This window comes from Sphingobacterium sp. BIGb0116 (assembly GCF_024808035.1).
GTDB lineage: Bacteria > Bacteroidota > Bacteroidia > Sphingobacteriales > Sphingobacteriaceae > Sphingobacterium > Sphingobacterium paramultivorum.
The window spans coordinates 57,672-115,342 of sequence record NZ_JANUDT010000001.1; the positions used below are offsets into that span (position 1 = coordinate 57,672).

General features: G+C 38.2%; 56 protein-coding genes and 1 pseudogene (1 of these 57 only partly in view). 25 read left to right on the plus strand and 32 right to left on the minus strand.

The features are described from left to right. Window positions 1–72 precede the first annotated feature (72 nt). The 3 genes from M2419_RS00325 to ilvD all read left to right on the plus strand — a co-directional run bounded on the left by M2419_RS00325 (window position 73) and on the right by ilvD (window position 3,458). Window positions 73–582, plus strand: a complete 510-nt coding sequence (locus M2419_RS00325; protein WP_259254006.1) for a dihydrofolate reductase family protein — start codon at window positions 73–75, stop codon at window positions 580–582. Window positions 583–1,189: 607 nt separating this feature from the next. Continuing rightward, window positions 1,190–1,759 (plus strand): Crp/Fnr family transcriptional regulator, encoded by a 570-nt coding sequence (locus tag M2419_RS00330; RefSeq protein ID WP_153848103.1) that lies wholly within the window; start codon window positions 1,190–1,192, stop codon window positions 1,757–1,759. A gap of 10 nt (window positions 1,760–1,769) precedes the next feature. Continuing rightward, a complete protein-coding gene (ilvD, locus tag M2419_RS00335; protein ID WP_153848104.1) occupies window positions 1,770–3,458 on the plus strand; it encodes a dihydroxy-acid dehydratase in 1,689 nt (562 codons plus the stop codon). Window positions 3,459–4,087: 629 nt separating this feature from the next. Here ilvD and M2419_RS00340 read toward each other — a convergent pair. From M2419_RS00340 to M2419_RS00370, 7 genes are all read right to left on the minus strand, one after another. Continuing rightward, window positions 4,088–4,954 (minus strand): hypothetical protein, encoded by an 867-nt coding sequence (locus M2419_RS00340; protein WP_153848105.1) that lies wholly within the window; start codon window positions 4,952–4,954, stop codon window positions 4,088–4,090. Between the two features lie 425 nt (window positions 4,955–5,379). Continuing rightward, window positions 5,380–5,982 (minus strand): HEAT repeat domain-containing protein, encoded by a 603-nt coding sequence (locus M2419_RS00345; RefSeq protein WP_153848106.1) that lies wholly within the window; start codon window positions 5,980–5,982, stop codon window positions 5,380–5,382. 444 nt (window positions 5,983–6,426) lie between these two features. Further along, window positions 6,427–7,425 carry an NADP-dependent oxidoreductase gene (locus M2419_RS00350; protein WP_153848107.1) on the minus strand — a complete coding sequence of 333 codons (999 nt, stop codon included), beginning with the start codon at window positions 7,423–7,425 and terminating at the stop codon, window positions 6,427–6,429. 2 nt (window positions 7,426–7,427) lie between these two features. Beyond that, window positions 7,428–8,192 carry an SDR family oxidoreductase gene (locus M2419_RS00355; protein ID WP_153848108.1) on the minus strand — a complete coding sequence of 255 codons (765 nt, stop codon included), beginning with the start codon at window positions 8,190–8,192 and terminating at the stop codon, window positions 7,428–7,430. Window positions 8,193–8,257: 65 nt separating this feature from the next. Beyond that, window positions 8,258–8,986: an SDR family NAD(P)-dependent oxidoreductase gene (locus M2419_RS00360; RefSeq protein ID WP_153848109.1), complete on the minus strand. Its 729-nt coding sequence runs from the start codon at window positions 8,984–8,986 to the stop codon at window positions 8,258–8,260. Window positions 8,987–9,032: 46 nt separating this feature from the next. Continuing rightward, window positions 9,033–10,124, minus strand: a complete 1,092-nt coding sequence (locus tag M2419_RS00365) for an alkene reductase (protein WP_153848110.1) — start codon at window positions 10,122–10,124, stop codon at window positions 9,033–9,035. A 62-nt stretch (window positions 10,125–10,186) separates the two neighbouring features. Beyond that, window positions 10,187–10,777 (minus strand): TetR/AcrR family transcriptional regulator, encoded by a 591-nt coding sequence (locus M2419_RS00370; RefSeq protein ID WP_153848111.1) that lies wholly within the window; start codon window positions 10,775–10,777, stop codon window positions 10,187–10,189. Between the two features lie 347 nt (window positions 10,778–11,124). On the opposite strand from M2419_RS00370, the gene M2419_RS00375 reads away from it, so the two are divergent. Further along, complete coding sequence (locus M2419_RS00375) at window positions 11,125–12,357, plus strand: transglutaminase-like domain-containing protein (RefSeq protein WP_153848112.1); 1,233 nt, start codon at window positions 11,125–11,127, stop codon at window positions 12,355–12,357. 181 nt (window positions 12,358–12,538) lie between these two features. On the opposite strand, the gene M2419_RS00380 is transcribed toward M2419_RS00375, so the two are convergent. The 5 genes from M2419_RS00380 to M2419_RS00400 form a co-directional block, all read right to left on the minus strand. Next, a complete protein-coding gene (locus tag M2419_RS00380) occupies window positions 12,539–13,036 on the minus strand; it encodes a hypothetical protein (RefSeq protein WP_153848113.1) in 498 nt (165 codons plus the stop codon). Between the two features lie 93 nt (window positions 13,037–13,129). Next, a complete protein-coding gene (locus M2419_RS00385) occupies window positions 13,130–13,504 on the minus strand; it encodes a VOC family protein (RefSeq protein ID WP_159732506.1) in 375 nt (124 codons plus the stop codon). 26 nt (window positions 13,505–13,530) lie between these two features. Further along, window positions 13,531–14,295, minus strand: a complete 765-nt coding sequence (locus M2419_RS00390) for an AraC family transcriptional regulator (protein ID WP_159732509.1) — start codon at window positions 14,293–14,295, stop codon at window positions 13,531–13,533. Window positions 14,296–14,761: 466 nt separating this feature from the next. Further along, window positions 14,762–15,673, minus strand: a complete 912-nt coding sequence (locus M2419_RS00395) for a cation diffusion facilitator family transporter (RefSeq protein WP_153848116.1) — start codon at window positions 15,671–15,673, stop codon at window positions 14,762–14,764. 105 nt (window positions 15,674–15,778) lie between these two features. Further along, on the minus strand, window positions 15,779–15,931 hold the full coding sequence (locus M2419_RS00400; protein ID WP_153848117.1) for a hypothetical protein: 153 nt from the start codon (window positions 15,929–15,931) through the stop codon (window positions 15,779–15,781). A 310-nt stretch (window positions 15,932–16,241) separates the two neighbouring features. Between M2419_RS00400 and M2419_RS00405 the strand changes: the two genes are divergently transcribed. Then, window positions 16,242–16,805: a ferritin-like domain-containing protein gene (locus tag M2419_RS00405; protein WP_153848118.1), complete on the plus strand. Its 564-nt coding sequence runs from the start codon at window positions 16,242–16,244 to the stop codon at window positions 16,803–16,805. Window positions 16,806–16,993: 188 nt separating this feature from the next. On the opposite strand, the gene M2419_RS00410 is transcribed toward M2419_RS00405, so the two are convergent. Further along, window positions 16,994–17,179 (minus strand): hypothetical protein, encoded by a 186-nt coding sequence (locus M2419_RS00410; RefSeq protein ID WP_075993108.1) that lies wholly within the window; start codon window positions 17,177–17,179, stop codon window positions 16,994–16,996. Window positions 17,180–17,425: 246 nt separating this feature from the next. On the opposite strand from M2419_RS00410, the gene M2419_RS00415 reads away from it, so the two are divergent. Beyond that, complete coding sequence (locus tag M2419_RS00415) at window positions 17,426–17,710, plus strand: hypothetical protein (protein WP_120333748.1); 285 nt, start codon at window positions 17,426–17,428, stop codon at window positions 17,708–17,710. Between the two features lie 164 nt (window positions 17,711–17,874). On the opposite strand, the gene M2419_RS00420 is transcribed toward M2419_RS00415, so the two are convergent. Next, complete coding sequence (locus M2419_RS00420; protein ID WP_159732512.1) at window positions 17,875–18,375, minus strand: RNA polymerase sigma factor; 501 nt, start codon at window positions 18,373–18,375, stop codon at window positions 17,875–17,877. A 412-nt stretch (window positions 18,376–18,787) separates the two neighbouring features. On the opposite strand from M2419_RS00420, the gene M2419_RS00425 reads away from it, so the two are divergent. Then, entirely contained in the window at window positions 18,788–18,940 is a 153-nt protein-coding gene (locus M2419_RS00425; RefSeq protein ID WP_120333750.1) for a lmo0937 family membrane protein, read from the plus strand. Between the two features lie 53 nt (window positions 18,941–18,993). Here the strand turns inward: M2419_RS00425 and treZ are convergent, their stop codons facing one another. The 3 genes from treZ to treY are packed head-to-tail and all read right to left on the minus strand — an operon-like array spanning window position 18,994 to window position 27,139. Then, a complete protein-coding gene (gene treZ / locus M2419_RS00430) occupies window positions 18,994–20,811 on the minus strand; it encodes a malto-oligosyltrehalose trehalohydrolase (protein WP_159732515.1) in 1,818 nt (605 codons plus the stop codon). A 14-nt stretch (window positions 20,812–20,825) separates the two neighbouring features. Beyond that, complete coding sequence (glgX, locus tag M2419_RS00435; protein ID WP_259254009.1) at window positions 20,826–22,934, minus strand: glycogen debranching protein GlgX; 2,109 nt, start codon at window positions 22,932–22,934, stop codon at window positions 20,826–20,828. A gap of 8 nt (window positions 22,935–22,942) precedes the next feature. Continuing rightward, window positions 22,943–27,139 (minus strand): malto-oligosyltrehalose synthase, encoded by a 4,197-nt coding sequence (treY, locus tag M2419_RS00440; RefSeq protein WP_259254010.1) that lies wholly within the window; start codon window positions 27,137–27,139, stop codon window positions 22,943–22,945. Window positions 27,140–27,343: 204 nt separating this feature from the next. Between treY and M2419_RS00445 the strand changes: the two genes are divergently transcribed. The 4 genes from M2419_RS00445 to M2419_RS00460 all read left to right on the plus strand — a co-directional run bounded on the left by M2419_RS00445 (window position 27,344) and on the right by M2419_RS00460 (window position 30,395). Then, window positions 27,344–27,826, plus strand: coding sequence for an adenylyltransferase/cytidyltransferase family protein (locus M2419_RS00445; protein ID WP_159732525.1), 483 nt, complete (start codon window positions 27,344–27,346; stop codon window positions 27,824–27,826). Between the two features lie 15 nt (window positions 27,827–27,841). After that, complete coding sequence (locus M2419_RS00450; protein ID WP_153848124.1) at window positions 27,842–28,324, plus strand: adenylyltransferase/cytidyltransferase family protein; 483 nt, start codon at window positions 27,842–27,844, stop codon at window positions 28,322–28,324. Between the two features lie 800 nt (window positions 28,325–29,124). Beyond that, window positions 29,125–29,880 carry an immunity 22 family protein gene (locus M2419_RS00455; RefSeq protein WP_153848125.1) on the plus strand — a complete coding sequence of 252 codons (756 nt, stop codon included), beginning with the start codon at window positions 29,125–29,127 and terminating at the stop codon, window positions 29,878–29,880. A 107-nt stretch (window positions 29,881–29,987) separates the two neighbouring features. Continuing rightward, on the plus strand, window positions 29,988–30,395 hold the full coding sequence (locus M2419_RS00460; protein WP_153848126.1) for a GNAT family N-acetyltransferase: 408 nt from the start codon (window positions 29,988–29,990) through the stop codon (window positions 30,393–30,395). A 60-nt stretch (window positions 30,396–30,455) separates the two neighbouring features. On the opposite strand, the gene M2419_RS00465 is transcribed toward M2419_RS00460, so the two are convergent. Then, window positions 30,456–30,866 carry a hypothetical protein gene (locus M2419_RS00465; RefSeq protein ID WP_182331507.1) on the minus strand — a complete coding sequence of 137 codons (411 nt, stop codon included), beginning with the start codon at window positions 30,864–30,866 and terminating at the stop codon, window positions 30,456–30,458. 370 nt (window positions 30,867–31,236) lie between these two features. Here M2419_RS00465 and M2419_RS00470 point away from each other — a divergent pair, with 370 nt between their 5' ends. Next, window positions 31,237–31,788 carry a hypothetical protein gene (locus M2419_RS00470; RefSeq protein ID WP_182331505.1) on the plus strand — a complete coding sequence of 184 codons (552 nt, stop codon included), beginning with the start codon at window positions 31,237–31,239 and terminating at the stop codon, window positions 31,786–31,788. A 123-nt stretch (window positions 31,789–31,911) separates the two neighbouring features. On the opposite strand, the gene M2419_RS00475 is transcribed toward M2419_RS00470, so the two are convergent. From M2419_RS00475 to M2419_RS00490, 5 genes and pseudogenes are all read right to left on the minus strand, one after another. After that, a complete protein-coding gene (locus M2419_RS00475; protein WP_259254013.1) occupies window positions 31,912–32,244 on the minus strand; it encodes a hypothetical protein in 333 nt (110 codons plus the stop codon). A gap of 13 nt (window positions 32,245–32,257) precedes the next feature. After that, a pseudogene (locus M2419_RS27425) lies at window positions 32,258–32,500 on the minus strand (PD-(D/E)XK nuclease family transposase); the annotation flags it as partial. 63 nt (window positions 32,501–32,563) lie between these two features. Beyond that, window positions 32,564–33,070, minus strand: coding sequence for a hypothetical protein (locus M2419_RS00480; protein WP_153848636.1), 507 nt, complete (start codon window positions 33,068–33,070; stop codon window positions 32,564–32,566). A gap of 331 nt (window positions 33,071–33,401) precedes the next feature. Then, window positions 33,402–33,875, minus strand: coding sequence for a DNA alkylation repair protein (locus M2419_RS00485; protein WP_259254014.1), 474 nt, complete (start codon window positions 33,873–33,875; stop codon window positions 33,402–33,404). A 428-nt stretch (window positions 33,876–34,303) separates the two neighbouring features. Then, entirely contained in the window at window positions 34,304–34,927 is a 624-nt protein-coding gene (locus tag M2419_RS00490; protein ID WP_259254015.1) for a hypothetical protein, read from the minus strand. Between the two features lie 452 nt (window positions 34,928–35,379). Here M2419_RS00490 and M2419_RS00495 point away from each other — a divergent pair, with 452 nt between their 5' ends. Beyond that, on the plus strand, window positions 35,380–36,345 hold the full coding sequence (locus tag M2419_RS00495; RefSeq protein WP_259254016.1) for an alpha/beta fold hydrolase: 966 nt from the start codon (window positions 35,380–35,382) through the stop codon (window positions 36,343–36,345). Then, window positions 36,338–36,919, plus strand: coding sequence for a YdeI family protein (locus tag M2419_RS00500; protein ID WP_259254018.1), 582 nt, complete (start codon window positions 36,338–36,340; stop codon window positions 36,917–36,919). The genes M2419_RS00495 and M2419_RS00500 overlap by 8 nt, the downstream gene beginning before the upstream one ends. A gap of 159 nt (window positions 36,920–37,078) precedes the next feature. Here the strand turns inward: M2419_RS00500 and M2419_RS00505 are convergent, their stop codons facing one another. After that, window positions 37,079–37,903 carry an AraC family transcriptional regulator gene (locus M2419_RS00505; RefSeq protein ID WP_259254019.1) on the minus strand — a complete coding sequence of 275 codons (825 nt, stop codon included), beginning with the start codon at window positions 37,901–37,903 and terminating at the stop codon, window positions 37,079–37,081. A 176-nt stretch (window positions 37,904–38,079) separates the two neighbouring features. On the opposite strand from M2419_RS00505, the gene dapB reads away from it, so the two are divergent. From dapB to M2419_RS00520, 3 genes are all read left to right on the plus strand, one after another. Then, window positions 38,080–38,874: a 4-hydroxy-tetrahydrodipicolinate reductase gene (gene dapB, locus M2419_RS00510; protein WP_259254020.1), complete on the plus strand. Its 795-nt coding sequence runs from the start codon at window positions 38,080–38,082 to the stop codon at window positions 38,872–38,874. A gap of 357 nt (window positions 38,875–39,231) precedes the next feature. Next, window positions 39,232–39,828 carry a Crp/Fnr family transcriptional regulator gene (locus M2419_RS00515; RefSeq protein ID WP_159732554.1) on the plus strand — a complete coding sequence of 199 codons (597 nt, stop codon included), beginning with the start codon at window positions 39,232–39,234 and terminating at the stop codon, window positions 39,826–39,828. A 173-nt stretch (window positions 39,829–40,001) separates the two neighbouring features. After that, on the plus strand, window positions 40,002–40,598 hold the full coding sequence (locus tag M2419_RS00520) for a hypothetical protein (RefSeq protein ID WP_159732557.1): 597 nt from the start codon (window positions 40,002–40,004) through the stop codon (window positions 40,596–40,598). A gap of 252 nt (window positions 40,599–40,850) precedes the next feature. Here M2419_RS00520 and M2419_RS00525 read toward each other — a convergent pair whose 3' ends face one another. The 3 genes from M2419_RS00525 to M2419_RS00535 form a co-directional block, all read right to left on the minus strand. After that, the gene (locus tag M2419_RS00525; protein WP_153848645.1) at window positions 40,851–41,708 is read right to left on the minus strand and encodes an AraC family transcriptional regulator; all 858 of its coding nucleotides are present in this window, start codon (window positions 41,706–41,708) and stop codon (window positions 40,851–40,853) included. Window positions 41,709–41,943: 235 nt separating this feature from the next. After that, entirely contained in the window at window positions 41,944–44,208 is a 2,265-nt protein-coding gene (gene ggpS / locus M2419_RS00530) for a glucosylglycerol-phosphate synthase (RefSeq protein ID WP_259254021.1), read from the minus strand. A 1-nt stretch (window position 44,209) separates the two neighbouring features. Further along, window positions 44,210–45,199: an NAD(P)H-dependent glycerol-3-phosphate dehydrogenase gene (locus tag M2419_RS00535; protein ID WP_159732563.1), complete on the minus strand. Its 990-nt coding sequence runs from the start codon at window positions 45,197–45,199 to the stop codon at window positions 44,210–44,212. 178 nt (window positions 45,200–45,377) lie between these two features. On the opposite strand from M2419_RS00535, the gene M2419_RS00540 reads away from it, so the two are divergent. Together M2419_RS00540 and M2419_RS00545 are read left to right on the plus strand one after the other, a co-directional pair. Then, the gene (locus tag M2419_RS00540) at window positions 45,378–46,685 is read left to right on the plus strand and encodes a mechanosensitive ion channel family protein (RefSeq protein WP_259254023.1); all 1,308 of its coding nucleotides are present in this window, start codon (window positions 45,378–45,380) and stop codon (window positions 46,683–46,685) included. 84 nt (window positions 46,686–46,769) lie between these two features. Continuing rightward, window positions 46,770–46,991, plus strand: a complete 222-nt coding sequence (locus tag M2419_RS00545; RefSeq protein WP_153848649.1) for a hypothetical protein — start codon at window positions 46,770–46,772, stop codon at window positions 46,989–46,991. 199 nt (window positions 46,992–47,190) lie between these two features. On the opposite strand, the gene M2419_RS00550 is transcribed toward M2419_RS00545, so the two are convergent. The 3 genes from M2419_RS00550 to M2419_RS00560 all read right to left on the minus strand — a co-directional run bounded on the left by M2419_RS00550 (window position 47,191) and on the right by M2419_RS00560 (window position 51,058). Further along, entirely contained in the window at window positions 47,191–48,054 is an 864-nt protein-coding gene (locus M2419_RS00550; protein ID WP_153848650.1) for an SDR family oxidoreductase, read from the minus strand. A gap of 105 nt (window positions 48,055–48,159) precedes the next feature. Next, on the minus strand, window positions 48,160–50,274 hold the full coding sequence (locus M2419_RS00555) for a catalase (protein ID WP_153848651.1): 2,115 nt from the start codon (window positions 50,272–50,274) through the stop codon (window positions 48,160–48,162). 316 nt (window positions 50,275–50,590) lie between these two features. Continuing rightward, window positions 50,591–51,058, minus strand: coding sequence for an HAD domain-containing protein (locus M2419_RS00560; protein ID WP_153848652.1), 468 nt, complete (start codon window positions 51,056–51,058; stop codon window positions 50,591–50,593). 127 nt (window positions 51,059–51,185) lie between these two features. Between M2419_RS00560 and M2419_RS00565 the strand changes: the two genes are divergently transcribed. Both M2419_RS00565 and M2419_RS00570 read left to right on the plus strand, forming a co-directional pair. Further along, the gene (locus tag M2419_RS00565; protein WP_153848653.1) at window positions 51,186–51,767 is read left to right on the plus strand and encodes a hypothetical protein; all 582 of its coding nucleotides are present in this window, start codon (window positions 51,186–51,188) and stop codon (window positions 51,765–51,767) included. A 483-nt stretch (window positions 51,768–52,250) separates the two neighbouring features. After that, window positions 52,251–52,442, plus strand: a complete 192-nt coding sequence (locus M2419_RS00570) for a hypothetical protein (protein ID WP_153848655.1) — start codon at window positions 52,251–52,253, stop codon at window positions 52,440–52,442. Window positions 52,443–52,478: 36 nt separating this feature from the next. Here the strand turns inward: M2419_RS00570 and M2419_RS00575 are convergent, their stop codons facing one another. After that, complete coding sequence (locus tag M2419_RS00575; protein ID WP_153848656.1) at window positions 52,479–53,042, minus strand: hypothetical protein; 564 nt, start codon at window positions 53,040–53,042, stop codon at window positions 52,479–52,481. A gap of 41 nt (window positions 53,043–53,083) precedes the next feature. Then, window positions 53,084–53,647 carry a hypothetical protein gene (locus M2419_RS00580; protein WP_153848657.1) on the minus strand — a complete coding sequence of 188 codons (564 nt, stop codon included), beginning with the start codon at window positions 53,645–53,647 and terminating at the stop codon, window positions 53,084–53,086. A gap of 406 nt (window positions 53,648–54,053) precedes the next feature. Between M2419_RS00580 and M2419_RS00585 the strand changes: the two genes are divergently transcribed. The 4 genes from M2419_RS00585 to M2419_RS00600 all read left to right on the plus strand — a co-directional run. Next, the gene (locus tag M2419_RS00585; RefSeq protein WP_153848658.1) at window positions 54,054–54,875 is read left to right on the plus strand and encodes a helix-turn-helix domain-containing protein; all 822 of its coding nucleotides are present in this window, start codon (window positions 54,054–54,056) and stop codon (window positions 54,873–54,875) included. Window positions 54,876–54,952: 77 nt separating this feature from the next. Continuing rightward, entirely contained in the window at window positions 54,953–55,552 is a 600-nt protein-coding gene (locus M2419_RS00590; RefSeq protein ID WP_153848659.1) for an NAD(P)H-dependent oxidoreductase, read from the plus strand. Between the two features lie 228 nt (window positions 55,553–55,780). Beyond that, window positions 55,781–56,773 carry an SDR family NAD(P)-dependent oxidoreductase gene (locus tag M2419_RS00595; protein ID WP_153848660.1) on the plus strand — a complete coding sequence of 331 codons (993 nt, stop codon included), beginning with the start codon at window positions 55,781–55,783 and terminating at the stop codon, window positions 56,771–56,773. Between the two features lie 353 nt (window positions 56,774–57,126). Continuing rightward, a protein-coding gene (locus M2419_RS00600) for an AraC family transcriptional regulator (protein ID WP_153848853.1) crosses the window boundary here: on the plus strand, window positions 57,127–57,671 show its 5' portion. It continues 265 nt past the right edge of the window; only the first 545 of its 810 coding nucleotides appear in the window; its start codon is at window positions 57,127–57,129; its stop codon lies beyond the right edge, outside the window.

Below are 57,671 nucleotides of genomic sequence, written 5' to 3' on the forward strand. Positions count from 1 at the left end.
AAAGGTAATGAATAGTAAATATATATTGAATATCCAATAGTTTTGTTGAACAGAAATTTAAGGAAAATCATTATGAAAGTAACAGTAATCGCAAATATTTCAGCTAATGGAAGAATTTTGATATCCGATAATCCACATCATAAGCTGCCACCGGAAGCAATGGAATTTTACCTACAATTTGTAAGGCAGGTTGGAAATGTAGTGATAGGATTGAAAACATTTGAAAATTTTCTAAATTTTCCAGATCCGGTAAAAGATCATTTTAAGGGAATAGAAATCATCATATTGGCCGATAAACCTTATACGGCTGATGGTTACAAGACTTTAGCAAGTCCTGAAGAGGCAATTGCATATATGTCTGCAAAAGGAGTGCGGGAAATAGCCGTTGGAGGCGGAGCAGGTACTTTCAACGCTTTTTTGGACAAGAATTTGGTTACCGATATTTATTTTAACGTCAGCCCTATAATCACTGGAGCTGGAGCAATTTTAGCAAACAATAAGGAGTTAAGTTCAAAGTTCAAGTACAAAGGACAGGCGCTTAAAAACGGTTTTCTTCAATTGCATCTAACTAAAGAATACTAAATAACGACAAACCAAAAATGTCTTTCAAAAATAGTTGAATGACGGAAACAAATCCGCTAAAATTATTTCTTTCGGATCTATATCAACGATGTATGTCTCCTTCAATTCTATCTTCGAAACGCTATGTGCCGCAGCATTTTGTGCTAAATACTTGGGCGATATGGAAGTGCAAGAGATGCACGAAAAAATAATATCACCGAAAATAGTACAATGACTAGCGTGCGTATATTGTGATGTTTTTTGATTTCTTTCATAAGCTCTTTTGTTCAAATTCTAAAAGGCTAATTGCTTTTTTCATTTTGTGCAAAGAAGACCGTATAAAATCCGACCAATAGTAATAACAAAATGGAAACTTCATATAAGAAGTTTTATAGAAATTAAATCTACTTAATTTATCCGTCGCTTCCAACTGTAGTCAAACGAACAGCTTTCGCACCTAACAAAGAAATAATTGGTGTATATTTTAATGTTGTATTAGCTCTAAACTTACCAAAGTTCCATTATCCAATAGAAGATTAAAACTTTAATAAATCGTTGACGTTTTTGACCAATGTCAACGACTGTATCCTAATATAAAGTGCATCTTTGACGTATAAAATAATAAGCGATGAGAGAGCAACTATTACAATTGTTACGTGAGAAAGCGTTGTTAACCGAACAGCAATTAGCAGAGGCCCTAACTTATTTTAAACATCAATCGATAAAGAAAAATAACCATCTGCTCAACGAAGGTTCCATTGCAGACTATCTTTTCTTTGTCGGTAAAGGCTGTTTGCGCCTATATTTTCGCAATGACGAACTATCAACGGCAACCCGATTCATGGCTTTTGAGCATACTTTTCTAACCTCTATCGTTAGTTTTATCTCAAGACAGCCAGCTACAGAATTTATCCAAGCAGTAGAAGATACGGAGGTGCTCAGCATCAGCAACACTGATTTTACCTTTTTGAGGGAAAACATGCCTGGCTGGGACAATTTTTATATCTACATTCTCGAATATGGATTAACTGTCATAAATAATAAACTCAGCAGCTTATTAACTCAAACCGCTAAAGAACGCTATCGCGATCTACTGAAAAATAATCCTGAGCTCATACAGCGTTTGTCTAATGTCAACCTTGCGGCTTATCTGGCCATATCGCCTGAAACACTAAGTAGACTAAAATCTACTATATAACTAATAAAAAATGAGAAGCGATGAAGTAAAGAAGGGATACCAACGTACTCCCCATAGAGCCCTATTTCGGGCCACAGGCATAAATGATAACGATTTCGATAAGCCTTTTATTGGAGTAGCAAATTCCTTTATCGAAATTATACCCGGACATTTTTTTCTGAATAAGGTTGCTGAGATCATTAAAGAAGAAATCAAGGCAAACGGATGTATTCCTTTTGAATTCAATACGATAGGTATTGACGATGGTATTGCTATGGGACACGATGGTATGCTTTACTCGCTCCCCAGCCGAGAATTAATTGCCAACTCAATTGAAAGCGTCATGAATGCACACAAATTGGATGCAATGATAGCTATCCCTAACTGCGATAAGATTGTACCCGGGATGATTATGGGTGCGCTACGTGTAGATGTGCCTACAATTTTTGTAAGTGGAGGACCCATGCGAAAAGGATATACCAAAGATGGTACTGCCATTGACCTGTCTACAGCTTTCGAGGCTGTGGGCAAACACGAAGCGGGCTTAATCAGTGACGATGAACTCAAAGACATCGAGTGTAACGCATGCCCCAGTGGTGGTAGTTGCTCGGGTATGTTTACAGCAAATTCCATGAACACGCTGATGGAAGCTATGGGTATAGCACTACCTGGTAATGGAACCATATTGGCGTTAACACCCGAGCGTGAAAATCTATATCGGGAATCAGCCAGAAGGATCTGTGAAATCGCCAAAGACGATCAGCTTTCCAAGCAATTCAAACTTAAAAACATCATTAATGCAAAAGCCATCCAGAATGCTTTTGCAGTGGATATGGCTATGGGTGGTAGTACCAATACTGTTCTTCATATGCTTGCTATAGCTCACGAAGCAGATGTAGATTTTCAGCTTAGGGACATTAATTCAATATCGGATCAAGTAGCTCACATCGCAAAAATATCGCCCAGTTTAAGCACCGTTCACATGGAAGACGTCCATCGCGCCGGGGGCGTAAATGCTGTAATGAACGAAATGACCAAGCGCAGCAACCATGTCCTCCTGGATAATATAACGGTCGGTGGCGAAATGCTATTCGAAAAGATTGCAAATGCAGCGATCAAAGATTCAACAATTATACATACAATAAACAATCCATACAGTCCTGTCGGAGGATTGGCGATTCTATTTGGAAATCTGGCAGAGCAGGGAGCTGTGGTAAAATCCGCAGGAATCACGGGCGAAAAGAAATTTAGCGGGACTGCAGTTTGCTATGATAGCCAACAAGATGCCATAGTAGGCATCCTTGCCGGTGAGATCAAAGCTGGCGATGTTGTGGTGATCCGTTACGAAGGTCCCAAAGGTGGGCCGGGGATGCAGGAAATGTTGACACCTACAAGCCTGATCATGGGAATGGGATTGGGTAGTTCGGTAGCCTTGATAACAGATGGGCGATTCAGCGGAGCTACTCGCGGAATAGCTATAGGACATGTCTCCCCTGAGGCTGCTGAAGGTGGATTAATTGGATTACTAAAAAACAGAGACCACATCGTTATTGATATTGACCAACATATGCTTTCAGCTGACATAAGCGAAGATGAGATACAATTGCGAAGAAATAACTTTATTCCGATCAGAAAAAAACTAAATTCTAAATGGTTGAGTCAATATCGGCAACTTGTTAGCAATGCTAGCAGTGGTGCTATATTAAATTGTGATTTTTGAAAATAAAATCGTCTCAGCTTAGCGAATTGACGTGATAGCCAAATTTTAATGATTTAGGAAAATAAGGAAGTACCCCCAAAAAAACTATTAAATTAAAAGTTCAAGTTGCAACGCGTCAACTTGGACTTTTAACAACTTTCTACTCCTTTCTGGAGACTTGTAGTCCGATTGATAAAAACTTCTTGAATACAATAGATTAAACCCATAAAAACAGATATGCGTTGTTTAACGAGATGCGGAGTATATATGACATATTCATTGACTGTCTTTCGGTTGATGCCCCACAACCTAGCGATGGAGCGATTACTCTCCTCACGGGCTTTTAATTGAATTATATTTATTTGAAAAAAAGTCCAGCTATAAGTAACATAACTGAACTCCGTAGTTTTTATTTATACACTTAGTGGGACAGTCCCGACCGTTACACAATTCTATAACCTCTTCTCATTATAAACCGCGTTTAACATTTTGAAACTTTACCTCCGTCAATTTGCTGATTAATAATAAAAAACTTATCTCAAATCGATAGAATTTCGTATCCTTCCACGCCAATGTTGATCAATTATTGTAAAAACAAAGTAATCATCGAACCATTAAAAACAACCAAATACCACTTTTTAGTGGTCGTTTTATTCATAATATTCGATCTTTCTTTTTATTAAAATTCCGCCTTCAAATTCGTCTTTAGGATTTCTTTTAATAATCTGCTTTTGTTCAACCCAATTTTCATAATGATCATAAATATATGAATAGGTTGATGATTGTATGGTAGGGCTTTCTTCAGATCTGCTTTTTTCTTCTTCTATATCGCCATGTGAGTTGTATTTATAATTTTTTGTTTCTTTAAAATAAGAAGAATTTAGCTCGATTGGTTTATTTGAATTGTCATATCTGATATCGACAACCCCTGATATATTGCCATCAAAATTGTCAGTTTTTTCTTGAATCATATTTTTATTCTGATCATATATTTTAGTGGCAATAGAAACTAACAAAAACTCTTTTTTTGTTTCGTCGTATTCATAACGTTTTATTGTTTCGTCATTTTCATTATAAAAATAATCCGTGTATGCGCTAAATTGATTCAGACTTAACCTATTGCCTTCGTACCGGTTTTCAATCTTTTTTGTCAATTGTTTTTGTTCATTATAAGAGAACAAAATCTCCCCATATTTATCCCCTGTAACTGTGCCAATTAGTTCTATTTTGCAGAGTTTGCCTTTTTCATAGATATATCTTTCATTTAAATTGTAATTATTTTTATTCTTGCTTTTGTCAAACTCTACGATATAGATAGTTGAAACGGTACCATCTAAATTGTACTCTTTATATTGATCCAGTCCTTGCATGTCGCTTCTGTTAATAGGCCGCCCCGCTATTCCATGGTAGGTTATTTCCTCTGTTTTTATCTGGGGTTTAGTTTTCTGTGTATCTTGTCCAAAAGCAAAAACGCACAGTAAGAACATTGACATAAATGCTGTTATTTTTTTTCTCATATCGTATTTTTTATGACCTATCCCCACATATATAGCCTCGCAAAATAGTACACCAAAGCTTAATTCACCATTTTTAAAATAGCGCGAGCTCGCTACCGAACTTCAATTACTTGACTCAACCTCACGTATGTAAATATACGGCCGGTCTTTTTGGTATGAAAGGCTATTTTATAATTCGTAAAGCTGTATTTATTATCCGCTATCATTTTTCAATTATCGGGATAGAATCATGGTATAATATTTCTTAAGGGGACAAGATTAATAACTAAACTTATTATGCAGAGCACCGATTTGTAGAGAAAAGATGAGACCGGCTGGAATCTGTTGTGACATTGTCTTAAAAACGATAAATCTCTTTATACGGTGCAAAATAAGCCACATACAGAATAAAATCTATCAGTGAGTATCAGATATATTGCTAATTTTTAGCCTTTAAGAACATGCTTGTAGGTGAATGCAATCCGTTTATCATTTAAATTCCATTGGGCCGTTTCGTTGGAAATCAGTTCATCATGTCGCTTGCGAATATCTCTTAATGCATTACCGACAGATTTACGCAGGTATTCACTTTCGCTGGCCTTATGCAAACTGATAAGTTGTATGGCCACTTTGGGGTGGATTTTAAAATAAGGGCGGCTGGTCCAAATTCTCAGGCCTTCTGTCACAGCCCTGCAAACATTGGGATGTTTGTCACTAAGCCACTCTTTTATTACCAGTAAGGACTGCTCGTAGCCATTGTCTTTACAGAACTGATCAAATGCTTTCGCTACTATTTCCTGTACCTGCCAGCTTTGGTCGGACCGGGCGACCTCTTTAAGCTGGTTTAATACCTGGATGTCTTTCGCAGCAATAAATCCCAGAATGAATATCGCGCAACACCTAAGTTGGTAATGCTCACTTTTCAGCAAGCGGATCGCTATCGACTTTGCATCCTCCAAACTTTCCTGTCCGATGATCTCCAGCGCTTCCTCTTCAAAAGGTTTGAACCCATGCTCAATCTTCGTAAGTTTCTTTTCAAGTGAATCCATGATAACAATTTACTTCCACAAGTTACAAATAATTCATAAGTGTCTTATAATCTAAGATTAACTTAAATCCTGATGAAATAAGAATAACCAGTATAGCTTCCGCGCTGACCTATCGAAAATAGAATTCCTATACTCACACTTATCAATTTCTGAATTTATAGTAATTGTCTACTACATTATCGCAGCCTTATTTCCCGGAACAATTGATACAAATAAAAGATACTACAACTACACTTTTGTGTAATGGTTCTATTCCTCGTTTTACCTAAAACTTTTTTAGCTTTTCGGTCAATTAATAGATGTACAAAAGATAACAGTTTAAACCAAATGACCGGCAATCAGGCTTGCCATGATAGATTCAGAAATTTGGAAAAATGGGGTACTTACATGTTGTTTATAATAACTTGAAGCAAAACTAAAGCTTGTTTAGAATGATCTTCACTTTCATTTTATTTTGACCACAACTTTTCCTTTCGCTCTTCCATTTTCGACATATTCCAAAGCTTTGTTGGTTTCTCCAAACGGAAATACTTTGTCTATAATAGGCTGAATGATTCCAGACTCTATCAATTTTGTAATTTCATTGAGCTGGTTTCCATCTGCCTTCATAAAAAGGAACGTGTAATCAACGCCCAATTTTTTCGCCTTTTTCTTAATCCCGAAGCTCAGAAATCTTGTTACCATCTTTACCAGCCAATTCGCATGTATAGCTTCAGCAAACTCAGGTGTTGGTGGACCGGAAATTGAAATGACCCTCCCTCCTGCTTTTAAAATATTTAATGATTTTTCAAGTGTTTTATTATCCTGGCTATTTAAAACGAGGTCATAATCTTTCAGTATTGCTTCAAAATCCTGTGTTTTATAATCAATTAAAACATCAGCGCCTATTTCTTTCAGGAAATCAAAACTTTTGGCACTTGCAGTTGTCGCAACAGTTGCGCCAAGATGTTTCGCCAACTGGATCGCAATGGTACCTACTCCTCCCGAACCTGCCTGAATAAATACCTTTTGTCCTTTTTTTAACCGACCAATTTCCACCAGAGCCTGCCACGCTGTGAGTGCGACCAAAGGAACCGATGCAGCTTCTTCCATCGAAAGATTCTTTGGTTTAAAGGCTAAATCTTCTTCCCTCACCGTTATATATTCTGCAAATGTACCTATATGAAAGTCGGTCGGCCTAGCATAAACTTCATCTCCAACATTGTATTTTTTCACATTCTTTCCCACTTCCTTTACAATTCCAGCAAGATCGTGACCTAAAATAAGCGGCATTTTGTAGGGAAGAATAAGTTTGAATTCCCCTGTTTTTATTTTCGAATCTAACAGGTTTAAACCTGTTGCATAAATCTCCACCAAAACTTCATTGTTTTTAATTTTTGGTAAAGAAACATCTGTCAGCTGCAGGCCTCCCTTTGTATATTTATTAATTAGAAATGCTTTCATGATTATTTCAATTTTATATACTCTTTTTTAGCATTGATTATATTATAGGCCGTCTTAGGCGCAATCCTATTAAGAATGGAAATAACCTTTGTATCCCCCACTTTTATCGTTTCAACGTCTTTCTTCATACCTAAAATCAGCCCCTTGACCAGTTGTTGCGTACTTATCTTTTTATCCTGCCGATCGGCGACCATATCGGTATCGACCAAAGGTGGAAGCAATTCAAAAACTTTCACCGAACTATGGATTGCCTGCAAATGTGACCGCAATGATTTTGTATAAAATGCCAAAGCCGTTTTCGAAGCAGAATACGTTGCTTCCAATACCGACGGAACTATGCTCAAAATGGAGGTTGTATTGATGATTGCTGCCTCTTGACGGGATTTGAGCATTTCCATAAATAGATTATTCAGGCGGATTATCCCGAAATAATTAACCTCCATTTCATAAACAGCACCTTCCAGATGTCTAGTGTCGGCAATACCAAGGTTTAACGGAGCAACCCCAACACCTGCATTATTGTACAGGATGTCAATACCCCCCATTTCGCTTACCTTTTCATAAAGAGCGATTGCATCCTTCTCCTGAGAAGCGTCAGATTGAATAATCGTTATTTCAGGATATTGCTTTTTTACGGCTTCCAGTTTTGACTGGTTTCTTCCCGTAATAATTACGCTGTTTCCCAGTGCTAAAAACTGTTTTGCAGCTTCCAGTCCTATTCCTGAACCTCCTCCAGTTATCAGGATCACCTTATTTTTCAAATTCATAATGAAAAATTTAATAAGAACTGAACCAATCTTTTAATTTCTCAAAAGACTGATTCAGCTTGTATTTATGCCTGAACTAATTTTGCCATAGCTTCCCCAATTGCATTTGCGTAAACCTTTGTATCACCAACAGGAATATCAAACAAATTGTTTTCCAGTCCAATAAACAGTTCGTCCGCCACTTCACTGGGCGCAATTCCAGCCGCCCCACCTATTTCAGCAGAAAAATCGGTGTTTACCAATGGAGGATAGACCTCATAGACTTGAAGTTTTTGCTGCTCTTCATAAGTTTTTCTCAGAGCTGTAGTATAGCTATGTAGTGCCGCTTTCGTTGCACCATAGGTTGGAAGAAATTTATGACTTCCATATACAGCAATAGACGAAACGTTGACCACCGCTGATTCTTCTTTTTCCAACAAATGTGGAATCATTAATTCTGTAAAGTGAATGATCGCAAAATAGTTCGTATTCATCTCGATCATTGCTTTTTCGTGTGCATTGGTCGTTTCACTGAGTAAATATCCAAAAGCTGCTCCCGCATTATTAATGATGATATTTACATCATGATGATTTGTCTTCAAATCTTCTGCAATTCGTATCCTATCTGTTTCTACTGAGAGATCGCCCTGAATGGCAACGGCATCTTTCAACTCGGTCAACGCTCTTTGAAGACGGTCCTCATTACGTCCGTTTATAATAATTTTATTTCCTGTTTCATTTAGTTTTTTGGCAATTGCCAATCCTATTCCTGCGCTTCCGCCGCTAATGAATATAGTATTTCCTGTTGTTTTCATTTTGACAAATTTTGTTTGATATTATTTTATGTATATAACTGTGTTCTTATTTATTTAAAAATGGATAATCTGTATATCCCTTTTCACCGGGTGTGTAGAAGGTATCCTGATCAGGAGTATTCAGTATAGAATCTCTTTTATAGCGTTCTACAAGATCTGGGTTGGCTATAAATGGAACGCCAAAAGACACCAGATCCGCATCTCCATCCTCCAAGACCTGTGTGGCCGTTTCTTTATTGAAAGCACGGTTAATGATAATAGTTCCTTTATAAATTTCACGAAAATGCTTTGCCACGTGCTGAATCGCATTTTTATTACCCGTTAAATCGGTGAAAGGCTCTATTAAATGAATGTAGGCCAGATCATAATCATTTAACCGGCTGACAATGTAATTATACGTCGCAATGGTCTCATCATCCACAGCAATTCCCATTATTCCATTCAACGATGGATTGAGACGCACGCCAACATTTTTGATGTCAGCCACTTCTCTGATCGCATCTAATATTTCAAAAAGAATTCTTGCGCGATTTTCAGGAGAACCTCCGTATTCATCTGTTCTGTTATTGGCATTTTTGCTGAAAAACTGCTGCAAAAGATAGCCGTTTGCACCATGAAGCTCTATCCCGTCAAAACCAGCACGGAAAGCATTGATAGCTCCTTGTTTAAAATCGTTAACTGTTCTTTTGATATCTTCAATTGTCATCGGCTGAGGAGCAACGGTAGGTTTAAAGCCTTCTAAAGTAAATGCTTTCTGCCTAGGATTAAAATCGGATGGAGCAAGAGGTAATCTGCCCTCATGCAAATCGGGATGCGAATAAGCTCCTGTATGCCAGAGCTGGGCAAAGATCTTCCCTCCTTTGTCGTGAACAGAATCAGTGACCAATTTCCAGCCTTCAACCTGGTTATCTGTATAGATTCCGGGAACATTGATAAATCCAATACCCTCCTCACTGATAAAAGTGCCTTCGGTAATGATCAGTCCGGCTGTTGCACGCTGCGCGTAATATATCGCAGTCAGTTCGGTTGCAACATTACCCTCGTTGGCAGATCGGGCTCTGGTCATCGGAGCCATTACCATCCTGTTATTTAACCGTTTACCATTAAGCTCGTAGCTTTCAAACAACTTGTTGCTCATATTTCAATTCTTTGGTTTAATATTTAAAATATACTTTTTAGTCTATTTTGTTTCAAAAAAAATTACAGTATATACTGCTCTAATTCTTTTTTAAGGTCCCTGATAAGTTCTAGCATCAATTTTCTCGATCCCATCGTCCTGCTCAGAACAATTCCACCTTCTATCGCTGAAAACATTTTAAAGGCAAAAACTTCTGCATTTAGGTTTTCTGAAAATTCACCGTTAATTTTTCCTTCTTCCAGTACATTTGAAAGAGCGATCTGACCCGCATTCAGAACTGCTGCAACCTTCTTTTTTATCGAAGGAAAATTATCATCAGCCTCAACAGCGGTGTTAAAGATGGGACAGCCTCCGGCTATATATGTATCGATCGGGTTCTTATAAAAATCAAGATATAAAAAGATCTTCTCTTTCGCTGTTTTACCTTTTGATACAATAGATGCCACTCTTTCGGTTATTTTTTTTAGGGAATAGTCTACAACCTGTTCCGAAAGATCCTCTTTTCCATTGAAATGCCCATAAAGACAGCCCTTAGTTAACTTGGTCGCTTCCAAAACATCGTCAATGCTCACACCCGATATCCCTTTCTCATTGTAAAGCGGGCTGGCGGTTTCAAGAATAAATTGTTTTGTTTTTTCTGCTTTTGTCAACATCTGTTTTATTATTTACGCTACAAATATACCAAAAAGTATATTTTAAAAACAAATAAAATATACTGAAAAGTCTGTGTGTCTTGTCCAAAAGCAAAAACGCACAGTAAGAACATTGACATAAATGCTGTTATTTTTTTTTCTCTTATCGTATTTTTTATGACCTATCTCCATATATACCAGCTTTTGGAGGAAGTGATGCCTGTGGAGTGTTCGTTTTTAGCTAGCAATCGTTCGGTATCGAACAGGGTTATTAACTCAAAGTTTTTATTTTCAGGAGGATAGCATTTTGGCAAGTACCTTGTTAACCACTAATTATGAATAAAACAGTATTTAACTAAAGACCTCCAATGAAACCATTATTTAACCTTCTTCTGTTCATATTTTTGACAGGCAGTGCATTTGCACAAACAAACTCGACGACATGGAATAAGTTCCTATCAGACTTTAAGAAATTAGAACGGGATTATAATACCTATTATCCGGCAAAGGATTATCAAAAATCCACAAAAGTATTAAATGCCATATCGGCCAAAATGGACAGCTTACAGCTATCTGAAAAAGAAAAGCAGGAATATCAAACTACGATAGGTGAAATTAATGCGAATATAAACTACAACCTTGCTTGTTTACAATCATTACTCAATCAAAAAAAACAAGCTGTTTCAAGTTTTGAAAAGGCAGTTTTGTGGGGATATACCGACTATCGTAATGCTTTAAATGATCATGATTTAGACAATATCCGTAAAGAAAAAAAATTTGTAAAAGCATTAGTCCAACTGAAGCAGTACGATAAATTAACCCTATTGCAGCAATCTGGAGGATACATTTCAGCAAATAGTGACTCTTTGCCGGTATTTACCTACGAGGTAACGAGCAATCGAAATTTATTAGCGGTAAAAAATTTTTTCGATCTGGACTCGATAGCTGGTAAGGGTGACGAAATCTCCAAAATCTGTAATATCATGTTTTTTGTCGCAAATAATATTAAATATGACGGCAGCAATTGGGCACTATGTGAGTTTGACGCGATCGATTTTTACAACTATCACAAGGCAACTGGAAAAGGTATCAACTGTCGGCACAAAGCGATGACGTTAAATGAAATGTATCTTGCTATGGGATTTAAGTCTCGTTATGTTACATGCATGCCAAAAGACGATAAAGATACTGACTGCCATGTGATCAATAGCGTATATGCTGAAACTCTAAAAAAATGGCTGTGGATGGATCCTTCCCATGGTACATTTGTGATGGACGACAACAACAATTTACTGAGCATTGAAGAAGTTAGGGAGCGTTTAAAAAATAATCAATCGCTCAAGCTAAACGCAGAGTCCAAAGTAAATAAACTTTGGTACCTGGATTATTATATGGCAAAGAATTTATACTGGATTCAATGCACGAATAAAAGCCAGTTTAACACAGAAAGTAGATATAGGCCCGTAGCCCCTGATCTGCAGTACATTTCTTTAGTTCCAAGTGGGTTTGACAAAAGCAATAACAAATATTTAAAAAACAACGTGATTACGTTTGATCCTGCTTACTTCTGGATTTCCCCTGAAACAAATACAACACAATAAAATTGTATCGGCAGGCATGACCTGCCGCTTTTATTCAGACTGTCAAAGGTGGAGTTGCGGACTTCCAGCTACGTCTCCCAGCATCGTAAATCTAGCCACTTATCGTGCTGTCAGGCTCGGAATTATTTTGCTGGACAGGCTCCCGGGGAGTTTAAAAAACAGTATACTAAAAAAATGAAGCCTAGATCTTCGTAAAAGTTTTATAAACAAGAATGGTATGAGTAAGATGAAAGGCTAAAAATAAGGCAGAAGCACTGATAAAAATCCATTTCTTGAATGGCAGGTTAAAATTAAAGGTATCTCCTATCAGTGAAATTCCTAGAAGCCATACCAAAGGTGTGTAAGCGGGAGCAGAAAAACCAAGAAGGCTATTGCTCCAAATGCTTTTAGAAAATAAAATTAATAAAACCCACGAAAGCATGTACAGCAATAATCCTGTAAGATAAATGCTGAAGCCGACTTTTTGCCTTTTTGTACGCAGCTGCAGAGGCATCAAAAATGAAATTACAAATATAAACAGCCTAAAAATATTCTCACCGTACGTTAACACGTCCGGAATATTAGCAGAAAATATTTCGGCCTGGTAATTGGCAGGCAACTTATTGCTTAATAAAATATTCCAAATAATGATCGGCAACATCAATATGAAGCAGTTCAAATAATAGCTTTTATAACTCATACTATAGATTTTTTGGTTGGTTTAGTATTCCCCCACTCTGTTTTTAATTTTGATAGCAAATCTAACCTCTCTGAGATAATCTCAACTTTATGATCATTTAAAAGGAGTTACACTGATTTCAATCATCAGATTTTCAAAATAAAAATAGAATCCAAATGAATCCCTGATTTTCTTTGGTGCGCTTTCAAATTTCAAACCGCTGTCGTTTATTAATTTCTGATATACCTCGTGAACAGCTTTCTCATCTTTTTGATAAAATCCAATATGGAAATTCGCTGGATACTTAGGTCTATTTTCCTCGTTGTTCAATTGCTGCCCCCAAAGGACTAAAGCAAAATTATTGCTACTTTCAAGCACTGCCATTTTGCTGTTTCTGTTTATAATTAAATTAAAACCCAACTTTTGCGTAAATAGATCTACGGCTTTATCTACCTCTTTTACGACCAGGTTGATGTGATTTAGATGCATTTTTTCTTCTTTTATTTAATACAAAATTATGCATCAGGAATCAGGTTCAATTGGATAAATCGGTCGTTTTCATTTTTGTTTAAAATAGTTGGCGTTACTCCGGCATATTTTTTTACTTCACGGATAAAGTGAGATTGGTCGCCATAGTTCAGTTCTGGATAGAAATTTCCTTCTTTCAGTTGTTGCAATGAATTTGAAAAACGTACAATGTTAACATATGATTTTAGCGTAAGCCCAAGCCAATTCTGGAAATAGCGGTTAATCTGCCTGCTACTCCAACATATTTTACCCGCCAGTTCTTTTACTGTAATTTCTCCCCTAGATTTACTGATAAGCTCAAACAACTTCTGTTTCATTCCATCCATTTGTTTTTTATACTTTGAAGAAATAGTATAACAGGCCTTTTTATAAAAACACTCGAAGTCAATGAGGTCATCTTTTGAAAATCCCCAATAATCATCTGGCAACGTTTTTTTTGTATTTTTTAAATCCGAAAAAGAGTGATTAAAAATATATTCCGCAGCAGTTGGATAAAAGCTAATGGCGAACATCCGAGATTTCGGGAATGGTGGCTTTATAACAGGTTCTGTACAGACTCCACAAATAAAAATCTCAAAAGCTCCTTTTTCATCTGTCAGAAGAAATAAGTCTATTTTGCCGTCTGGAACGATAATTCCTTCTTTATTTTCATCAGAATGATTTATTACCATCCAGATACTCTCTACGATGTGTTCAAGCGATTGCCACGGCTTAAGTGACATATATTCTAATTGATTATTTTGAAAATTCATCGTTAAGCAGCTCTGAAATTGATATTTACAAATGTATCATTTTAAATAATTCGCTGTTCATTCTACTTAGCATAATCTCATCGCTCAAAGCAGCGGATTGGCCGTCGGTATTGATTTTCTGTTCATGGCATTATGGTCTCGATAATAAGTAGGTTCTTCGTTAACCAATTGAAGCTTCCCTTCATTCAAGAAAAATGTAATGCCCCCACTTTACCTTGAAGTACTTACCTTCCATGAACCGGATGCTGTTTTAATTTTATCTATGGAAGATTTGCTAGCCCCAGCGGTTTTTAAATTCTTTTCTTTTTTCATATCCAATGCTGTTCTTATTTGATCCATCAGGGGTGAACAAAGCCAAAGTCTGAAAGGTTTGGTAGGTATTTATATTTGCAAAAATTACCACCATTTCTGCGCTATGGGCTTGAAAATGATGTTTTGATAGCGTGTTAAAAGGGCTTTTATATGATTATTCTGGTTGAATAATCACAAAGTGTACAAACTCAAATTCATTTTTTATATCCTCACGAATCCGGCGTATCGCCTCGGTGATCTCCTCTGTGTCAAGATGATCTTCAAAGTCAATAATAAGCATCAATACAACATACTCTGGCGATTGATAAGTGGATAGTATGTTTTTAGTTTTTATAACAGCCGAATCCTTTTCGGCAAGCTGGGCGATTTTCAATCTTGTTTCTGAAGCAATTCCCTCTCCCATTAATAAGCTTCTGCTTTCTCTAGCCAATATAAAGGATACAAAAACCAACAACAAGCCTACGATTACTGAAGCTAGGCCATCTAATTCAGGAATCTGCAAGTAATGACTTAGTCCCATTAGTACCATAACGATTATTAACCCTGCCACAGCTGCACCATCTTCAAAGACCACAAGGAAACTGGAAGGATCTTTACTTTTAATAATTGCATCCCACCACCCCATGCCATTGCGGGTTTTATTGAATTCTTTTAAAGCAATAAAAAAAGAAGTCCCTTCAAAAATTAAGGAGAGTATAAGTACAATATAATTCCAAAAAGGATCGCTCATTAATTCGGGTTTCATGATATGAGCTACACCCTGGTAAATAGATAATGTACCACCAAGCCCAAAAATCAGAATGGAAACAATAAAAGACCAAAAGTATAGTTCTTTACCATAACCAAAAGGATGAGACTGGTCGGGTGGCCTCTTACTTCTTTTTAAGCCATAAAGTATGAGCAATTGATTTGCAGTATCTACCGTTGAGTGAATACCCTCTGAAATCATGGATGAACTATTTGTAAATGCTCCCGCAATGAATTTAGTTAATGCAATTAATACATTCGCCGCGAGTGCACTGTATATTGATTTTTTATTACTGGTTTTTAATTCCGGATTATCCATGGAGGTTTTGATGCGTTTATTTCGTATATTTTTCAATTACTTTTTTGAGATCAATACCTTTACCAAGGACCGGTTTAAAAATATCACCTTCACTATTCATCCTTTCTAACGTAATTCTGTTCCACTTGGTTTCCCGCCAAAGGGTTCCGGGGTTTTCTCTTCGGTACGCTTTTGCCGATATTTAGCTAATCCCATAGCTGTATCTTTAGGTGATCTGTTTCTAGCTGTTTTTCCCTTTTTGGATTTATTATCGGCCATGATCGGTATTTTAAAAATTAATATATTGGTAAATAATAAAATGCATATTACACTACCAGTTAATTCGATTTTGATATAGCACAAAACTCAATATGAAATGGTTTTCTCTGATTTAGCAAATTGCTGTTTATGGCCTGATAAATATTATTCTGAACAATGCTGGCGTGCGAAAGGTTTTGCTAACAGGATTGTACCCAAACTTAGAAGAGAATATCGCTTTCGTTTTTATTTGATAACAGTTAAATATATTTTATTGAACTAAAGTGGTTTGGGCTGGGTTATCTATGCAGTAACACTTAAAATTTTTATTATGGCAACTACGAAATCTGTACCGGCAAAAAATGCCACAAAAAAACCTTCTGGTAATACCGGAAAAATGAAAGACAGTGAATTCCACGAGTTTTTCGTCGATGAACTAAAAGACATTTATTGGGCCGAGAAACACTTAGTGAAAGCTTTACCTAAAATGCAGAAAGCGGCAACTAGCGAAAAACTCGCCGCTGCTTTTGAAAAGCATACCAAGGAAACTCAGAAACATATAGAAACTCTTGAACAGGTATTTGAGCAATTGGGAGAAAAAGCTGTTGCTAAAAAATGTGACGCTATGCAGGGTCTACTTGATGAAGCCGATTCGATCATTTCTGACACAGAAAAGGATACTTTTACCAGAGACGCGGGCCTCATCCTTGCCGCACAGAAAGTAGAACACTACGAGATCGCTACTTACGGTACTCTTCGCACATTTGCAGAAACGATGGGACACGACGATGTAGCTTCACTGCTCCAAAAAACCTTAGACAATGAGAAGGATACCGACGAAGCATTAACAGGGATAGCAGGCGGTTTCGTAAACGACAAGGCTGCCCAAGAATAGTTGAAATACAGCAAAAACCTTGGCCAACAGCTAAAGGCTTTTTACGAAAACAATGCGAGGTATATATTTGTTATTTATATTCTCAACTATATTAAGTAAAATTCATGTATGAAGGTCGGACTTGATAATCCGACCTTCATTAATTTTTAGCAAAAGCCGAAAATTAGACTTCCCAAAATGAACCGCCTTTAAGACTCGTCTTTAGTGTTCTTCACAAGACTTATTCCTGATGAGAAGAAAATAAGCGCCAAAATGCCGACTACTGCCAAATTCGTATAGGCATTACTTTTCATGATCAGTTCATAGCCGGTATAGATTAGCCCTACAATACCCAATACTGTGAGAATAGTTCCAAATATTCTTTTTACGTTCATGATGAATATATTATTTTTTTGAATCCTTTTTGCCTGAAAATTTTTCTATTTCACCCTCAAGCTCCTGCTTTTAATTACTGATATAACACGTCTCAAAAACAAATAGATTGCTTTTGCAAAATAAATTATTGGATCGCCAAAAAAACAAAAATGGCATACGACTGTTAGAATTATCTCAGATCAAAATTCCAAAAATTATGATCTGAGATAAGATCACTATAACTTTAACTTTCAATTTGTAAGATTATGAATGGTATTATTTTTCATGGTACTGAGATTCATTATGGCGGCATAGCTGAGTTCTTATTTAGCCCGGAAATTGGTTATAATGCGATGCCAGCAATTATCGAATTCCTCGGCGGCGAAAAAGCCTACGCCGAAATTATCCACGCTCTTCCTTCAGAAATCACGATTACGGTGGGTGAACATTCAACCGATAAGGAAGAGAAAGTCCCCCAGGAAACTTGGCTACTTCGATATGATAAAAAAGAGGACAATTGGAAAATAGTTGAAAAGTTGCAGCCGGGATGAACCTTCGTCGGAGTGCAATCATGTTCAGTTGATGACCATACGATTTCCGCAAAGGAACTATTGTTTTGAAAGTATACGAAAGAAAGGCTGACTTTAAAAAGTCAGCCTTTCGCAAAAATCAAACTAAACTGAAACGTTAGCTCTTGTTTTATTTGTTGGGATTGTCAATTTAACCGGTAGACCTTAAGCTGTTTTTGCAGCTTTTTTCTTACCATATGGATTCTCGTTTTTATTGTACCTTCTGGCATATCAAAATATGATGCAATTTCATGGTATTTATAACCATCTAAAAACAAACGGAAAATTTCATAGTTTTCTGCCGTTAAGCTGTTCATCGCACGTTCGATATCTTCGGCCATAAACTTATTGATCCCTTTGTTGAGTTCTATTGTATTTGTACTTTCCAAGACCACATATTGATCTTGAATTTCGGTGGTACGCTTTGCTTTTCTATACTTATTGATGTAAGTATGTTTCATAATTACATATAACCAGCTCATTAGCTTCGGATGCTGAACAAAATTGTCTATGGACTTCAATGCGCGTATCCACGTTTCTTGGATCAGGTCTTCCTTTTCATCTGGATCAGCTGTAAATTTGGCAGCAAAATGATTAAGTAAACTTCTTTTTTCGTTGATGAGTACATTTAAATTGTGGTTGTTCATAACTTATCCTCTTTCTTTATTCAACTGATTGTTTAAAATGATTTTACAAGAAAAGGATAACAAGAAGAGTGCTAATTTTGAGGGCCAATTTGCACGTAAAATAAATAGCATTGTTAGCGGTAAAAATACGTTGTCCTTATTTACAAAGCCTATTAAGCAAATTTTAATGGATTTTCGCCCTTAATTTTAAATACAGATAAAAAAAAAGCAAATAATAAAAAAAGACAATAGGGTATTTATATATAGGGAAATGTTATAAATACGTTTATTCTAAAGTGTTATTTGCAAACCAGTTTGCTAGTCAGTCGCTAAAAACTGTACACTTTATTGATAACTAACAACTAACGTTTAAATTTTATCCATTCAAACCATAATCCATCGAAGGCTGTTCTACTGCAAAAACAAATATATTATGGGAAATTTATTATATATCATTGCTGTTATTTTAGTCATTATTTGGGCGTTTAGTTTCTTTGGAGGTTATGCTACAGGGAATATAATTCACGTTTTATTAGTTATCGCCATTATTGTCGTTCTGTTACGTGTAATCCGAGGGGCTGCTTAACGCGATATAAAAATCTGATGCATGGTATATAAAAATTTTTATATACCATGCATCTACAGAGAAATATAGACCTGACCTGACCAAGGCTTTAGCGATGCCACAGTGTTTTGAGCATAATCAGTATCAAACAAAACCGCGGCATCCATTTCATTCGTATTAAATATCATTTTCCATTGCAGATCCTCAGGCAGCGTTACCTGTTGTACAATGGCAGAAAAATTCATCATTACAAAAAGAGAACTATCGTTTTTTTTCATCGCTAAGATAAGTACTTTTTGATCTTGGAGACATTTGGCTGTCACTTCATCGCGCTGTATATTTTTCAGCACAGGATTGGTTTTACGGAATGCTATCAGGGATCTATAATAAGATAAATAGTGCTGATGGACTTCGCTATCCTGTTCGTCCCAATTCAAAACGGTATTCCTAAGTATCGTCTCGTCCTGCGGATCGAGAAATTCTGAATCTTCAAAAAAATCTTCAAACTCTTTTTTTCTTCCCTGTCTCACCTGCTCTACAAGTTTGGGGTCACTATGACTGGTAAAATAGGGAAAAGCTCGTTTTGTACCCCATTCTTCTCCCATGAACAGTAAAGGAAGATACGGGGATATGAACACCGCAAAAGCCATTAGTCTCGTTATTTCTACAGGATAGAGTGAAGCCGCGCGATCGCCCATCATCCTATTGCCGATTTGATCATGATTCTGACAGAAAACTATAAAATGATCCCCTTTGATACCGAGAGTGTCCGTTCCAAAGAATTTTTCCCGATGGGGAGAATAGTTGCCATCGAATACATATGCTTTTTCATAAGCTTTTGCGAGATCGGCCAATCCATTAAATTCCTCATAGTATCCCCTTTTTGGTTCGCCCACGCTTACTCTTAAAGCATGGTGGAATTCATCTAGCCATTGTGCATCCATCCCAAAACCATTTTTCGCCAATGGGTCTAAAAATCGTCTATCGTTGAGATCGCATTCAATAAATAGAAAATGGTTTTTTCCGGATTTAGCAATAATTTCATCCGTTTCCTTCCGAATTTGCTGAAGGATATGAACAGCGTTAAAATCCTTAATTGCATGTACCGCATCCAAACGCAGCGCATCGATATGAAAGTCTTCAAACCACATGCGTACATTGTTCAGTACCAAATCCCGCTGTCCATGACAATAGCTATCGTCGTAATTCAGCGCATTACCCCAGGGCGTATGGTATTTGTCGGTAAAATATGGGCCATAATTCGAGAAATAGTTTCCCTCTGGACCGAGATGATTATAGACGACATCCAAAATTACCGCAATATTGGCCTCATGACAGGAATTCACAAGCCTTTGGAATTCCGAAGCGCCACCATAGGAATGCTGCACTGCAAAAGGAAAAACACCATCGTAGCCCCAATTTCTTTCACCAGGAAACTGTGCAACAGGCATAATTTCAATAGCAGTGATACCCAAATCTTTCAAATAGGGAATCTTTTTGATAACACCATCAAAATCATGGGATGAAGTAAATGTTCCTACATGAAGCTCGTAAATAATAAAATCAGACAATGCTGGCGGCCGATAGTCTTTATCGGTCCAAGAAAAAGTGAGATCAACGATTTTTGAGGGACCATGTACACCTTCTGGCTGGGAGAGCGAAATCGGATCCGGCAATTCGTTGCCATCGACACTGATCCAGTATAAATCTCCAGCTGCTAATAAATCAGTCTCTGCGTACCAATAACCATATTGTTGGGGCTTAAGCGCGATCTCCATATCTTTTTGATAAAATCGGCAAAGCACATTCTTTGCCATTGGTGCCCATACGCGAATCTGCCAAAGGTCACCATTGCGACGAATACCCAATTGTTGAATTCCTGTCTTGCTCATATATATCCCCCACTTTATTGTGATTGAAATAAAAGTATGGAACGTGAGGGCACTAAAATAGAATCTCCTGCTGAATAGTTTCCAAGGCTTTCTATCGTATCATTATTCGTATCTAAGATCTTAAACCATCCAGCCCCATAATTTTCACCGGGGAGCGTGTAGGTTACATCTTCCCAATACGCATTAAATATCAGGTAAAAATTAGCATCCACGATTTTCTTTCCATCGGTATCTACTGATCTAATTCCCGCACCGTTTAAAAACACAGCGAGTGAGCGCGCATAGTCTTCCTGCCAGTGATGATCATCCATCTCAGATGCATCTGGAAGAAACCATACAATATCTTCAACACCTGTACCGCGGATAGGCAATCCTTGAAACCATTTGCGACGACAGAATACCGGATGTTCTCGCCTAAAATGGATCAATTTTTTAGTGAAGTCCAATAAAGATACGTCTACATTGGCCCAGTTGAGCCATGAAATCTCATTGTCCTGACAATAGGCGTTATTATTGCCCTGCTGTGTTCGCCCCTGTTCATCGCCAGCGACAAGCATAGGTACTCCCTGGGAAAGAAATAATGTGACGAGCATGTTTCTTTTTTGTTTTTCTCTCAGGTTATTTACCGTAGAATCATCTGTAGGTCCTTCTGCCCCACAGTTCCAGGAGCGGTTGTGGCTTTCTCCATCTTTATTATCCTCACCATTAGCTTCATTGTGCTTTTCATTGTACGATACCAGATCGTGGAGCGTAAATCCGTCATGTGCAGTAATGAAATTTATACTGGCGGAAGGTGTACGATTGTCACCCCGGTATAAATCGGACGATCCAGTCAGGCGATTAGCAAATTCAGCGATCATACTGTCCGCTCCGATCCAATAATCGCGGATACAGTCACGATACTTTCCATTCCATTCGGCCCAACCGGCGGGGAACTCGCCGACCTGATACCCTCCTTCTCCAATATCCCATGGTTCGGCAATTAGTTTAACCTGTGAGATCACGGGATCCTGGTGGATAACGTCAAAGAAAGAGCTCAATTTATCTACGTCATGGAGCTCCCGCGCTAATGCTGATGCCAGATCAAAACGGAATCCATCAACGTGCATTTCCTGCACCCAATAGCGTAAACTATCCATGATTAACCGTAGTACATTAGGCTGGCGGGTATTTAACGTATTGCCTGTTCCAGTAAAATCCATATAATAACGTGGATCTTCAGCCAAACGATAATATGAAGCATTGTCAATTCCTCTAAAAGAGAGTGTTGGCCCCATTTCATTCCCTTCGCCTGTATGATTGTAAACGACATCAAGGATAACTTCTATCCCTGCACTATGAAGTGCTTTTACCATTTCCTTGAATTCCACGACCTGTTCTCCATGGGTACCCGAAGCAGAATAGCGTACATCAGGGGCAAAAAAACCAACACTGTTATATCCCCAATAGTTAGTTAGTCCTTTATCCTGTAGGTGATGGTCTGTAATAAAATGGTGTATAGGCAATAATTCAATTGCAGTGATCCCCAATTCCTTTAAGTAATTTATGGTGACAGGATGCGCCAAGGCAGCGTATGTTCCTCTTATTTCTTCGGGAATCTCTGGATGAGTTGCTGTAAAACCTTTTACATGTGTTTCATAAATCACACTTTGGTGCATCGGTATACGCGGAGGAAGGTCGTCCCCCCAATCAAAATGACCGTCTATAACCACGGATTTCGGGACGAAAGGAGCGCTATCAGTTGTATCCAAACTTAAATCGTCCTCTCCTATATTGTACGCAAATAAAGCATCATTCCATTGTACGACACCCGAAATTGCTTTTGCATAGGGATCAATCAGTAATTTATGGGGGTTGAAACGATGCCCCTGGGCTGGATCGTAAGGACCGTGCACACGATAGCCGTACAGTTGTCCTGGTTTAATTCCCGAAACATAAATATGCCAAACTTGATGCGTCTTCTCTGTTATTTTAAATTTCTCGATTTCTTGTTGGTTCGAACTATCATAGAGATAAAGTTCGACAGCTTCGGCATTTTCGGAGAAAAGGGCAAAGTTAACCCCTTCTCCATCGTAAGTTGCGCCTAAAGGATAAGGGCTTCCAGTATTGATTTTTGTTTCCATCTTTATGTTTAACGGTTGTATAATTTTGTATAGTCATTTAATCTCGCCTGAAGTTTTGGAGAAAAAGCTCTTTTCTGCATGCGCCACAACCAATTTCCGGTCGTACTGGCAGGTCGGTTCATACGACATAATCCGTCAAGATTGAGGATATCTTGCATCGCAACAATGACTGTATCTGCGACAGAGGCGTAAAGTGATCGTATGAGGACCTCATTTACATTTCTACTGTCAACAATTTGTCCAAAATAGGTATTGATATTTATTTTACTCGATGATTTAAGATCTTCACGATACCAAGAAAGTGTCGTATTATTATCGTGTGTTCCAGGATAGGCAACAGAATTTCTGCAATAATGATGTGGAATATGGGGTGAATGTGCCATATCTTTATCAAAAGCGAACTGTAAAACCGCCATGCCCGGAAAGTTGTATTGATCGCGCAGATCATATACCTTCGCATCGATATCTCCAAGATCTTCAGCGATAAAAGGCATGTCATCTAAATGAACTTTTACTTGATCAAAAAAATCCGAACCAGGGCCTGTTGACCAACGTCCATTCTTGGCGGAAGTTTCTTCAAAGGGAACTTCCCAATAGGAAGAAAATGCCCTAAAATGATCAAGCCGTAGCCTATCAAACAGCGCGCAATTGTGTGAAAGGCGCTCAATCCACCATCTGTAGCCATCTTTTTTGAGTGATCCCCAATGATAAGTCGGCATCCCCCATAATTGCCCCGCTGCATTAAAGTAATCAGGCGGAACCCCAGCAACATTTTTAATAGTACCATTTGCTCCTATGGAAAAATAGTGCGGATTGGCCCAAACATCGGCAGAATCATAGGCAACATAAAATGGAATATCACCGATAAATCTTACGCCATAATCGTATGCGTAGTTTCTTATGGCATCCCATTGTCTGAAAAATAAGTATTGAAACCATTTTTCCTTTCGCAATTCATCTGCGAATTCAATTGCGAAATCGTTAAGTGCAGCGCTGTCGCGATGTTTGTATTGTGTTGGCCACTCATACCAAGGACGATTCCCATGTCTGTTTTTTAGGACTTTGAAAAACGCATAATCCTTAAGCCACGAGGATTCACGGTCTAAAAATTCGGAGAAATCAAGCGCATGTTGAACAGAAAGACGATTAAATGCCTTCTCCAAAAGTTTGTACTTTGTGAAGACTATATCAGCAAAATCTATTGTTTTAGAACTATTTCTTTTTAAAGCCTTTAGTTCCCCTCTTTCCAATAAGCCAAATTCCAGCAATTCATTTAAATCGATGAATAATGGATTACCTGCTCTACTACTTAGGGTGCTGTAAGGAGAATGGTTTTGCTCAACATCTGTAGGCCCTAAAGGAAGTACCTGCCACCAGCTTTGGCCGCTATAATGCAGTTGTTTAACAAAACGACGAGCTCCGGATCCCAAATCACCAATTCCATAGGATGATGGCAATGAGCTGATATGCATTAAAACACCCGCACTACGCTTAGTTGGGCTACTTTTGTATTTTAAAATAGCCATTGGAAGATCCCTAAAAATGGTATTCACTGAAATTTCTGTGCCTTCGCCCCCTATGTCAAATAGCATGTGATGCCAGGTCACGGAATGATTTACGGAAAGATGAACGCTCGTATCTGCCCAGTCAAATGAGCCAGGTACGAATTTGGAGATTTTACCGATAGCAGCGAGGTGTAGCGGAAGTACTACGATCATCCAATCATCTCCAGATCTACGCGCGAATGCCAAAATATGTTTACGGTAACGACCGCTTACTTTTAACGGAATATAACTGCTATCTGATGCAAGTGCAGCATCATGCTTTCTGAATTTTACCAATTCCTTAACTAACCATAGTTTAATTGTCCCATCGTATCTATTTTGCCATAATTGTCTAATTCGACTGTCGTTGGGCATATTTTCAATAGCCTTCAGCAGATTTTCACTTAATTGATAATCTATCGGTCGTCGATTGTCGGGATCAACAAAACTATGGTTCCAGAGTTCCGACCCCTGGTAAATATCAGGTACACCGGGACAAGTAAATTTCAAGATTTGCTGTGTAAGCGAGTTTAAAATCCCGAAATCAGCTACCGCCTCAATAAATTGATAAAAGCTCGTAAAAAATGGACGATCTTTATCAAGCAAAAAAGAGGCAAATTCCCGAACAGCGTCTTCATAGGTTAAATTTGGATTTTCCCAGCTCGAGCGCACTTTCCCTTCGCGTAGATATTTAACCAAGTAGTCCAAAAAACGTTTTTCAAATGCGTCGTATACTTCTCCATCCTGTTTTTCCATTGGATAAGAGGCTACCAGCGACTGATAAATAAAATATTCATCATTCGGATGTGGGAGGTCTTTTCGATATTCATTCCAAACCACATCTTGCCAAATCTGAACCTGTTTAACCCATTTCTGAGCCATAGCGGTTAGGACTAATAAGCGACTTCGCGAATCCTCACCACGTTTGGTATCGTGGGTAGAACTTGCATTGATGGACAGTGGCCAAAATTTTTGCCTTTCCTGCATTAATTTGTGGAATTTCTTTTTACTTAGCCCCCAATTATCCGGATGATCGCCGACTTCATTGTGTCCTATTAAACGGTTGTATGTATACATTAACGTATCTTCCACACCCTTAGCCATTACAGGGCCGGCCAACTGCATACATCGGAGAAAAAAATCAACCACAGCAGTATGGCTCAGCGATTTTGAATCTACCTGTGCTTGCTCAAATAGTTCTCGAAATTGATTAACCAGCTTTTGATCGAGCTCGGGCTTTCGGGTCAACTTTTTAAAAAGAGAAGACAGCAGATTAAAATTGTTTGCCAACAGTGGAAAGCTTTCGTCATATAATCTATAAACAGGGAAAAATCCTAAAAAAGAGGTTAGAATATCTTTTAAAGGCCCTAGCTTATTCGGACTTTTAACTGCTAAAAGTGATGCCAATGACCGGGCCAGGTTATTAAGCTCGCCCTGCATGTGTTCATTGAGAATTATGCTCTTTTTTATATACTGTTGTTTTTTAATGGATAGATTTTCTCCAATAACTTTTCTATAATACTTATCCAATATTTTCTTTCCCGATTTACAGGAGCAAACATTATTGGAAGCCGATAAAAAATCGTAGCCTGTTGTTCCCTGTATAGGCCATTCGAGTGGAAGTTTCTCCCCCTGTTCAAGTATTTTTTCAGCAACTATATAAGGTTGTGGACCGATTAATTTCCTCAAATTAAATAAATAGTCAGTAGGCTTATAAAGTCCATCAATATGATCAATCCTTAATCCATCAATCAGTTCTTCATCGACAAGTTTTTTTATCAGCTTATGCGACTGCTCAAATACATTTTTGTCTTGTACATTTAAACAAATCAATTCATTGACCGTAAAAAAACGTCTAAAATTTATACGTTGATTTGTAAACCACCAAGGACAAAGCTCATAAAGCTGACTAGCCACCAGTTCGTGAATACTTTCTAGATTATTATTAAATTGGTCAAGAATATGCTTTAATTTCTCATTGGGAAGGTGCTTAAAAATGTGCGCACGCAGCTGTCTCCACTCCTCGACATCTCCATTAGCTTGAGCCGTATATATTTGAACCAGAAGTCCACTAAAATCCGACTGGCTCTCTTTTAAATAATCATTAAGGACGAAAAAATAGGATTCAGGCGAAAGTGGATAAAGGTTTTCCTGATAAGAAAGCCGAAGACTATCATCTGAGAAAACGACAGCAATTTCGTGGTTTGAAATCGTTTCGTCTAAAATCTTAGACAAGATAGGCACCATTAACTTTCCTTTCTCGAATAAATTGGAACTATAGCAGGTATCAAAAAAATGGCTAAATTTTGATGTCTGTCCAAATTCGAGCAGATTCATTAGCCATTCATTCGAGGGATGAAACGCCATATGGTTAGGAACAATATCCTGTAACCATTTGATATGATATTCACTTAACTCTTTTTTAATGGATCTCAGCTCGTCCAGCGTACCAAGTTCACTATTTATTTTATTGAAATTTGTGCCGTCATAACCATGCATACTCCCTGGTGTTGACTGAAAAATAGGTGCAGCGTAGATTGTATCGATGCCCAGATCTCTTAAGTAAGGAATAATTCTCTTGAAATCCGAAAAGTTAAATTCTTTATGAAACTGAATTCTGTAAGTAGTGTTTGGCGTATTTATGGATACATTTCTATTCATCTGCATGGCTCGCTGAATTTCATTTTAGATCAGAACGTCAGCCAGCAATTTTAGTTCATACGAATTTCAAAAAAGAAAGATGGAAAAAGGTCCAAGAATTCTGAAAATACTACAGTAAAAAAATAATTTAAAATTAAAACGAATCTTTTTGAGCTACGTTCTACCTATACTTCTTCAATAATTGCAGTTTTAAACTAATATAAAATGAAAAAAATAGGAATTACGTTTTCTGCTTTTGATCTGCTCCATGCAGGTCACGTTAAAATGCTCGAAGATGCCAGAGAACATTGCGACTTTCTGATCTGCGGCCTACAAACCGATCCAACACTTGATCGTCCGGAGAAAAACAAGCCAACACAATCTGTATTTGAACGCTATATGCAATTAAAGGCATGTAAACATGTAGATATGATTATTCCATATGCAACAGAACAGGATCTGGAAGATGTATTACGTTCGTTCAAAATACATGTGCGGATCTTAGGCGATGAATATATGGATAAAGCATTTACAGGAAGGCAATATTGCGAAGAAAAAGGAATAGAATTGTATTTCAATAGACGGGAAAACAGGTTTTCGAGTTCTTCTTTACGCCGAATAATTGCATCGAAAGAAAGAGTCAGTGCGGGTTCAGTCGTAAACATAAATGAGGGAGTTAACTATGCCTTAAAGCGTATAAATGCATAAACTAATAATGAATATATGAACGTAGGTATTATTTTCGGCGTATTCGACATGTTACATGTAGGCCATATTGTTGCACTACAGGAAGCTAAGAGTAAATGTGATTATTTGGTTGTAGGACTTAAAACGGATTCAAACATACAGAATGCTGAATCCCATGATGCAGCACAAACAATGGTCGAACGGTTTATCAAATTGGAGGGTTGTCAATTTGTTGATGAAATTATTCCTTTTGAATCGGATAAAGACATCACGGATATGCTTCAGTCGCTGCCCATTCACAAGTATTTTATAGGTGAAGAATATAAATTGGTCGATTTTTCAGGAAAGGATTATTGTATCTCGGAAGGAATCGAAATATGCTATATCAAAAACAAAAATAGGTTCTCGAGCCAATCACTTCGAAAAACTGTAAGTGACAAAGAAGCCGAAAAGGGAGAAAATGCTTTTCAGCACAAATCTGACATGCTATCCCTAAATCAACGTATACCTCAATTTTAGAGGTATCAATATATCGGTAGCGATAAGTAGAAAGCTTGTAAATAACAATAATATCGTTAGGTATGGAAAAAATCAATATTGGTATTATTACGAATTTGAGAAAGCTACTGTTCGCCTACCGTATACTTTTTTCTGAGCATATACAAAGTCCGGCAAATATTGTACTTGAAGCAACTTCTATTGATTCTATCAGCAGCAATTCTCACATCAATGAAAGGCCAGAATTGCTGCTGATAGATTATCGCCTCGTATTTAAAGACACAGCACTTTTCTTTTCGTTTGTAAATTATTTTTATCCCGACACGGTCATTTTACTTATTGTACATCAAACTTTTCTTTGTGAAGCAAAGCGATGTACAAATTATGTTCAATCGGTTTTATCCCCTAACCTGGACATTAATCAACTTTTTATGCTAATAAAAAATTCAGTTTTACAGTCTAACATTGTTAAACAGTGAATTCCCTTTTTTTTAAATTCGCCATTGTTTTCTCTTGTAGAGCGACCGACAAAGAAATCTACATAGCTCGCCCCTATGTCGCTAAAGACAGTGGTGCCGATAACAACATTGGCAGCTATTGGAATTGGTCGTGGTATGTTGAATTAATAAGTTTATAGCTACTAACTTTCAAGATTATAACAAACTGTAACGCTAAGGTATTGGTTTGGAAGTAGGATTGGTTATGGGAAATCGTAAGTAATATACCCAAGGATGTTTCTGAGGTAATTAAGGGGAAAATTTCTATACAAAAATGCTTTATCTTTAACATTGCTAATTCAGATTCTTAAATTACATCACAGGATGAAAAAAATACATGTATGGTTCGGAAAGTTTAAAACGGAGAAAGAATTAAAAAAATATCTTGATCAAAATGACTATCTGGAAGCATGGTCTGTTTATGACAACGCACCGCCAACCGGAAACGAAGAGGACGATAAAGAACCAAATACGGAGTTACGCTGTGATTTTTGCAAGGAAGTTCATTTGGATAACTATGATGAAGATCTCATGATAATGAAATATTATAAGAACTCTCTAGATATCAAAACCATTGCAGATGATATTGGTGTAGATAAAAAGGAGTTAGAAACATTATTAAGAGGACATAGTTTCATTGGTTTTAACGCTGTTGTAGCTTTTGAAGACAATGACCTAGATGAAAAAGATGCTTCACGTTCTGAAACGATAAAGTACATTGGGAAATTGGCTCAGTTTTCAGACCAGTCTTTATCAGATTATGAGGTTCATTACTTATGGATAGGAGACAATAAAATTGATAAAAAGAATATTCTCCAACAAGCGGCACTAAATAAAAAGGATATTATAAAACTGAATTATTACCATACTTCAAAAAGCGAAAAACTTGACGAGATACTGATTCTCCAAATAGAAGATTACAACATTGCCGAAAAGATGATTCTCAAAGTTGAAGAGCTGAGAATGATCACAGCCCATTCCGTACTTGAACTTGTTGTAAAAGGCTCAATTGAAATACATGGTGAAAAAATTGCCGATATGCTCGGTATGAAATATATTGGAAAATTTGACAAGGAATAAAATCTAATTTGTTTTTTACGGTTTGTAATCTTCGATTTTCACATATTCGCCTATTTACGAACGAAGAACATTTGCTTAAAATACCAACGAAAACTACAGAATAATATATGAACATACAGCTAAGTGTCAATAGAGATTTAAACGCAACCGACATACTACAACTTTATCAAGCTAACAAATGGAGTGCAGCCGATAAACCAGAACTACTGATCAAAGCACTCTTAAATTCGCATTCCTTAGTTACGGCATGGGATGGTACGATATTGGTAGGTCTAGGAAATGCTATTTCCGATGGATACCTCGTGGTTTATTATCCACATCTACTGGTGCTACCCTCTTATCAAGGCAAAGGTGTTGGGCGTTTGATTATGGATAAAATGCAAGAGATTTATAAGGGTTTTCACATGCAGATGCTTACGGCTGATGGAAATGCTATCGAATTTTATAAAAAGAACGGCTTTGAACGAGCAGGTCAAACAGAGCCTATGTGGATCTATTCTGGGGGTGATCACTGAGAGAAGGTTAAGGTTAATACTTTTTCATATGTGTATATTCGGGTGGAAGGGAAAAAACTGCTATGATGTGACGTCGTGATTAATCTTCCAGGAAAACTTTTTACAGTTATCAAGGTTTTCAAATTTAAATGATTCTATCCAATCATATTTTCCATCCTCATCTTGATATAAAACTAAATTGTCAGCTTTAATATTTTCAATAAATGATGATAATTCTGCAACACAAGCTTCTAAATCATCTAACACATAACATGGAATATGACTATGAATATCTGTTTTTCCATTTGGATCTTCGATTCCAATAGTTATTTCGGTATTATATGTTGCAATCCAAATTGAAAATATTCCGGATTCACTTTTCAAATCACAATCAAAAGATCCATCATCTTGAAACTTTATTGTCTGAGCAAACTGTGGATAATTTCCTTCCAGGAATTTAAGTATTAATTTCGAAAATTCTCTTTGTTCCATTTAGTACTTGATTTACAACTATATCACATAACTCTTAAATATACGCAATTTGCCAAATTAGAAAGTTAATTTTAAAGTCGATCATGACTTATGATCATCCAAAAGTAACGATTAAAATAACCTTACATACAATTTAAGGCCAAGATATCGGTTGAATGGAGGAATGGTTACGGGAAACTGTAGCTGATTAAACATTAATCCCAATTAAGGAATTTGTGAAGACTGATTTTATATTTTGCCAATACAAATACTGTTTTGTAAATTCAATTATTAGGAAGCCAATTTAATACCTAAATATCATAGCAATTAATTTTAGAGCATTCATCACATTATCATGGAACTAAGGGAGATAGAAAAAAACTATGAAAGAATGTCGGATAACAGGCTCATTGAGGTTATTACCACAAATGCGCAGGGAATTCAGCCGGAAGTAGTTAGTATCATAGAAAATGAAATTAAGAAGCGCAACCTCGACCCTGATCTTTTAAATAGTTTAATAGCCCAAAATGAACAGCATTCTATTGAAGATATTTATCATTATGCGGAACTGCTGCGGAATTGTCCCTGCCCTATCTGCAACAATACTCGGGACAAGTTAAATGGGACAATCTACCACAGTATCAAAAGCATCATAGTTATGAGTATTACCGAAACTAGATGGATCATTGCCTGCCCGGATTGTTTGGACAAGCAAAATCGAAAAGCCATTGTATCCTGCTCACTTCTTGGTTGGTGGGGAATTCCCTGGGGGATACTGAAAACCCCCGTGTACATCTATAGAAATTTAAAGGTAAAGGGCGAAAACAGGATCAGCGATCCAAACGGTCCGCTCCTTTCATTTACAGCTGACAATATAGGTCAAATAAAAGCTTTCGAGAATAATCCTGAAAAATTGAAAAATGTTATTAAAGATTTAAGATAACGATTAATACAAATTAACAATAAAAAGACCTTATAACAGTATAGCAACCCTTTATGAAACCCCAACTGGATATGGTGGTTGCCATTCATCTATTGGTAGAGCAGTCATCCAAAATAAAGAAACTTAGAGTTTTTCGACTTCTTCGACAGAAAGTCCAGTGCCCTTAGCAATATCAGCTATAGGTAGCCCCATTTCCTTAAATGCTTTAGCAGTCTCAAGAGCTTTTTTACGCTCTCCTTCTGCTAGTCCTTTGGCTTTACCTTCTGCTAGACCTTTAGCGTGACCTAAAGCTTCTCCGGATTTCTTGGCCGAATTAAATACGCTCTCAGCATCACGCTTATGTTTTAAACTTGATTCGTATGACATTAGCTCCTCCTCCGTTAATTTACCTATCTCTCCTATCTCAGGGATAAGACCAAATATTCTTTTATCCAAAAATGATGGCAATCTATCCATGGTACTCAAGTGTTTAATTAAGTACAACCAACTGATCCATAACTATCTTTAGTTCTTCAAGCTGTTTATTAAATAATGGAAGCGAAATCATTTTATATCCCAATTTATCATAGAATATTTCTTTGGTCAATTTGTCACACAGCGCCACATCATAAAAATAAGGACGCTCTGTGAGACTGGATATACCAGAACTTCCATTTCTATCCATGTCAAATTCCAAAATACCGATAAAGTAAACCTTCGGCAGGTAATAATCACTACCCTTCTTACCTCGCGCTAAAAAGCCTCTGCTACCACTTGCTCACTTCTACATTATTCTTTAATGCTCTTGCTTGCATAAATTTTTAATATCCTCAGGAATTAATCCCCGTTTAAAAGTCAATATTTTTTTTTCAGGGGGAAGTGCGATCTCGCGTGTAAAATATTGACCGCCACTATAAAAATACCTGGCCTTTCCCGCTAAAACCTCCACTGCAATAGTCTCATCATCGACGATAACGAGCTTCAATTTGACAGCTTTGCTTTCAGCGCTGAATCCATTATTGACATGTTTAAGCTTCAAAAGATAATCTGCTTGCATCCCAAAACTAACTGCAAACGTTTGGGTATGCTCTCCGATTCGATAGCAGATCGTATCATTTAATACAATAAGTGTTCTTATGAGGGTTTTCTTTTCAACAGTTTGCACTTTCTCTCTTCCCTTGCCAAGGGGATCCAATGAAATACTATCGACAAATTCATATACACCATTCTTTAAATGAGCCTGCGCAAATGCCACATCCATTTCCATTATCACAAAAATTAATATGCAAAACATCCACTTCATATCAGCTTATTTAAACCAATTTACAGTTAATTTGGTAGTGTGTAAGACTACTTTATAATTCGTTCGGAGACATTTATTATTCGCTATAACTTCATCATTATCTGTAAAATTTCATTATGCCGATTTTCCATTAATGACTAGACTGAGCTGTAGATTTCGAATAAACGGGTTCTTCCCCACTTTAGGTGGTAAATCTATTATATTTATCTAGCGCTGAGCGTTTGAATTTTAATGACTGCATCAAAACTTGTTTTTTCGGGAGATGGCGATACCTTTTGGGTTATATCAGATTTTGTTGATTCTACTTTCAAATCATCAGTAAATAATGCTTTTATAGCTTTCGTTTATTGCTTTCAATGACAATAAATTCTGGTAAATATTCAGGTGTACAACCTTTTGAAACCATTTTACCTTTATAAAGTCCAGTTTTTTCGCCAAGTGCTATACAACGATTTCGATATTTTTTTTCATAAACTCCAATCCAACCTGTTGTAAAATTCATTGCCCATTGCACTTCCGGTTTTTCTTTTTCAATTTTACTTTCAATTTTATTAAGCAATTCTTCACTGTTGGGTTGTGGTTGTCCAGTCCAACGCAAACGACCTTGAAAATACCAATAAATTCGTCTTTTTAGCGAGGACTGGTTATCTTCCCAACTTTCTATTAAAGCAATTGTCTTTTTGTCTTTTGTTAGTTGGTTCGCCATGAGCCAATCAATCATTTGAAGTCTCTCGTTTTCGTTATGTTTCTTAATGTCAGCAACTAATTGATCAATCACTTCTTCGGTTAGAAGTTTCTTGTCCATAATCAAGATTGCCAATTGACGGGCAAAAAAAAGCTTGGATCACCAAAGTTCCATTGCCAATTCGTGATCTTTTTTAATATTCTTGGCAATAATTCGCAAGTCTCCAAGTTTCGTATTTTTTTCAGTGATCTTTGTCAGTATATTTTCTACTTTTTGTGAAAGTTTCATTTCAGTCCTGTTATTTGTTTGACATCATTTTCACGGTTGCTTCTAACTCTTAAATATACGCAATTCACCAAATTAGAAAATAGATTATATGGAAAATCCTAAAAGATATTACATCATGCAATTGGAAGAAATATAGACTCCTCGCATTTTGTATTGCTTTTTTACTCTTTTTGTGCTTTGTATTGTTGAATTCAAAACACGAATATTTGTTGTTCTCGGAAGTGGTTTGGGCTAATTGTTTCTTTCCGATCTATATCCTTTCAATTGGCAACTGTATCGACATGACGATAAGTATATGCCTCATGGTTAAGGGCGCCGGCGAGCGGAAAGAGAATAAGAAAACCGGCTGCTGTCGACTCACTGGGCACAACTAAATCACCCTGTTTATCTAGTGCAAAGCAAATAGTTTTGGTAAAGAATCTATTGACTAATACATAGATGTCAAGGTCAGTATTTCTGAAAGAAACAAAGTTTTCCGATTCGGGCTTAACTTTCCGCGTTCTTTCTCGAACGACATTTCCTAAGGTATCAATTAGTTTGAAATGGATTTTATTTTTTTGAGTGAGCTCCAATGAAGTTTTGTAAAGATAGTGCAGGCTATCCGTTTTATAGTAATTTGGTTCAATATAGTTCCATAGACAATATTCATTATAGACTGCACTCTTCGCTTGGCTGCCATGATTGTGGCCTATTATCTTCTGAGGATAATTATCAAAGATATATGTTTCTCTCAATTCTACCTTCGAAACGCTATGTGCCGCAGCATTTTGTGCTAAATACTTGGGCGATATGGAAGTGCAAGAGATACACGAAAAGATAAATACCACTGAAAATAGTGCAATGGCTAGCGTGCGCATATTGTGATGTTTTTTGATTTCTTTCATAAGTTCTTTTGTTCAATGGAAATTTTATAAAAGAAGTTTTATAGAAATTAAATCTACTTAATTTATCCGTCCCTTCCAACCATAGTCAAACGAACAGCTTTCGCACATTACAAAGAAATAAATGGTGCATATTTTAATGTTGCATTAGCTCTAAACTTACCAAAGTTTCATTTAAATAATTGTGATCGATTAAACATTTCCTGAATCCTTCTCATCGCTGGAAGAACGACCGCCAAAGAAATCTACATAGTTCGCTCCTATATCGCTAAAGACAGTGGTGCCGATGGCAACATTGGCAGCTAGCTATTAACTTTCAAGATGATTACAATACACCCGATCCCTTGGTTTTAAATAGTCGTTTTTTTGGGAGATACACTTTTGATTACTGACATCCAATTGTCACATACCAGCTTTAAATTTGCCTCATGACAATTTTATCAAACAATAAGAACATGAGCGGCATATCATCTGGTACAGCATCCGATCAAATCGAATTTCCAAAGCCTATTTTCATTTCAGTAAATAATGTAGTATTGGAAGTATTTGAAGCAGGAAGACAAAATTCGGGGAAACCGATTATTCTCTGTCACGGTTTTCCGGAACACGCATTTTCCTGGCGCTATCAGATACCCGTTTTGGTCGCTGCAGGTTATCAAGTAATTGTCCCGAATCAACGTGGCTATGGTAACTCATCCTGCCCGACCGAAGTAACGGATTATGATATAAAGCACTTGACCGCTGACCTTATCGCTCTACTTGATTATTACGGATACGAGGATGCCACCTTCGTCGGTCATGACTGGGGTGCCAATGTGGTATGGAATCTAGCGCTATTGTATCCTGAACGGGTAAATAAAATAATAAACTTAGCGCTGCCTTATCAGGATCGCGGAGAACAACCATGGATTGAATTGATGGAAATCCTATTTGGAGAAGACTTCTACTTTGTTCATTTCAATAAGCAAACCGGAATTGCAGATGCTATAATGAATGAAAACGTACACCAGTTCCTGCGTAACATATTTCGCAAAGATATCCCTTCCGCTCCCCCGGCTCCCGGCATGCTAATGATCAATCTCGCAAGAGCAGTAGAACCCGCTGGGAAGCCTTTAATGGACAAAACCGAGCTGTCTGTATTTGTTTCGGCCTTTGAATTATCTGGATTTACTGGCGCCATAAACTGGTACAGAAACCTTGATCGAAACTGGCACCTGATGGCGGATATCAAGCCGCTCATTCATCAACCGACGCTGATGATATACGGAGAACATGATACGATTCCAAAATCTGAAAATCTTAAAAATATAGCTCCCAATCTGGACATTGTCAGTCTGGATTGTGGTCACTGGATTCAACAGGAAAAGCCGGAGGAAACAAACCGCGCAATTTTAAAATGGTTAGCCCAACAAAATGCATAATAAAGATATAGATACCTATTGTCCGCAAAGCCAAACAGATTGGAGACAATGGTTGGATGAAAACCATCTGTCCAGACAGTCTGTTTGGCTTGTCTTGTATACAAAAAAGTCAGATATTCCTTCATTAAGTTGGAGTGAGGCCGTTGACGAAGCGCTTTGCTTCGGCTGGATTGACAGCACAAGAAAGACGATTGACGATTCCTCTTACATGCAATTTTTTACCAAACGTAAACCGAAAAGCAACTGGTCAAAAATCAACAAAGAAAAAGTTAAGCAACTCAGTGAAAGTGGGCAAATGACAGAGGCGGGTTTAGCATGCGTGGAAGTTGCAAAACAAGATAGATCTTGGACAAACTTGGATGAAATAGAAGAACTAATCATACCAAATGACTTAGAAATTGCATTCGAAAAACATACTGGCTCGAAAGATTATTTTCTAAGTCTGAGCAAATCAACAAGAAAAATAATATTGGGCTGGATTATCCTTGTCAGAAAACCGGAAACTAGACAAAAGCGCATAGCTGAAGTTGTAGAAAGCGCAGCACTACATCTAAAACCAAGACATTTGCGGTAGAGAAACACGTAGTATGTTGGATTTACACACATCGTTTCACTAATTTAACTGACAGTCAATCCAATGATTTTGATCCCTAATTCTCTCTCTGCTCGGGCCATACATGTCATCGACATTGTCCCAGGATTTGGTGCAGGTAGATTAGACGCATTCAAAATATCAATATCTAGCTGTAAGTATCTTTTTTTTCATAGCTCTAGGACCATCTTTCATGATTGCTTGATATGAAGAAGTAAATGCAGACAAACTTTTATATCCGACCATATATGCTATTTCTGTAAGGGTAAATTTCTTTTGATCAATCATTTCGATACTTTTTAAAATCCTAATGAGCTGGTGGTACTTTTGAACTGTAATACCAGTTTCCGCCTTAAAGATTCGTTGAAGACTACGTGATGACATAGCGGCTTTTCTGGCTAGCATTTCTATATCAATTGCGTATTTAAAATTATTATTGATCTCCTCACAGATTGGAATCAGTTTTTCATTTGACGGTATAGGAATTTGTAGGTTGTGATTTTCAGAACAAAAGTTAGGTAAACAATTCAATATTGCCTGCAAAAAATGATATTGTTCTTTGTTTTCTTCAAAATTTTGGTTCCATTTAGAAGCGTAACCTAACATCTCACGCAATACGGTAGGCACTGCAAATACGTGTACGGATCGGAAAAAGTCGATTTCGGGCACATTTGCATATAGTATAACCATTAAATCGACATGTTCTGCTTCCGAACGGGATTTGTGTTTTACTTTGGAAGGAATCCAAATGACATGATTCTGAGGAACCAGGTATATTCTGTTTTCAATATAAAAATATTGATATCCTTGGGAAACAAAGCTTAATTGGCCTCGAGCATGTACATGTTCATAATCATCATGTGTCCAGTTATTTTGATACCATACATAAGCATCTAAATTTATTGGATCTGAAAACTCTCCCTTCTTACGTTCAATTAAGCCACATTTATTCTTGTCGTTTTGCATATAGTTATTGGCAAATTTAATAAAAAAACATAAGCTAGCTTTGTACTATCATTTACAATATCGGTGGGCATGAAAAAAATGAACATGGTAACACTTGGTCACTCATCTATACCGGAAAATTTATCTGTAGAAATACAGGCTGTATTTGAAGTAGAATAAATAAAACAGAAATTAGTATGAAAAAAGTTTTTATAGCCGGAGCCACAGGTTGGGTCGGTAAAGAATTGAGCAAAGCGATTGTGGCTAGTTCAGATTATACATTAGTCGGTGGGCTTTCAAGATCCGAAGAAAATTTATCGGACATTTTAGGTTTAGATCAAGCGGTAATTCCGCTATTTGATTCAATTGAAAAAGCAATTGACAAGGTGGATTTTGATATTTTGATTGATTTTACATCCCCAAAAATTGCAAAGGAAAATATTATAGCTTCAATTAAGAATGGAAAAAATAGTATTGTTGGTACATCGGGGCTTTCAGATCTGGAATATGAGGAGATCGGCTCGCTTGCAGAGGAAAAAAATGTATATGTGTTAGCTGCTGGTAATTTTTCAATAACGGCTGTTTTATTACAAAGATTTTCGGAAACTGCAGCAAAATATATTGATCACTTCGAAATAATAGACTATGCATCCCAGAAGAAGGTAGATGCCCCAAGTGGAACAGTTGCTGAACTTGCCTATCGCCTTTCTAAGATTCAAAAACCGGTTTTGGATGTGCCTATAGAAAATACCATTGGTTATAAAGAAACGAGGGGAGCTACAATCAATGGCATTCAAGTCCACGCAGTTCGCCTTCCGGGTCATATACTCGGTGTCGAAACAATCTTTGGCATGGAAGACGAAAGACTGAATATTAAACACGAAGCAGGAAGCGGCACAGCACCTTATCTTAAAGGCATTTTTATAGCTTTAAATAAAATAGATACATTTAAGGGACTCAAACGCGGCTTGGACACAGTAATGGATTTCTAAATCAGATTAAAATTATCAGAAGGAATGCTAGCATACCTGATGCGGACCACTTATTGAAAAAATATAAAAAAGGGATTTTGGTCAATCATTTGTTCTGGTCTTCGCAATACCTTACTTGGTGGCGGCGGTGTAGGCGGTGCACCGAGAAGGTCCAGCTATTCTGGAAGAATGCCGAATTATAGTATCCAGATAAGGGGCCTGCAAAACGGATGAAGCTGTTATGTTAAATCTATCATATTTATCTAGTGGTCATTGATATCGAAATATCCAACTGAAGAGAAAAATCAATTTTAGCTATTTAAAATATACGTTATATTTATTTGAAAGTAATAGCATCATGTAACCCCGCTAAAACAAATGACAGAAACAGAAAAATATCTTTCAGACTTTAAAACAGCTGTTACAAGCATATATCCTATTTCGGATAAGGCATTTGATTTGTTGGCTCAAACCGTCTACATTCAGCAGTTTAAGAAAAATGAAGTTTTACTTAGGGAAGGGCGTGTCACCAATGACATTTTCTTTGTTTGTAAAGGGGCCTTAAACTCTTATTTTATTGATGAGAAAGGAGCTACCTGGAATAAATGGATTTATTTGGAGAGGGATTTTGCGAGCACAAGATTTTCGGCAATCATAAAAACGGCCAACGATTTTAAATTGCAAGCTATTGAAAACACTACCGTGGTATGTATGCCTTATCATCAAACAAGAGCAGCTATTAATCAAAATGATGAACTAAAAAACCTTTACATTGCTTATTTGGAGAAAAAATGGATAGTCATTAATGAAGAAAGAGAAATTTCTTTACTGACCGAAAGTGCCACCACAAGATATCTCAAATTGCTGGCGGCACATCCGGGAATTGATAGGAGAATTCCACTACAATATATTGCTTCGCACCTGAGCATTACCCCAACACAGTTGAGCAGAATACGTAAAGGGCTAACCAAATAAAAAAATCATTACGCTCAACCTATGTAGAGTGCGTTCTCGAAATCACACTTTATTTTTGCTTATTATCAAACAATAATAAAGCATACTATTAAACTCTTTGAAATAGAACGCATCGTACTATTAATTGAAGAGTGAAATAGGAGAACGTAATAATTAACAATTGAAATTAAATTATGCAAACAATTTCCAAAACACTAAAAATATTTCTAACCGCACTTATTCTTTCCAATATCGTACTGATGGCTTGTCTGGTCTACTTTTTTCTGAACAACAAGCAAAGCTTAACCGCGGAAAGAATAGATATCAAGGACAGATCGGGAAAAAATCGTGTCGTTATTGCAAACACAGATAACATTCCGCAACCTATTATCAATGGGAAGACGTATAAAAGGGCTTACGCTCCCGCGGGTCTAATTTTCTATGATAAAAATGGCGACGAAAGAGGTGGTTTGGCAATTACTGACAATGAAGAGACTAACTTGAATGCCCTCGCATTTGATTATCAGAATGCAGATGCCATTGGTATCTTGGCACAGGATAATAAACACGACAATTATTTCAGGGCTGGTCTATTGATTAATGATAAAGATCTATCCGGTAAGCCGGGGCATAATATTAACCGGATAAACCTGCTAACGGAGAATGGGAACGCTTCTTTGGTGATGAAAGATAACAATGAAATACCGAGAATTATTTTAAAGGTGGACAGTCTAGGTAATCCTTCTATCGAAATGTTGGACGATAAGGGAAAAGTGAAATGGAAACAATAAGCTATAATCGAATGACGACTACCATTGAAAACCATACTCCTTATTATACCAACGCATATAGCGATAAAAACTTTTGGTCAAAATAATAGTCCACCTTTTTCGGCACAACTCCATGGCATCAAAAGTGAAAAAAGAGGAATGAACCATCCGTCCGCAACACAGAATGCGCAATTTTTGCTCAATTTAGTTCATTGGCTTGACCAATGAACTGATTTAGCTAGGTTAATGCTGATTCCTCTGGGAATAAATTTGTCATATAATTGATATACGATAGTCGAGTGGACTAATTCTTGTTTTCTTTTTAAACAGTCTGGTTAATGACTGAGGTTGATCAAATTGCATTTTTTTAGCGATTTCAGCTACTGATAAATCAGTTTCAGCAAGTAATTCCTTTGCTATTTTAACAATAAAATTGTCAATATGATACTGTGCTGTATTTTTAGAAGTTTTTAAAGAAACATCATTGAGAAATCGTGTTGTACAATTTAGTTTCCTGGACAATAATGTTAAACTAGGAAGTAAAAACAAGCATTTTCTTTTGCTATCAAAAAGAGTGTGCAGCTCGCTCATGAAATCTTTTTGTAACGCTCTAAACTCATTCAGCTTATCTTCCATTAACTGTTGATAAAACCTTTGCATATGTTGTAAAAGCAAATCAAGATATGAAATAAGTATTTTAGACTGCGTTTCACTCATGGGCATCTTAGTCTCGAGGTCTATCAGTTCAAAGATATTTTTTATAAGCCTATAATCGTTATTCGATAAGATCATCGATTCCTGAATGGAGTATTCTAGAAACCCAAATTCTTTCAATTTATTTCGCAGACTATATCCTGTAAATAGATCTGAACGGAATGCAAAATAAGCCCCTTCTTTAAAATATCCTCTTATTTCTTGAACCGGAAAATACTGGTTGCTGAAAAATAATAAGATATGTTGTCCACGATGATCCTTATTTGAACATCCAAACACAATCAAGAAATATTTATCATCAATCCATCTTTTGGCAGAATCAAAAAATTGCTCCTCATTTCCAAAATTGTCAAAATAATAACTGAAGCTTGCACTGAAAGCATTTTGAAATTCATTATTATTACCAGTATTTATCATATTTTATTTTTTCTTCGAGACTTTGCGCGTTATTTTTTATTGAATTATTCCCTCAAGAAAAACCCTCGTTAAAACAATATTGTTTGTAAATAGAGGGATTTCCTAAAAGATACATCCAGCAGCTTCATTTTCAACGTTATTTTGTCTTCTATTCAAGAAACCAGATTAACACGGATTTCTAATTCTTTTTTTCTAAGATGGCTAAAAAAGCACGTTTGACACCTAAGACTAGCAGTTACTTCTTTTCATGAACAATTGCTTTACCCGACTTTTCGAGCTCTTTCACAAAATCCCGCCCCCAGTAATGGATATCGTAGTGCTCAATATGCTCGTACAGCCTGCGCGCTCTGACCTGAGCCTCTCCGGGTTCCATGACCAAGGCTTTCAACAGTGCATCTTTCATGCTCTTACGGTCATAGGGATTAGTCAATATGGCATAAGGCAATTCGACCGAGGCACCTGCAAATTCTGAGAGCACAAGAATCCCGGGAGTCTCCAATAACCCATGGGTCGCAATGTATTCCTTTGCGACTAGATTCAGTCCGTCCCGCAGAGGCGTGATCCAGGCAATATCGCTCAGCGCATAGTGTTTGACCACTTCCTCAAAAGGCAAGGCCCTGTAAAAATATTGGATCGGGGTCCAGTTCATCGTTGCATATTTACCGTTGATCTCACCCACGGCCTGATTCACCTGATCCCGGATTTCGTCATAGATCGTCATCCCCTGTGATGGCGGCGTACAGACATTGACCAGTTCGATCTTGCCCCTAAATTCTGGGTATTCGGCCAGAAATTCACCAAAAGCCTGGATTTTTTCCAAGGGGCCTTTGACGTAATCCAGGCGCTCGATGGATATGATACGTGTTATTCCCGATCCGGCTTTGTTTTCTTTGAGGGCATTGATCTCGGTCTTAACCTTATCATCTGTCAAAATCTGTTCGATATGATCCCTGTTGACCCCCACCGGCTGTGCACCAAGCCTAATCTGCCGGCCATCCACCTCAATGATCTTGGTCATCTGATCGACGCCGAGCGCACAGCTATAGGTCAGGAACTGATTGGCGACATCAACTTTTTTGACCACTTTAAATGGTGTATGGCTACGGATCACATCCACAAAATTCTCCACATAACGCGGGATATGAAAACTGATAAAATCACAGAGCAGCAGGCTGCCGATAATCTCTTTGCGCCAGGGAATAATATTGAAAATATCTGCTGCCGGAAAAGCCGTATGATGAAAAAAGCCAATTTTCAGATCCGGGCGCATGGTCTTTAAAAAAGAAGGCACCATCCACAGATTATACTCATGGATCCAGACCAGCGCCTCCTCGTCGGCCTCGCGGGCAATCCGCTCGGCAAAGCGCTTGTTTATCATCAGGTAATGTTCCCAGTCCTCGTGGTTGAATTTTGCCCGGTCAACAAAGGAAAAGATCGTCGGCCAGAACGCCTCTTTGGAGAATACACGATAGAACTTATCGATATCCTCTTTAGACAGCGATATGGTGGAAGCGACCAGATTAGGGTACCGGCTTTCGTCCACCAACTGATTTGGAACCGGCTTTCCGTCCTGCTGGATGACTTCCTCCCCGATCCAAAGACCGGAGCGTCCCTTTTCAAATAAGCCCAGCAGCGAAGGAATGATGCCGTTCGGGCTTTTGGGCGTTACCCTTACCGTCTTGCCGTTTACCGACTCCTTTTCAAAAGGCAGCCGATGGTACACCATCACCAGCTGGTCTGATTTTTTGGATTTTCTTTTTTGAGGCACCGATTTTTGTTCCCCGCGGATCAGCTGCTGAAACGGGCGGTATTTGCCCATGTACTCCAGTATACCGCCCGCTCCAGCGGCCTCTGCGCTGTACGCTGTATCCAACTGATCAATGGCCTGCAGCAGCCCCGGCTCAGATTTTCCGACAGCAACACCACGAAAGCCGATCTCAAACAAGGCCAGATCATTCAGTGTATCGCCAGCTACCATCACATCATCTGGGTCAACGGCCAGAAATTCAACCAGCTTCTTTAATGTCGTCCCCTTATTGACCCCTCTGGGGAGCAAGTCCAGGTATTTATCGGCCGAAGTAATGATGTCGCAGTCGTACCTGTCCGCTACCTGCTGCACCAGGCTATGGTCCACGCCGGCTTCAAAATAAAAGGAGCTGCGGCGCTGCTGCGGTACATGCTGGTAATTCAACTGCGGTATTTCCTCCAGCGCCGCCCGGATGGCATAAGTCTGCGGCCATTTTTCCTCGATCTCACTCTGCAGCGGCTCAATCGCTTCCAGGCTATGGCCGTTAACGACCGTGGCGCCCACATCCGCAATAATGAAATCCGGCACCGGAATAAGCGGGTCGCTCAGCAGCGGCAATACCGACTCCAGCCCTCTTCCGGTGACAAAGACCAGCTGCATATTCGGGCTAGTTTTTATCAATCTATATAATCTGAGGCGGTCTTCCATCTTTCCGCCCAAAAAAGTTCCATCTAAATCTGTTGCTAATAGCATATTATTTTATATTACTTTCTAAAAGTTTAAATTCATCAATTGCGGCCATATGGTTGTATAGCACACGATATGTTGTCTGTAAGAGGGGCAAATTGAGCCCGAGGCTCGAGACTGTCGCCATCAGCCCCCGGGTTGCAAAATATCCCTCAGCGACCATGCCCATGAGTTGACGGGCTTCGAACACCGAATATCCCTGGCCAAGATATTTACCGAAAGTCCGGTTACGGCTATGCGCGGAGTAGCCCGTCACCAATAGGTCGCCCAAATAGGTCGAGCTGCCCAGTCGGACATCGGGCGCACCAAGGGAACGCAGCAACAGCCCCAGTTCGTCAATCGCATTGGCCACGAGCACCGCCATAAAGTTGTCACCGTAATGGAGTCCTTCGGCCATGCCACAGAGGATGCCGACGACATTTTTGTAAATAGCGGCGTATTCCACGCCTAGCATGTCGGGGCTATAGTTTACCTGCATATAGCTTGAAGCGAAGCCCTTGGAAATCTTACTGATAAAGGATTTGTTGGGACCGCACAGGGTCATATAGGTTTTCTTGTTCCGTGCGATTTCTTCGGCATGGCATGGTCCCGCAATGATTGCCTGCTGAAAATCTTCCAATTCAAAATACCTAGCGAGATAAGCACTGGGAAGCAAGTTGTCCGGGCCGACGGTTCCTTTAATAGCGGTGATCACAAACTTTTCGGCAAGGTCCTTTTTGGGGATTGCGGCGCAAACTTTGTCCAGATGCGCACTGGGCACGACGAAAAGGATTACTTTCGATCGGGCCACGATCTCGTCCAGCTGATCGGACGCATAAATTTTTGTATTGTCAAGTTTTAAAAACGATAGGTAGTCAGGGTTAACAGCATCCCGGTTTATCGAGCGCACCTGCTCTGAACGCCGCAAGTACCAGTTGGTATGAATGCTATTTTCTGTCAAAATTTTAACCAGGGCCGTGGCCCAACTCCCACCACCTATCACACTAATCTCATTCAAATCGTTGGGGGTTTTAAAGACGCGAAACAGAAAATTTTCGCCATCGGGTTATCTATTAATTTACCAATATACGTAAAAATTAATCAATAAGCAAACTTTAGGCGTAAAAACAGGGTTAAAGGGGTATTTTCCACGCCAAAATCCGTGTTTATATTTCTTCGTAAATTTGTTTGTTCATATGAAAAATTTAAACATGCTTAACTTCAGTGAACAATCATCAAGTTCAATTTATCAGTACATTTTTAATTTCTTTGCCAAATTGGGTTTACCCGAGCAGCAGGCACATATTGTTACGGCTGCCGGGTTACTTTTTGCTTTTGCGGTGCTGCTCTATGCACTCGACTATATCATGCGCAAAGTATTTTATTCCGCATTGAACCGGATTGCCCAGCGGACCTCGACCAAATGGGATGATTATCTGTTGGAAAACAAGGTGCATGTACGCGTGAGCCGTACCCTGCTCGTGCTGCTCACACGGCAGCTGCTGCCGGTGATCTTCGTTGGTTTTCCGGTGCTTACAGCGGCTATTGTCAAGTTTCTGGATATCGTGTTATTGTTCACCATCTACCATCTGGCCAATAGCCTGTTAAAAACCTGCCGCGATATTTTTCGTGGTTCAAATGCGTTTAAGGACAAACCCATCGACAGCTACCTGCAGGTGGTACAGATCTTTTTAATTTTTGTGATCGGTACACTGGTCGTTTCCCTGCTGACCGGCAATTCGCCCTGGTCCTTTCTGGTCTCGCTCGGGGCGGCGTCCGCCATCCTCATGCTCGTATTTAAGGACACTATCCTAGGCTTTGTGGCCAGTATTCAGGTGTCGGCGAATGACTCGGTCCGCGTAGGAGACTGGATAGAAATGCCCAAATACGGTGTGGACGGCGACGTGCTGCAGATCAACCTCAACAATGTGAAGATACAGAACTGGGACAAGACCATTGTCACCATTCCGACCTATACCCTACTGAGCGACTCATTTAAAAACTATCGTGGGATGCAGGAGACTGGTGGCCGTCGGATAAAACGGGCATTGAACATTAAAATGTCTTCGGTGCGCTACCTCAGTGCGGAGGAAATCACGGCATTAAAAACGATCCGGCTGTTGGCTCCTTATATCGAAAAAAGAGAGCGCGAGATTGCCGAGTACAATAAAACCTGGCATACAGACAGCTCCTCGCCCGTCAATGGTCGCAGGATGACCAATATCGGCCTGTTCAGGGCCTATGTACTCGCCTATGCCAAACATAACCCCAATATCCATCAGGAACTTACTTTATTGGTCCGTCAGTTAGCCCCTAGTGAATACGGTATTCCGCTGGAACTCTACATGTTTACCAAGGGGACACAATGGGCCTATTTCGAAGATACGATGGCCGATATTTTTGACCATCTACTGGCCGCCATTAAGCACTTTCACCTGCAGGTATTTGAACTGCCTGCATCCGACGACCTGCGGCTGCTCGGCGCGACGGCCCCCCGTTCCTAATTCGATGGCGGACTTTGTAGGTTACCTGAATGTAAGGTATGCGGTACAACCAGCAGCCATCAGAAATATAGCGGGAGAAGAAGAATGGATCAAAGAGACGATGATGTGAATACGGATATTTCGACCTTACTTGTCTTTATGTATCGATATGCGGTAGTATATTTCAAAAAGGCATTAAAAGAGGGTCCTATTAATACATTGGATGAATTTTCATTTTTGATTGTATTGATGACTTACCCAAGTTTGAGCAAGACTGAGCTGGTACAGAAATTAATCATGGAAAAAACTTCGGGTGTAGGTTATTAAACGCTTATTAAAAAACGAACTTATAGAAGAAATTTGACAACCCGAACTATAGTATTATATCGGTCAGTAGAATGGAAAATTATTCGAAGAGAACCAATTTGTTATCTGACTAGCCCTGAAAACCCGTATCTATTTTTCAGGGCTAGTCAGATTTATATAAGATTAGTAGGGCAGCAAGTTGGAAATTTCGGGCTTTGAGTTATCCATTTATGATCTCTCCTCCATTGGGATGTAAAACTTGACCGCTCATAAAATGTGAATCTTCGCTAGCTAGAAATAGAAAGCTTGGCGCAATTTCATTAGGCATTCCTGCCCTCTTCATTGGAGAGTCGCTTCCAAATTCGGAGTTCTTTTTAGGATCAAAAGATGATGCTATCAATGGTGTCCATACCGGACCTGGAGCGACAGCATTGACCCGAATTCCTTTAGCTATGAGATTTGCTGACAAGCTCCGTGTAAACGAAATTATTGCACCTTTTGTTGCAGAATAATCGATCAACTTTGGACTTCCTCGATAGGCTGTCACCGAGGATGTATTAATTATGCTTGCTCCCTTCTTAAGATAAGGTATGGCATACTTCGTAACCCAAAAATAGGAAAAGAAATTATTCTGAAAAGTCTTGATTAACTGCTCAGTGGAAATTTTTTCAATTGATTCTGTTTCCCAGTGAAGACCCGCATTATTAACAATAATATCAATTTTCTTATGCGCTTTTATTGCAATTTCAATGACTTTTTTACAGTGATTTTCTTTTCCCAAATCACCTTTAATCAGCGTACATTTTCGAGAGAAGGATTCAACCTCTTTCTTGGTTTGTTTTGCATCTTTTGTTTCACTAAGATAGGCTACAACAATATCGGCTCCCTCCTTCGCAAATAACAACGCTACAGCTTTGCCTATGCCACTATCTCCGCCGGTAATTAACGCTACCTTATCTTTTAATTTTCCTTCTGCAGGATACTTTAATGGAGAAGTGTCAGGAACTGGTGCCATATTCATTTCCAATCCCGGTCGCTTTTGCGTTTGCAGCGGTCGAATCTTTTTACTCGCTCCTTTTTTCATGCTACTTCTTGTAAATAATTATAAACAATTTCTGATTTCCAGTGCTACTTCTCTATTCGACTGTTAAACAAATAGTCCTTCTACCGAAGGACTATTCACTGTATATCAAGAAGGTACCTTTCTTGATTTTTCTCTCTCCCAAACACGGTGGCCTTTCATTACCGCTATAAAATCTGCTGTTAAATTGTCCGTGCTTTCGAAAATAACGCCTTTATCTTTTTTAATAAATGACTGATCAGCTAACCCTTCAGCATCTTTAGCAAATGCCAGGACCTTACAGTGTCGGTAACCTTCATTGATAAAATGGAGATAATCGGCATTTTGCGCAAGAGTCTTTACCGATTCGCCTGCTGGTGTGAAGAATGCATCGTAACAAACTGAGGCCTCGGTAAGATAGGAATGTTGAATATCTTCTTCCGTCCCTTCCATGAACCGGATCTTTCCGACATGAGATGCAATTAACACGGCCTGCGCTCCTTCGCTTTCAAGTACTTTTTTCATTTTATCTATCGAAGATTTGCTAGCCCCATTATCAACAAGGAAAGCGACCTTCCTACTCTTGATTGTACCCGCGCCGTCTTTTACTTTCATGCTCAAAGCAGCAGACTTATCAACTTCTGGTTTGACTGACTTGAGAGGATATTGAGGATGGTTCTGCCGTGCGAATTTGAGGGTTAATGGATCAAGTTCTTTTGGCGGGGTAAGCCCGAGGTTTGTACCAACATTTTTTGCTAATCCCTGGTCTATCTGATTCAAAATAGCCAGTTCTCGCTTTCGTATATTGACATCATTTACTTTCGAAAGCTCAAAACTCAGGGCATTGACCATGTGATCCTGTTCTTCAGGGCTCTGTGAATTAAAAAATAGTCTTGCTTGTGTAAAGTGGTCTGCGAAGGAATCTGAGCGGGCCCTAATTTTCGAGCCATCGATAGGTTGCTTATGGGATTCAAACCCTACCCCATCATTGAGCATTGCATGATAAGGACAACCCACAGCTTTGCTATTAGGGAAATAACTCACAGCACCTTTAGGAATCTCAGACCGCGCAAAACCATCTTTTTGGTTATTATGTTTGCCGGTCACAGGACGATTGATAGGAAGCTCATGGAAATTCGGACCACCTAATCGATAATTTTGGGTATCCATGTACGAAAATATTCGCCCTTGCAAAAGCGGATCATCCGAAACATCTATACCTGGCACTAACCTTCCGGGGTCGAAAGCGGCTTGTTCGGTCTCTGCAAAAAAATTCTCTGGATTGCGATTTAGTGTCATCGTTCCAATAATCTGAACAGGCACCAGTTCCTCTGGAATAATCTTTGTCGCATCAAGAATGTCAAACGAGTATTTAAATTCATCAGCCTCAGGAATCAATTGAACGCCGAGATCCCACTGCGGAAAATCGCCCCTTTCAATAGCTTCATAGAGATCTCTTCGATGAAAATCAGCATCAAATCCTGAGATCTTTTGGGCTTCGTTCCATGCGACTGAATGTACTCCTAATCTGGGTTTCCAATGAAATTTAACGAATGTGCCTTTTCCTTGGGCATTCACAAATTTAAATGTATGGACACCAAAACCTTCCATCATCCTTAAGCTTCGGGGTATGGCACGATCTGACATCGTCCACATGATCATGTGTGCAGATTCGGGCATCAGTGATACAAAATCCCAAAAGGTGTCATGTGCAGATGCCGCCTGAGGCATTTCGTTGTTCGGCTCTGGTTTTACGGCATGGATGAGATCTGGAAAATTCATCGCATCCTGAATAAAAAAAACTGGAATATTATTCCCTACAAGATCGTAATTGCCTTCTTCGGTATAGAATTTAACAGAGAAACCTCGTACATCTCTAGCAAGGTCGGTAGAACCTTTGAAGCCCGCCACAGTTGAAAATCTAGTAAAAAGAGGCGTTACTGTTCCTTTTTTTAAAAATGCTGCGCTTGTATATTGAGATAGGTCAGCTGTGGCTTCGAAAATACCATGGGCCCCTGATCCACGCGCATGAACGACACGTTCTGGTATACGTTCACGGTCAAAATGCATCAGCTTATCAAAATAAATATGATCCTGTTGTAATGATGGCCCACGCTCACCCGCCTTTAATGTATTGTTGTTGTCGGAAATAGGCACACCATCATTGGTGGTCATAATCTGCTGGGAATTGTCCACTAAATGCTGATCTATCTCAGCAGTTTTTAAATTCTTTTCTTTTTTCATATCCAATGCTGTTCTGATTTGATCCATCAGATGAACAAAACCAAAGTCTGAAAGGTTTGGCAGGTATTTACATTTATCTCAGATCAAAATTCCAAAATTTATGATCTGAGATAAGATCACTATACCTTAAACTTTGTAAGATTATGAATGGTATTATTGTTCATGGTACTGAGATTCATTATGGCAACATAGCTGAGTTCTTATTCAGCCGGGAATTGGTTACAAGGCGATGCCAGCAATAATCGAATTCCTTGGTGGCGAAAAAGCCTATCTGGCTACTTCAATATGATAAAAAAGAGGACAATTGGCAAGGAAGTTATCTGTTAAGGATATTCTTCAAAATGTGCAGATTCTTTTCTGTCAATCCGCTATAAGGAGATGTCAATACTAACCTTGATTTTAATGCTTGTGGCAATTCATTTAAGGATTTGTCATCGTCTATAATGACTATTTCTTCAGTTTGCAGGCCTTGACGCACAATCTGACCCAATATTTCATCCTTACGCGTATAACGATGGTTGACTTTCGCCACAACATCTTCCAACAGCGTAAGTAAATCTATACGAATATCCCTATCATGAAATATCTTTTTCCATTCTGCTATTGTATATCTAGAACGGTGCGAGCTAGAAAGGATCACCTGATCTTCCTCTGTAATGAATATAGTATTAAATGTCTCAACAGCTGCACTACTGAATACATAAAAGCCATCGGTTGCCTGCGCTACTTGCCTATGTGGATTGGCATGTACCATGACACCGTCTATATCTAAAAAGAAAATCATATTGCACGAAGCTAATAATTAATTGGGGCACTTCGACTCCCCTCGTTTACGATTTAATAATAAAAAAATATTAACCATAGATTGATAGTCGAGCCTAATTTTGTAAATTCAACGCATAAGCCATAGCATGAAACAGTTCATAAAACTATTCCATATCTCTGCCCTTACTATCCTTTTTGTCGGGTGTGAGGATCCATCTCGCACAAAGACAATGGATTTTGGTCTATTTACGCTTGAAGTTCCTTATAAATGGCGGCAAGTCAAACAAAATGGAATCGACAGTTATATCGGCGCAATTGCTGTAGGCAATACGGATACGCTCTACTTTGATCTGGGGTTGTATTCAAATAGTTTGACAGAACCAAATATTCAGGTTATCACGCGAGAGATGATAGAGGAAAATAACTTGGACTCCTCTGATTTTGTTGCTGTTAACGATATCATGTCAATGAATATTGATGCTGATCTATACAGAAAACAAAATGTGTCTTGGGATACGATCGATAATAGAAGAGCGAAAATCGTATTTCCGAGAATATCCGGGAGAGGAATGACTAGAGTGTACATTGGTAGCCTATGGGGAAACTCTTCAAAATTCCGATTTAATCTTCAAGGTTCAAACCTGAAAGCGCAAACAGAACAGGATCTTCTTAAAGCGATAAAGACATTGAGATTCCACAAACGTAAAATGGATAATGAAGAAAATTAACGCTCCCCTATTTGTACATCTCAGTTTTATGGCTTTGACATTTTATGTAATATTAACAGACAATGATTGGCTGAGATATTTTACGAAGAATCTAAATTTTAACCTGATTATTTTTGGATTGCAAGTTGCAGGACTTATTTATGCAGGATACCTACAAGCGGAAAGAAATAAAAAGATATTCTCCATATTCCGGCCAGCATTGACTGGCTTGATAATACTTATATTGTGTATACTCATCACGGGAAATTATCAGTTTAATAATAATATAGATATCACCATTTTATGGGTGATTCTTGAGGCTTATTACATAGCATATGATGTTTTAATAGCTGGTCTCTTCAAGGAAATCCCGCTCCCATTGAATATAAGTCGGCAATTCCAAGTCACATGCATTTATATTATTCTCTCAGCCATATTTCCCTTGATCGGGTACGCGGTCTTTAAATTGAAAAGAGATACTTTCAACATGTAAATTAGGAATCTATGGAAGATAATTGCAATAAATATGGTCTTTCAAGTGCCATGGGACCAAAATTAAGGGAACTAGTACAAATCCAACTTGCGGATGAACTAAATAGTTTATTGGATATGAACTTTAAATTTGATTTTGAGTGGTCAGAATCCTGTAGATTTTTTCCAGACTTATTGGGACCAAATAACAGTTTGGCAAAATGATAGGGAACTATTTTTAAAAGGGCTTTTTCGCAAAGGCTACATACCAGGAGGAGTGCGATAGGTCATGATTTCCGTACCATTAGACTTTTTCACAATCTCCTTTGTATTTCTAAGTATTAATGTATGACTTCCAAGTTTGCTATATGATACAAAGTCTCCATCCGGAGTTTGTTTGCATATAACAAACATATGCCAGCCACCATCTGCTGGAAGTGAGATAATCACCTTTTTCCCAGACTTCAATTCTTTTTCTATCGTTTGAAAAAGGCTGTCCAACGGAAAGTTTGAATCCCGGGGTAAAACAAATTTTTGAGTAAAAGTAATACCGTATAATTCTTTATTGTCAAAATCCCGGAAAGAACCATCTGCTTTGTTTTGCCATTCCTTTTGTAAGCCGTAAAAATCAAAATCCACCACTTTATAATACTTTAGGATCATTTCGACAGCAGATGGAATGCAGGACATTTGAAAGAGTTGATTGTGGTTATTTATGACGGTATCAAAAAACTCAAGATTATCGTCTTTTTGTGTTTGAGCCTTCGAATGAAAAACAAAAGATGTGGACATTAACACAACTAAACTTAAGAGAACCTTTTTCATAATTTAAATTACTTTTGATTGTAAGATAAGATAATACTTCACTACAAATGAGGTGCAATGCTGTACGTCATGATTTCTGTACCGTTAGACTTTTTCACAATTTCTTTTGTATTTCGAAATATCGTTGTATGGCTACCGTGCTTGCTGTAAGAAACAAATTCGCCATCCGGAGTTTGTTTATAGACGACAAAAATGGACCAACCTATTTCCACCTGAAGTGCGATAATTACCTTTTTCTCAGATTTCAATTCATTTTCTATCGCTTGAAAAAGACTGTCCATGGGAAAACTTTCATCCCGCGGCAGATTAAATTTCTGGGAAAAAGTAATTCCGTATAATTCCTTTTTATCAAAGTCGCGGAAAGAACCATCTGCTTTGTTTTGCCATTTAATTTGCAAGTCATAAAAATTAAAATCCACCACTTTGCAATACTTTAGCACCATTTCGATTGCGGAAGGGATACCTGAAGCCGGAAAGATTTGATTGTGGTTGTTTACAACAGTATCAAAAAAATCGTAATTGCTGTTGTTCTTTGTTTGTGCCTTCGCATGAAAAATAACCGCTGTGGATATTAGCATGACTAAAATAAAGTGCATCCTTTTCATAATTAACGTATTTTTTGATTAATTGAGCCTCCACGTGGCAGACAACAACTTTGATATGTGGAAGTAACAAAATGGAGCAGCTTGCATTAAAATCTTCATTGGTTATCTGATGTTTTCTCAAATATTTTGAGATATCGTTTAAAGTTTTACAATTATAGAAAAATACATTAAAAGCAAAAATTTTAGTAGCCTTTCTGTCTCAATTTTTTGTCGATTTTTATCATTATTAAGCCGCTGTGAAGGGCAAATAAGAATGTATTGTTCAGACAGTCAAAAGTGGAGTTTCGGGCCTTGTCTCCCTGTGGCAGGAAAAATACTGGGAGGGTTATAAAGGAATAAAGAGCTTTTAAATAATCCAAACTATGAGCATCAAAAACATAGATTTTTCTTACATTGGTAGTTATAAATGAAACCAAAGGAAGAAACATATCGTAGTTTCAGAATTTCTGCTCCTAAAGAGTTTGAAACAGTGTTCTCTCATTTCTATTATGCTGAAAACAAGTTTGAACATACCATAACCAAAACCCTTCTCCCTTCTTTTCAAACCATTATGGTTTTTAATTTCGGAGCTCGGGCATTTTTGATTTCCAAGCAAAAAACAAAAATCGAAGTTGACAAATGTATCGTTTTGGGCCCTATTAAATCAGCATTTGAATACAGCCTTCCCCCCGATTCCATTATCCTAGTTGCTAATTTCAAGGCTGATGCATTTTATCGTTTTTTTGGCAAAGCATTTCTATCTGATCATTTGCCTGTTCACCCAGATGAAGCTATGGAAGAAAATTGTTTTACCCGTTTATGGTTTCAATTAGATAGTATTGCCTCCACAGAAGAAAAGGTAGACCATATTCTTAATTTCTGCAAACCCTATCTCAATCAGCAGAATGCCACCTCTACGCTATTGGCTAATTTCAGATCGGATACGATGAACTCCATCAAATCCATTGCTGAAGAAGCTAGACAAAGTGAAAGAAACATCCAATTGATCCATAAAAGGCACTTTGGCTTCAGTGCAAAGGAAGTGAATCGATACCATCGTTTTGTTAAAGCCATTGAATTGATTCAGCATACAGATTTTTCTAAAGAAAAGATCAACTGGTTTGAAATCATCGATCAATGTGGTTATTATGATCAAAGCCAGCTTATTCACGACTTTAAACATTTCATTAATCTTTCGCCTAAGAATTACCTAAAATTCCAGCAGGATATTTGTCGGGCTGGTGAATAACCTATTTCGTTTTCTTACAATTTTTGAGGTGTTCCCTATTTTACTTTTGTACTGTTCAATCAATTAAAAGTAACAGTATGAAACATCTTATTATTTACGCCCACCCCAATCAGGAAAGTCTGAATGCTCAGTTTAAACAATCTATTGAAAACGTTCTGCAACAACAGGAGCATAAAGTAATTACCAGAGACCTGTATCAACTGGGATTTGACCCTGTATTATCATTGGAAGATATGGACGGACAACGAAAAGGTTACGTTAATGAACTTATCAGACGAGAACAGGAGTATATTTACTGGGCAGATGTGGTCACCTTTATCTATCCGATTTGGTGGACCGGCATGCCGGCCATTATGAAAGGGTATATCGACAGAGTATTCAGCTACGGGTTTGCCTATCGTTATGATCAGGGAATACAAAAAGGATTATTAGCCGGAAAACAGGCTATAATTCTCAATACCCACGGAAAATCCCACGAAGAATATACCGCTATCGGTATGGATAAAGCATTAGTACTGACATCTGATAAAGGTATCTATACCTACTGCGGTTTTCAGATCAAAGAGCATCTCTTTTTTGATAAAGCTGACCGGGCCACTCCTGAAGTCGTTGAAATGTGGCTTGCTACAATCAAGGATGTATATACGATTATGGATCCTCAACTTTCTACTCATTAAAACTGATGTATTTTGCTTATGAGGGGTTCATGGCTTGGGAGTAATGTAACACTTGCCCAAAACATCGAAATAAAAGGCAGGATTTTGAAGATCCTGCCTTTTTTCTGCTTATTTCCTGATCCAAATCCCCTGCCCTTTTGAACAAAGTTAATTAGGCCTTTTGAACAAAACAGAACACATTGATCCGCCCTAATTTTGTCTCAGTAATAACAATTAAATATATCCAAAATGGAAAAGAATAATTATCAGGGAGCTCAACAACAACCTATAGGTTCGGGCTTCAATGCAAAATCAACAGCTAATGATGTGATTCAAAACATCGATCTTACCGGGAAAACAGCTATCGTAACAGGTGGCAACACAGGGATTGGACTGGAAACCACAAGAATACTCGCCGCAGCCGGAGCTACCGTAATTGTCGCTGCACGTGATATCGACAAAGCAAAGAAAAATCTGGAAGGAATATCCAATATTGAAATTGCAGCAATGGATCTAATGTCTCCCGCCTCTATTGATACTTTCGCAGAAAATTTTGTCGCTTCAGGAAGACCTTTACATTTACTCATTAACAATGCAGGTATTATGTGGGTCCCTTTGCGTAGAGATGAACGGGGTATAGAATCACAACTCGCTACCAACTATTTAGCCTTGTTCCAGCTCACCTCCAGATTGTGGCTTTCCCTTAAAAAAGCCAACGGAGCACGAGTGGTTAATGTTTCCTCTCATGGTCACCATTTCGCACCTTTTAATTTTGATGATCCTAATTTCCTTCACAGAGAATATGAAACTTTACAGGGCTATGGACAATCCAAGACCGCAGTCAATCTTTTTTCAATGGAATTAGACGCACGAGGACAATCTGCTCATATCAGAAGCTATGCGGTTCATCCCGGTTCTATCGGCGGAACAGAATTGGGCAGAGAAGCTCCATTGGAGCTATTCCAAAAAATGGGTTTTGTGGATGCAGACGGTAATATGTTACCCGAAGTAGCCGCATCGCTAAAAACGATCCCACAAGGAGCTGCCACAACAGTATGGTGCGCAACAAGCCCTATGCTTGATCATATTGGCGGCGTTTATTGTGAAGATGGAGATATCGCAGTAGTCTCATCAGATATTACTGCCCAAAAAGGGGTAAATCCCTATTCACTGGATGAAACCAACGCCAAAAGACTTTGGAAACTCACCGAAGAGATGACAGGTATCCGTTTCAATCCATAAATCCGGTTAAATCTACCCATTAAATGTTCTATTTAACTTATTGTGTTACGTATTTTAAAATATAAAAAAATGAAAAATTTAAAAGATAAAATAGCGGTATGCTACCGCTAATAAACTAAAAGAAAACGGCGCTGATATGATTCACTACTTAACAAGCGAAAATGCAGGTTTCCCGACCGGAGCCAACTTTCTGGTGGATGGCGTACAATCTATCTAGAATTAATTTCAAGCATAAAAGAGAGGCAAGATGGCCCTTCTGCCTCTCTATTTTCAACAATGAACTTTTCAACAAAGTAAATTATGTTATTTCTTATCTTTACCTTATTGATTTCTTTCATAAAAAAGCAAAAATCATGGAATACCAAGCCCGATACATTACCGAAGATATAAAGCTTTCCAGCTACGAAGACCAATTTTTTAAATCGGACATTATGTTTGACCAACATATGTTGGTCTGGTTTCTTTCCGGAGAAACCAAGATTGTACAGGCTGATGCCACCTATCTATTTGGAAAAGGGGATATCTTTTTAATTCCCAGAAACCAATTGGCTACAATAATTAATTACCCTAAAGATGGCGAACCTCACAAAACGGTAGTCATGCATTTATCATTAGAAACATTAAAAAATTTTTATGCTGGTAAGACAATAGATCCCCAACCACAAAATTCACCGAAGATTTTTTGTTTCAATAATCATCCTCTCCTGGAAAGCTGCCTTGCTTCGCTTATCCCTTATTTTGACATGAAAGATATCCCTGAGGATATTGCTGCGATTAAAATTACCGAAGCCATCAGCATTCTCAGAACCTTGGATAAAAGGATCGATCAATTACTTGCTAATTTTGAAGAACCCGGAAAGATCAACCTAGTCGATTATATGGAGAAGAATTTTATGTT

What these genes read in the sequence shown, in the direction of transcription:
- M2419_RS00470 (WP_182331505.1), top strand. Translation starts at nt 31,237, where the DNA reads ATGTCGGATAACAGGCTCATTGAGGTTATTACCACAAATGCGCAGGGA.
- M2419_RS00425 (WP_120333750.1), top strand. Translation starts at nt 18,788, where the DNA reads ATGGGAAATTTATTATATATCATTGCTGTTATTTTAGTCATTATTTGG.
- M2419_RS00405 (WP_153848118.1), top strand. Translation starts at nt 16,242, where the DNA reads ATGGCAACTACGAAATCTGTACCGGCAAAAAATGCCACAAAAAAACCT.
- M2419_RS00460 (WP_153848126.1), top strand. Translation starts at nt 29,988, where the DNA reads ATGAACATACAGCTAAGTGTCAATAGAGATTTAAACGCAACCGACATA.
- M2419_RS00340 (WP_153848105.1), bottom strand. Translation starts at nt 4,954, where the DNA reads ATGAGAAAAAAAATAACAGCATTTATGTCAATGTTCTTACTGTGCGTT.
- M2419_RS00595 (WP_153848660.1), top strand. Translation starts at nt 55,781, where the DNA reads ATGGAAAAGAATAATTATCAGGGAGCTCAACAACAACCTATAGGTTCG.
- M2419_RS00540 (WP_259254023.1), top strand. Translation starts at nt 45,378, where the DNA reads ATGAAAAATTTAAACATGCTTAACTTCAGTGAACAATCATCAAGTTCA.
- M2419_RS00400 (WP_153848117.1), bottom strand. Translation starts at nt 15,931, where the DNA reads ATGGCCGATAATAAATCCAAAAAGGGAAAAACAGCTAGAAACAGATCA.
- M2419_RS00445 (WP_159732525.1), top strand. Translation starts at nt 27,344, where the DNA reads ATGAAAAAAATAGGAATTACGTTTTCTGCTTTTGATCTGCTCCATGCA.
- M2419_RS00520 (WP_159732557.1), top strand. Translation starts at nt 40,002, where the DNA reads ATGCAAACAATTTCCAAAACACTAAAAATATTTCTAACCGCACTTATT.
- M2419_RS00450 (WP_153848124.1), top strand. Translation starts at nt 27,842, where the DNA reads ATGAACGTAGGTATTATTTTCGGCGTATTCGACATGTTACATGTAGGC.
- M2419_RS00370 (WP_153848111.1), bottom strand. Translation starts at nt 10,777, where the DNA reads ATGTTGACAAAAGCAGAAAAAACAAAACAATTTATTCTTGAAACCGCC.
- ilvD (WP_153848104.1), top strand. Translation starts at nt 1,770, where the DNA reads ATGAGAAGCGATGAAGTAAAGAAGGGATACCAACGTACTCCCCATAGA.
- M2419_RS00590 (WP_153848659.1), top strand. Translation starts at nt 54,953, where the DNA reads ATGAAACATCTTATTATTTACGCCCACCCCAATCAGGAAAGTCTGAAT.
- M2419_RS00545 (WP_153848649.1), top strand. Translation starts at nt 46,770, where the DNA reads ATGGATCAAAGAGACGATGATGTGAATACGGATATTTCGACCTTACTT.
- M2419_RS00575 (WP_153848656.1), bottom strand. Translation starts at nt 53,042, where the DNA reads ATGAAAAAGGTTCTCTTAAGTTTAGTTGTGTTAATGTCCACATCTTTT.
- M2419_RS00475 (WP_259254013.1), bottom strand. Translation starts at nt 32,244, where the DNA reads ATGGATAGATTGCCATCATTTTTGGATAAAAGAATATTTGGTCTTATC.
- M2419_RS00500 (WP_259254018.1), top strand. Translation starts at nt 36,338, where the DNA reads ATGCATAATAAAGATATAGATACCTATTGTCCGCAAAGCCAAACAGAT.
- dapB (WP_259254020.1), top strand. Translation starts at nt 38,080, where the DNA reads ATGAAAAAAGTTTTTATAGCCGGAGCCACAGGTTGGGTCGGTAAAGAA.
- M2419_RS00550 (WP_153848650.1), bottom strand. Translation starts at nt 48,054, where the DNA reads ATGAAAAAAGGAGCGAGTAAAAAGATTCGACCGCTGCAAACGCAAAAG.
- M2419_RS00555 (WP_153848651.1), bottom strand. Translation starts at nt 50,274, where the DNA reads ATGAAAAAAGAAAAGAATTTAAAAACTGCTGAGATAGATCAGCATTTA.
- M2419_RS00585 (WP_153848658.1), top strand. Translation starts at nt 54,054, where the DNA reads ATGAAACCAAAGGAAGAAACATATCGTAGTTTCAGAATTTCTGCTCCT.
- M2419_RS00360 (WP_153848109.1), bottom strand. Translation starts at nt 8,986, where the DNA reads ATGAAAACAACAGGAAATACTATATTCATTAGCGGCGGAAGCGCAGGA.
- M2419_RS00515 (WP_159732554.1), top strand. Translation starts at nt 39,232, where the DNA reads ATGACAGAAACAGAAAAATATCTTTCAGACTTTAAAACAGCTGTTACA.
- M2419_RS00485 (WP_259254014.1), bottom strand. Translation starts at nt 33,875, where the DNA reads ATGGACAAGAAACTTCTAACCGAAGAAGTGATTGATCAATTAGTTGCT.
- M2419_RS00465 (WP_182331507.1), bottom strand. Translation starts at nt 30,866, where the DNA reads ATGGAACAAAGAGAATTTTCGAAATTAATACTTAAATTCCTGGAAGGA.
- treY (WP_259254010.1), bottom strand. Translation starts at nt 27,139, where the DNA reads ATGAATAGAAATGTATCCATAAATACGCCAAACACTACTTACAGAATT.
- M2419_RS00580 (WP_153848657.1), bottom strand. Translation starts at nt 53,647, where the DNA reads ATGAAAAGGATGCACTTTATTTTAGTCATGCTAATATCCACAGCGGTT.
- M2419_RS00495 (WP_259254016.1), top strand. Translation starts at nt 35,380, where the DNA reads ATGAGCGGCATATCATCTGGTACAGCATCCGATCAAATCGAATTTCCA.
- M2419_RS00480 (WP_153848636.1), bottom strand. Translation starts at nt 33,070, where the DNA reads ATGAAGTGGATGTTTTGCATATTAATTTTTGTGATAATGGAAATGGAT.
- M2419_RS00420 (WP_159732512.1), bottom strand. Translation starts at nt 18,375, where the DNA reads ATGAACAACCACAATTTAAATGTACTCATCAACGAAAAAAGAAGTTTA.
- M2419_RS00490 (WP_259254015.1), bottom strand. Translation starts at nt 34,927, where the DNA reads ATGAAAGAAATCAAAAAACATCACAATATGCGCACGCTAGCCATTGCA.
- M2419_RS00350 (WP_153848107.1), bottom strand. Translation starts at nt 7,425, where the DNA reads ATGAAAGCATTTCTAATTAATAAATATACAAAGGGAGGCCTGCAGCTG.
- M2419_RS00525 (WP_153848645.1), bottom strand. Translation starts at nt 41,708, where the DNA reads ATGATAAATACTGGTAATAATAATGAATTTCAAAATGCTTTCAGTGCA.
- M2419_RS00365 (WP_153848110.1), bottom strand. Translation starts at nt 10,124, where the DNA reads ATGAGCAACAAGTTGTTTGAAAGCTACGAGCTTAATGGTAAACGGTTA.
- M2419_RS00560 (WP_153848652.1), bottom strand. Translation starts at nt 51,058, where the DNA reads ATGATTTTCTTTTTAGATATAGACGGTGTCATGGTACATGCCAATCCA.
- M2419_RS00375 (WP_153848112.1), top strand. Translation starts at nt 11,125, where the DNA reads ATGAAACCATTATTTAACCTTCTTCTGTTCATATTTTTGACAGGCAGT.
- M2419_RS00505 (WP_259254019.1), bottom strand. Translation starts at nt 37,903, where the DNA reads ATGCAAAACGACAAGAATAAATGTGGCTTAATTGAACGTAAGAAGGGA.
- M2419_RS00330 (WP_153848103.1), top strand. Translation starts at nt 1,190, where the DNA reads ATGAGAGAGCAACTATTACAATTGTTACGTGAGAAAGCGTTGTTAACC.
- M2419_RS00410 (WP_075993108.1), bottom strand. Translation starts at nt 17,179, where the DNA reads ATGAACGTAAAAAGAATATTTGGAACTATTCTCACAGTATTGGGTATT.
- M2419_RS00455 (WP_153848125.1), top strand. Translation starts at nt 29,125, where the DNA reads ATGAAAAAAATACATGTATGGTTCGGAAAGTTTAAAACGGAGAAAGAA.
- ggpS (WP_259254021.1), bottom strand. Translation starts at nt 44,208, where the DNA reads ATGCTATTAGCAACAGATTTAGATGGAACTTTTTTGGGCGGAAAGATG.
- M2419_RS00415 (WP_120333748.1), top strand. Translation starts at nt 17,426, where the DNA reads ATGAATGGTATTATTTTTCATGGTACTGAGATTCATTATGGCGGCATA.
- M2419_RS00385 (WP_159732506.1), bottom strand. Translation starts at nt 13,504, where the DNA reads ATGCATCTAAATCACATCAACCTGGTCGTAAAAGAGGTAGATAAAGCC.
- treZ (WP_159732515.1), bottom strand. Translation starts at nt 20,811, where the DNA reads ATGAGCAAGACAGGAATTCAACAATTGGGTATTCGTCGCAATGGTGAC.
- M2419_RS00390 (WP_159732509.1), bottom strand. Translation starts at nt 14,295, where the DNA reads ATGAATTTTCAAAATAATCAATTAGAATATATGTCACTTAAGCCGTGG.
- glgX (WP_259254009.1), bottom strand. Translation starts at nt 22,934, where the DNA reads ATGGAAACAAAAATCAATACTGGAAGCCCTTATCCTTTAGGCGCAACT.
- M2419_RS00345 (WP_153848106.1), bottom strand. Translation starts at nt 5,982, where the DNA reads ATGGATTCACTTGAAAAGAAACTTACGAAGATTGAGCATGGGTTCAAA.
- M2419_RS00395 (WP_153848116.1), bottom strand. Translation starts at nt 15,673, where the DNA reads ATGGATAATCCGGAATTAAAAACCAGTAATAAAAAATCAATATACAGT.
- M2419_RS00380 (WP_153848113.1), bottom strand. Translation starts at nt 13,036, where the DNA reads ATGAGTTATAAAAGCTATTATTTGAACTGCTTCATATTGATGTTGCCG.
- M2419_RS00355 (WP_153848108.1), bottom strand. Translation starts at nt 8,192, where the DNA reads ATGAATTTGAAAAATAAGGTGATCCTGATAACTGGAGGAGGTTCAGGA.
- M2419_RS00565 (WP_153848653.1), top strand. Translation starts at nt 51,186, where the DNA reads ATGAAACAGTTCATAAAACTATTCCATATCTCTGCCCTTACTATCCTT.
- M2419_RS00325 (WP_259254006.1), top strand. Translation starts at nt 73, where the DNA reads ATGAAAGTAACAGTAATCGCAAATATTTCAGCTAATGGAAGAATTTTG.
- M2419_RS00570 (WP_153848655.1), top strand. Translation starts at nt 52,251, where the DNA reads ATGGAAGATAATTGCAATAAATATGGTCTTTCAAGTGCCATGGGACCA.